Source organism: Rhodoferax potami (genome assembly GCF_032193805.1).
Classification (GTDB): Bacteria; Pseudomonadota; Gammaproteobacteria; order Burkholderiales; family Burkholderiaceae_C; genus Allorhodoferax; species Allorhodoferax potami_A.
Map to the genome: position 1 here is coordinate 2,236,720 of NZ_JAVBIK010000001.1, position 56,128 is coordinate 2,292,847.

At 60.0% G+C, this 56,128-nt stretch carries 55 protein-coding genes (2 of these 55 running past the window's edge); 35 read left to right on the top strand and 20 right to left on the bottom strand.

The window, feature by feature from the left end; translation table 11 throughout:
* On the bottom strand, window positions 1-147 hold the 5' end (the start) of the coding sequence (locus tag RAE19_RS10645) for a type I secretion C-terminal target domain-containing protein (protein ID WP_313874861.1). 1,176 nt of this gene lie to the left of the window's left edge; 147 of the gene's 1,323 nt are visible here — the first part of the coding sequence; the start codon lies at window positions 145-147; its stop codon lies beyond the left edge, outside the window.
* A gap of 45 nt (window positions 148-192) precedes the next feature.
* On the opposite strand from RAE19_RS10645, the gene istA reads away from it, so the two are divergent.
* Together istA and istB are read left to right on the top strand one after the other, a co-directional pair.
* Entirely contained in the window at window positions 193-1,266 is a 1,074-nt protein-coding gene (gene istA / locus RAE19_RS10650) for an IS21 family transposase (protein ID WP_430962508.1), read from the top strand.
* A complete protein-coding gene (istB, locus tag RAE19_RS10655) occupies window positions 1,263-2,090 on the top strand; it encodes an IS21-like element helper ATPase IstB (protein WP_313873548.1) in 828 nt (275 codons plus the stop codon). Before istA ends, istB begins: the two co-directional genes overlap by 4 nt.
* Window positions 2,091-2,138: 48 nt before the next feature.
* Here the strand turns inward: istB and RAE19_RS10660 are convergent, their stop codons facing one another.
* The 7 genes from RAE19_RS10660 to RAE19_RS10690 form a co-directional block, all read right to left on the bottom strand.
* Window positions 2,139-7,316, bottom strand: coding sequence for a retention module-containing protein (locus RAE19_RS10660; RefSeq protein ID WP_313874862.1), 5,178 nt, complete (start codon window positions 7,314-7,316; stop codon window positions 2,139-2,141).
* Window positions 7,317-7,407: 91 nt separating this feature from the next.
* Window positions 7,408-7,779 carry a response regulator transcription factor gene (locus RAE19_RS10665; RefSeq protein ID WP_313874863.1) on the bottom strand — a complete coding sequence of 124 codons (372 nt, stop codon included), beginning with the start codon at window positions 7,777-7,779 and terminating at the stop codon, window positions 7,408-7,410.
* A gap of 262 nt (window positions 7,780-8,041) precedes the next feature.
* Window positions 8,042-9,457, bottom strand: a complete 1,416-nt coding sequence (locus RAE19_RS10670) for an HlyD family type I secretion periplasmic adaptor subunit (RefSeq protein WP_430962529.1) — start codon at window positions 9,455-9,457, stop codon at window positions 8,042-8,044.
* Window positions 9,457-11,646 (bottom strand): type I secretion system permease/ATPase, encoded by a 2,190-nt coding sequence (locus RAE19_RS10675; protein ID WP_430962530.1) that lies wholly within the window; start codon window positions 11,644-11,646, stop codon window positions 9,457-9,459. The genes RAE19_RS10670 and RAE19_RS10675 overlap by 1 nt, the downstream gene beginning before the upstream one ends.
* On the bottom strand, window positions 11,647-11,970 hold the full coding sequence (locus tag RAE19_RS10680) for a hypothetical protein (RefSeq protein ID WP_313874866.1): 324 nt from the start codon (window positions 11,968-11,970) through the stop codon (window positions 11,647-11,649). It lies immediately after the preceding gene.
* A 143-nt stretch (window positions 11,971-12,113) separates the two neighbouring features.
* Window positions 12,114-13,235, bottom strand: a complete 1,122-nt coding sequence (mnmA, locus tag RAE19_RS10685) for a tRNA 2-thiouridine(34) synthase MnmA (RefSeq protein WP_313874867.1) — start codon at window positions 13,233-13,235, stop codon at window positions 12,114-12,116.
* 81 nt (window positions 13,236-13,316) lie between these two features.
* Window positions 13,317-13,823 (bottom strand): NUDIX hydrolase, encoded by a 507-nt coding sequence (locus tag RAE19_RS10690; RefSeq protein WP_313874868.1) that lies wholly within the window; start codon window positions 13,821-13,823, stop codon window positions 13,317-13,319.
* Window positions 13,824-13,946: 123 nt separating this feature from the next.
* Between RAE19_RS10690 and RAE19_RS10695 the strand changes: the two genes are divergently transcribed.
* The 5 genes from RAE19_RS10695 to RAE19_RS10715 all read left to right on the top strand — a co-directional run bounded on the left by RAE19_RS10695 (window position 13,947) and on the right by RAE19_RS10715 (window position 19,397).
* A complete protein-coding gene (locus RAE19_RS10695) occupies window positions 13,947-15,074 on the top strand; it encodes a Re/Si-specific NAD(P)(+) transhydrogenase subunit alpha (RefSeq protein ID WP_313874869.1) in 1,128 nt (375 codons plus the stop codon).
* Window positions 15,075-15,139: 65 nt separating this feature from the next.
* Entirely contained in the window at window positions 15,140-15,460 is a 321-nt protein-coding gene (locus RAE19_RS10700) for an NAD(P) transhydrogenase subunit alpha (protein ID WP_313874870.1), read from the top strand.
* Entirely contained in the window at window positions 15,457-16,884 is a 1,428-nt protein-coding gene (locus tag RAE19_RS10705; protein ID WP_313874871.1) for an NAD(P)(+) transhydrogenase (Re/Si-specific) subunit beta, read from the top strand. The genes RAE19_RS10700 and RAE19_RS10705 overlap by 4 nt, the downstream gene beginning before the upstream one ends.
* 105 nt (window positions 16,885-16,989) lie before the next feature.
* The gene (locus RAE19_RS10710; RefSeq protein ID WP_313874872.1) at window positions 16,990-18,663 is read left to right on the top strand and encodes a long-chain-fatty-acid--CoA ligase; all 1,674 of its coding nucleotides are present in this window, start codon (window positions 16,990-16,992) and stop codon (window positions 18,661-18,663) included.
* Window positions 18,664-18,722: 59 nt separating this feature from the next.
* Window positions 18,723-19,397: a 5'-methylthioadenosine/adenosylhomocysteine nucleosidase gene (locus tag RAE19_RS10715; RefSeq protein WP_430962572.1), complete on the top strand. Its 675-nt coding sequence runs from the start codon at window positions 18,723-18,725 to the stop codon at window positions 19,395-19,397.
* Window positions 19,398-19,449: 52 nt separating this feature from the next.
* On the opposite strand, the gene corA is transcribed toward RAE19_RS10715, so the two are convergent.
* Entirely contained in the window at window positions 19,450-20,436 is a 987-nt protein-coding gene (gene corA, locus RAE19_RS10720) for a magnesium/cobalt transporter CorA (RefSeq protein ID WP_313874874.1), read from the bottom strand.
* Between the two features lie 207 nt (window positions 20,437-20,643).
* Here corA and RAE19_RS10725 point away from each other — a divergent pair, with 207 nt between their 5' ends.
* From RAE19_RS10725 to hprK, 4 genes are all read left to right on the top strand, one after another.
* Window positions 20,644-21,852, top strand: coding sequence for an MFS transporter (locus tag RAE19_RS10725; RefSeq protein ID WP_313874875.1), 1,209 nt, complete (start codon window positions 20,644-20,646; stop codon window positions 21,850-21,852).
* A 164-nt stretch (window positions 21,853-22,016) separates the two neighbouring features.
* Window positions 22,017-22,346, top strand: a complete 330-nt coding sequence (gene hpf / locus RAE19_RS10730) for a ribosome hibernation-promoting factor, HPF/YfiA family (RefSeq protein WP_313874876.1) — start codon at window positions 22,017-22,019, stop codon at window positions 22,344-22,346.
* 76 nt (window positions 22,347-22,422) lie between these two features.
* Window positions 22,423-22,890 (top strand): PTS sugar transporter subunit IIA, encoded by a 468-nt coding sequence (locus RAE19_RS10735; protein ID WP_313874877.1) that lies wholly within the window; start codon window positions 22,423-22,425, stop codon window positions 22,888-22,890.
* Between the two features lie 27 nt (window positions 22,891-22,917).
* Entirely contained in the window at window positions 22,918-23,868 is a 951-nt protein-coding gene (gene hprK, locus RAE19_RS10740; RefSeq protein ID WP_296510778.1) for an HPr(Ser) kinase/phosphatase, read from the top strand.
* Here hprK and fur read toward each other — a convergent pair.
* Entirely contained in the window at window positions 23,865-24,299 is a 435-nt protein-coding gene (fur, locus tag RAE19_RS10745; RefSeq protein ID WP_313874878.1) for a ferric iron uptake transcriptional regulator, read from the bottom strand. The two genes, hprK and fur, sit on opposite strands and share 4 nt — an antisense overlap.
* Before the next feature lie 83 nt (window positions 24,300-24,382).
* Between fur and bamE the strand changes: the two genes are divergently transcribed.
* From bamE to RAE19_RS10835, 18 genes are all read left to right on the top strand, one after another.
* Window positions 24,383-24,937 carry an outer membrane protein assembly factor BamE domain-containing protein gene (bamE, locus tag RAE19_RS10750; protein WP_313874879.1) on the top strand — a complete coding sequence of 185 codons (555 nt, stop codon included), beginning with the start codon at window positions 24,383-24,385 and terminating at the stop codon, window positions 24,935-24,937.
* A gap of 25 nt (window positions 24,938-24,962) precedes the next feature.
* Window positions 24,963-25,766, top strand: a complete 804-nt coding sequence (gene dapB, locus RAE19_RS10755; RefSeq protein ID WP_313874880.1) for a 4-hydroxy-tetrahydrodipicolinate reductase — start codon at window positions 24,963-24,965, stop codon at window positions 25,764-25,766.
* Window positions 25,763-26,413 carry a MotA/TolQ/ExbB proton channel family protein gene (locus RAE19_RS10760; protein WP_313874881.1) on the top strand — a complete coding sequence of 217 codons (651 nt, stop codon included), beginning with the start codon at window positions 25,763-25,765 and terminating at the stop codon, window positions 26,411-26,413. The genes dapB and RAE19_RS10760 overlap by 4 nt, the downstream gene beginning before the upstream one ends.
* 2 nt (window positions 26,414-26,415) lie before the next feature.
* Entirely contained in the window at window positions 26,416-26,844 is a 429-nt protein-coding gene (locus RAE19_RS10765) for an ExbD/TolR family protein (RefSeq protein WP_313874882.1), read from the top strand.
* 73 nt (window positions 26,845-26,917) lie between these two features.
* Window positions 26,918-29,656 (top strand): leucine--tRNA ligase, encoded by a 2,739-nt coding sequence (gene leuS, locus RAE19_RS10770; protein WP_313874883.1) that lies wholly within the window; start codon window positions 26,918-26,920, stop codon window positions 29,654-29,656.
* A 5-nt stretch (window positions 29,657-29,661) separates the two neighbouring features.
* Window positions 29,662-30,162 carry an LPS assembly lipoprotein LptE gene (gene lptE, locus RAE19_RS10775; RefSeq protein WP_313874884.1) on the top strand — a complete coding sequence of 167 codons (501 nt, stop codon included), beginning with the start codon at window positions 29,662-29,664 and terminating at the stop codon, window positions 30,160-30,162.
* A gap of 7 nt (window positions 30,163-30,169) precedes the next feature.
* A complete protein-coding gene (locus RAE19_RS10780) occupies window positions 30,170-30,643 on the top strand; it encodes an Lrp/AsnC family transcriptional regulator (RefSeq protein WP_313874885.1) in 474 nt (157 codons plus the stop codon).
* A gap of 178 nt (window positions 30,644-30,821) precedes the next feature.
* Window positions 30,822-31,874 (top strand): ornithine cyclodeaminase, encoded by a 1,053-nt coding sequence (locus tag RAE19_RS10785; protein WP_313874886.1) that lies wholly within the window; start codon window positions 30,822-30,824, stop codon window positions 31,872-31,874.
* Window positions 31,871-32,770, top strand: a complete 900-nt coding sequence (locus RAE19_RS10790; RefSeq protein ID WP_313874887.1) for an arginase — start codon at window positions 31,871-31,873, stop codon at window positions 32,768-32,770. Before RAE19_RS10785 ends, RAE19_RS10790 begins: the two co-directional genes overlap by 4 nt.
* 53 nt (window positions 32,771-32,823) lie before the next feature.
* Complete coding sequence (gene holA, locus RAE19_RS10795; RefSeq protein ID WP_313874888.1) at window positions 32,824-33,921, top strand: DNA polymerase III subunit delta; 1,098 nt, start codon at window positions 32,824-32,826, stop codon at window positions 33,919-33,921.
* A 20-nt stretch (window positions 33,922-33,941) separates the two neighbouring features.
* Window positions 33,942-34,502 (top strand): hypothetical protein, encoded by a 561-nt coding sequence (locus RAE19_RS10800; protein ID WP_313874889.1) that lies wholly within the window; start codon window positions 33,942-33,944, stop codon window positions 34,500-34,502.
* 44 nt (window positions 34,503-34,546) lie between these two features.
* Window positions 34,547-35,827, top strand: coding sequence for a glutamate-5-semialdehyde dehydrogenase (locus RAE19_RS10805; protein WP_313874890.1), 1,281 nt, complete (start codon window positions 34,547-34,549; stop codon window positions 35,825-35,827).
* Between the two features lie 121 nt (window positions 35,828-35,948).
* Window positions 35,949-37,235, top strand: a complete 1,287-nt coding sequence (gene gshA, locus RAE19_RS10810) for a glutamate--cysteine ligase (RefSeq protein ID WP_313874891.1) — start codon at window positions 35,949-35,951, stop codon at window positions 37,233-37,235.
* A gap of 169 nt (window positions 37,236-37,404) precedes the next feature.
* Window positions 37,405-39,273: a potassium transporter Kup gene (locus RAE19_RS10815; protein WP_313874892.1), complete on the top strand. Its 1,869-nt coding sequence runs from the start codon at window positions 37,405-37,407 to the stop codon at window positions 39,271-39,273.
* A 51-nt stretch (window positions 39,274-39,324) separates the two neighbouring features.
* Window positions 39,325-40,542 carry a benzoate/H(+) symporter BenE family transporter gene (locus tag RAE19_RS10820; protein ID WP_313874893.1) on the top strand — a complete coding sequence of 406 codons (1,218 nt, stop codon included), beginning with the start codon at window positions 39,325-39,327 and terminating at the stop codon, window positions 40,540-40,542.
* Window positions 40,543-40,595: 53 nt separating this feature from the next.
* On the top strand, window positions 40,596-41,567 hold the full coding sequence (gshB, locus tag RAE19_RS10825; RefSeq protein ID WP_313874894.1) for a glutathione synthase: 972 nt from the start codon (window positions 40,596-40,598) through the stop codon (window positions 41,565-41,567).
* A 27-nt stretch (window positions 41,568-41,594) separates the two neighbouring features.
* Window positions 41,595-42,062, top strand: coding sequence for a VOC family protein (locus tag RAE19_RS10830; protein WP_313874895.1), 468 nt, complete (start codon window positions 41,595-41,597; stop codon window positions 42,060-42,062).
* 157 nt (window positions 42,063-42,219) lie between these two features.
* On the top strand, window positions 42,220-42,798 hold the full coding sequence (locus tag RAE19_RS10835; RefSeq protein ID WP_313874896.1) for a PKD domain-containing protein: 579 nt from the start codon (window positions 42,220-42,222) through the stop codon (window positions 42,796-42,798).
* 54 nt (window positions 42,799-42,852) lie between these two features.
* Here RAE19_RS10835 and RAE19_RS10840 read toward each other — a convergent pair whose 3' ends face one another.
* Together RAE19_RS10840 and RAE19_RS10845 are read right to left on the bottom strand one after the other, a co-directional pair.
* Window positions 42,853-43,743, bottom strand: a complete 891-nt coding sequence (locus tag RAE19_RS10840) for a class II glutamine amidotransferase (RefSeq protein ID WP_313874897.1) — start codon at window positions 43,741-43,743, stop codon at window positions 42,853-42,855.
* A gap of 28 nt (window positions 43,744-43,771) precedes the next feature.
* Window positions 43,772-43,963: a 4-oxalocrotonate tautomerase gene (locus RAE19_RS10845; protein WP_087496029.1), complete on the bottom strand. Its 192-nt coding sequence runs from the start codon at window positions 43,961-43,963 to the stop codon at window positions 43,772-43,774.
* Between the two features lie 115 nt (window positions 43,964-44,078).
* Between RAE19_RS10845 and RAE19_RS10850 the strand changes: the two genes are divergently transcribed.
* From RAE19_RS10850 to RAE19_RS10865, 4 genes are all read left to right on the top strand, one after another.
* Window positions 44,079-45,542 (top strand): glycosyltransferase family 39 protein, encoded by a 1,464-nt coding sequence (locus RAE19_RS10850; protein WP_313874898.1) that lies wholly within the window; start codon window positions 44,079-44,081, stop codon window positions 45,540-45,542.
* 5 nt (window positions 45,543-45,547) lie between these two features.
* Complete coding sequence (locus RAE19_RS10855) at window positions 45,548-46,366, top strand: phosphatase PAP2 family protein (protein WP_313874899.1); 819 nt, start codon at window positions 45,548-45,550, stop codon at window positions 46,364-46,366.
* Window positions 46,367-46,641: 275 nt separating this feature from the next.
* The gene (locus tag RAE19_RS10860; protein ID WP_313874900.1) at window positions 46,642-47,601 is read left to right on the top strand and encodes a TerC family protein; all 960 of its coding nucleotides are present in this window, start codon (window positions 46,642-46,644) and stop codon (window positions 47,599-47,601) included.
* Window positions 47,598-48,215, top strand: coding sequence for an exopolysaccharide biosynthesis protein (locus RAE19_RS10865; RefSeq protein WP_313874901.1), 618 nt, complete (start codon window positions 47,598-47,600; stop codon window positions 48,213-48,215). The genes RAE19_RS10860 and RAE19_RS10865 overlap by 4 nt, the downstream gene beginning before the upstream one ends.
* A 14-nt stretch (window positions 48,216-48,229) precedes the next feature.
* Here RAE19_RS10865 and RAE19_RS10870 read toward each other — a convergent pair whose 3' ends face one another.
* A complete protein-coding gene (locus RAE19_RS10870; RefSeq protein WP_313874902.1) occupies window positions 48,230-49,048 on the bottom strand; it encodes a Rossmann-like and DUF2520 domain-containing protein in 819 nt (272 codons plus the stop codon).
* A 44-nt stretch (window positions 49,049-49,092) separates the two neighbouring features.
* Here RAE19_RS10870 and RAE19_RS10875 point away from each other — a divergent pair, with 44 nt between their 5' ends.
* On the top strand, window positions 49,093-49,947 hold the full coding sequence (locus RAE19_RS10875; RefSeq protein WP_313874903.1) for an NAD-dependent epimerase/dehydratase family protein: 855 nt from the start codon (window positions 49,093-49,095) through the stop codon (window positions 49,945-49,947).
* On the opposite strand, the gene RAE19_RS10880 is transcribed toward RAE19_RS10875, so the two are convergent.
* From RAE19_RS10880 to RAE19_RS10895, 4 genes are read right to left on the bottom strand one after another with little or no spacing between them, the layout of a single operon-like run.
* Complete coding sequence (locus RAE19_RS10880; protein ID WP_313874904.1) at window positions 49,944-50,624, bottom strand: phosphatase PAP2 family protein; 681 nt, start codon at window positions 50,622-50,624, stop codon at window positions 49,944-49,946. The genes RAE19_RS10875 and RAE19_RS10880 overlap by 4 nt on opposite strands.
* Entirely contained in the window at window positions 50,621-51,673 is a 1,053-nt protein-coding gene (locus RAE19_RS10885) for a serine/threonine protein kinase (RefSeq protein WP_313874905.1), read from the bottom strand. Before RAE19_RS10885 ends, RAE19_RS10880 begins: the two co-directional genes overlap by 4 nt.
* Window positions 51,674-51,726: 53 nt before the next feature.
* Window positions 51,727-53,241 (bottom strand): serine/threonine protein kinase, encoded by a 1,515-nt coding sequence (locus RAE19_RS10890; RefSeq protein WP_313874906.1) that lies wholly within the window; start codon window positions 53,239-53,241, stop codon window positions 51,727-51,729.
* On the bottom strand, window positions 53,238-53,987 hold the full coding sequence (locus tag RAE19_RS10895; RefSeq protein ID WP_313874907.1) for a metallophosphoesterase family protein: 750 nt from the start codon (window positions 53,985-53,987) through the stop codon (window positions 53,238-53,240). The genes RAE19_RS10890 and RAE19_RS10895 overlap by 4 nt, the downstream gene beginning before the upstream one ends.
* Before the next feature lie 136 nt (window positions 53,988-54,123).
* On the opposite strand from RAE19_RS10895, the gene RAE19_RS10900 reads away from it, so the two are divergent.
* Window positions 54,124-54,549: a potassium channel family protein gene (locus RAE19_RS10900; protein ID WP_313874908.1), complete on the top strand. Its 426-nt coding sequence runs from the start codon at window positions 54,124-54,126 to the stop codon at window positions 54,547-54,549.
* A gap of 54 nt (window positions 54,550-54,603) precedes the next feature.
* Here the strand turns inward: RAE19_RS10900 and RAE19_RS10905 are convergent, their stop codons facing one another.
* The 3 genes from RAE19_RS10905 to RAE19_RS10915 all read right to left on the bottom strand — a co-directional run.
* Window positions 54,604-55,032: an organic hydroperoxide resistance protein gene (locus tag RAE19_RS10905; protein WP_313874909.1), complete on the bottom strand. Its 429-nt coding sequence runs from the start codon at window positions 55,030-55,032 to the stop codon at window positions 54,604-54,606.
* A 56-nt stretch (window positions 55,033-55,088) separates the two neighbouring features.
* Window positions 55,089-55,553, bottom strand: a complete 465-nt coding sequence (locus RAE19_RS10910) for a MarR family winged helix-turn-helix transcriptional regulator (RefSeq protein ID WP_313874910.1) — start codon at window positions 55,551-55,553, stop codon at window positions 55,089-55,091.
* A 345-nt stretch (window positions 55,554-55,898) separates the two neighbouring features.
* Window positions 55,899-56,128: the 3' portion of a hypothetical protein gene (locus RAE19_RS10915; RefSeq protein WP_313874911.1), read on the bottom strand. It continues 286 nt past the right edge of the window; 230 of the gene's 516 nt are visible here — the last part of the coding sequence; its start codon lies beyond the right edge, outside the window; the stop codon is at window positions 55,899-55,901.

Genomic DNA, 56,128 nt, shown 5'->3' on the forward strand with positions numbered 1-56,128 from the left:
GCTACCTGCCGCTGAAGTGAAAGAGGTGTTGTCCACCAATGTGTAGCCCGATTGCGTGTTGCCCGTACCCCACCGCAACACCTCGCGCTGGGCATTGTCACGCGCAGTATGAAAATGACACGAGAACGCGGTGAGGAATTGATACACCTCGACTAACGTGCCAAGCCATCCGAACCATGGATGGGACTGGCAATGATTACGAACGAGGAGTACATGGAACTCAAGGTATTAAGGAAACACAGGCTGAGCTTGCGCGAGATATCGGTGCAAACTGGTATGGCAGTCAACACGGTGCGTAAGTATTTGGAGGGTGGTCCGCCGGCCATGAAGAAACTGCCGGCATGTAAGAGCAAGCTCGATCCATTCAAGGACTACCTGGCTGGACGTATTCAGGCGGCCAAGCCTGATTGGATTCCAGCAACGGTGCTGCAGCGTGAGATTGCCGCACAGGGGTATACGGGCTCCGTGCGCATCCTGCAGGAGTACCTCAAGGAGTTGCGTCCACAGGCGCGCCCGGATCCGGTTGTGCGGTTCGAGACCCAGCCCGGTGAGCAAATGCAGATGGACTGGATCGAGTTCCGCAAGGCTGGGCATAAAGACGGCATGTTGGCGGCGTTTGTGGCAACGCTGGGCCACAGCCGGGCGACCTTCGCGGAGTTCGTCACAGACATGAAGCTGGAGACACTACTGGCGTGCCATGTCAGGGCGTTCGAGAGCTTTGGTGGAGTCACCCGTGAAGTGCTGTACGACAACATGAAGACCGTCATCCTCAAGCGTGACGCCTACGGCAAGAACCTGCACCAGTTCCAGGGTGCCTTTGCTGACTTTGCGCACCACCATGGCTTTGTGCCGCGGGTGTGCAAGCCCTATCGGGCCAAGACCAAGGGCAAAGTCGAACGCATGAATGGCTACATCCGGCGCAGCTTCTGGGTGCCATTGGTGGCGAGTATGAAGCAGCAAGGCTTGGTGGTGGACGCGGACACAGCCAATCGGGAAATGCGCACCTGGCTGCGTGACGTTGCCAATGTGCGGATCCACGGAACCACTGGGTGTGTGCCGGCACTGGCTTTGCAAACTGAGCGCGCACATCTGCTGGCCATCCCCAGCGCCTACAGTGGGCGAACAGTGCGTCAATTACAAAAAGTCACCGGTAGCGGCGCAGCAGTCCGGCCAATTCCAGCCGCGGCATGGCGAGGCCTGCAGCATCCTCTGGCGATGTATGACACGCTGGTGCACAACCAAGCCTCAGCAGGAGGACGACCATGAGCCTGCAAATGGAAAGACTGCGTGAACTGTGTGATCAGCTGCGCCTGCTCAACTTACCCGATCAGCTTGCCCACTTGGGGCAAATGGCGGCCAAGAAAGAGCTGGGGTACCTGGAGTTCCTGGAGCAAGCCTTGCGTGGCGAGGCTCTGGCCAGGGTGGAGAGAACGCGCGCCATGCTCACGCGCATAGCGGGCTTCCCCGCCATCAAGACGCTCGATGAGTTTGACTTCCAGTTTGCCAGCGGTGTGCCCAAAACTCTGGTGCAGGAGCTTGGCAGTCTGGCCTTCGTGGAGCGCAGCGAGAACGTGGTCTTGCTGGGCGCCAGTGGGGTGGGCAAAACCCACTTGGCCATCGCCTTGGGCTACAGGGCAACCCAGGCTGGAATCAAGACGCGTTTCATCACGGCGGCAGATCTGCTGATGACACTGAGCACGGCACTACGGCAGAACACCCTGGAAGAGGCTATCAAACGCATCGTGCGTCCCTACCGGCTGTTGATCATTGACGAAGTCGGGTACCTACCCATGAATCGGGAACAGGCGAATCTTCTGTTCCAAGTCATTGCCAAACGCTATGAAGTGGGAAGTCTCATCCTGACCTCCAATCTGCCGTTTGGGCAATGGGACCAGACATTTGCAGACGATGCAACGCTGACAGCGGCGCTACTTGACCGACTGCTCCACCACGCCCATGTGGTCCCGATCTCAGGAGACTCCTATCGCCTGAAAGATAAGCGGCGTGCCGGTGTGATTGCCGCCAGCAGCAATGCCCTACTCAAACGAAAACGCAGTCACCTTGATACACAGGAGGAGCAAGCAGCCTAGAGGCGCCAAGCAAAGACAAAACAACCAATCACCCCACATAACGGTGTATCAAATCCACGCCGCGTTTGCGTTCCACAGTTGTATCAAATCGAGACTGCGTTTGACAGCATCGGTATCCCCTCCCTCTGTCGCCGCAATCGCAGTGCCGCTATCCAGGACAGCGTTGATGAAGCCGGCTTGCAATGTGTTTACGCTGAGGGCGTCTACGCCGACATAGATGTTGTGGCTAACCGCTCTTGCGGATGGTGAGTCGTCTTCAACATTGATAGTCAGCGTACCGCTGCCACTCAATGCGCCATCATTTGCGTTGACGACGAAATTGAGTGCCCTTACATCCTCACCAGCACCTGTGTGATCAATTGGCGCTAACAAATCAAAGGTGTAATTGCCGCCGCTTGTCAGGCTAATGGTTGCTACATCGACCGAGCCGGCCCGCCCCGTATAGGTTTGCCCGCTCAATGTCCAGACCACCGCAACGCCGTTTGAAGTGATGCCCGAGGGGGCGGATGTGAAAGACCAAGTCGCGCTCGGGCTATCAACATCGGTCGAAACCAAGGTGCCGCTAACAGTCTTCAAGTTTGTGGTGTCCGGTGATCCGGTGGTATCCGCCAAGCTTGTTGCTAAACCTTCCTCGGAGACGTTTGCAGATTGGTTAATCACTATTGGTGCATCGTTTACGCTGACCACATTGATTGTTGTAACTGCGGTGTTTGAAGCGTTCGCCCCGTCATTCACCACCACTTCGATCGTGCGAGCAACGGTGCTGGGGTTTTCGCTAGTAGTGGCAAACGTGATGGCGCGGATGGCATCTTGGTAATTCGCCAAGCTAGCATTCCCCGTCAGGGTGATGACATTGCCCGCGATGGATGCGGCAATGCCTGGAGGCAAGCTTCCTACAGCCAATATATCGCCTGTTTGAGCGTTTGTCAGCGTAATGGTGGCACTTGCGAGGTTGGTGCCATTTGCATCCGTGATGGTGATGTCTGAGTCAGAAATCGAGACAGGAGCACCATTCTCAGTATAACTCGTAATGAAGTTCGCTCCTGTGGCTGTGCTGGAGTTGTTTGTGTCCAGATCCAATACAGGGGCGAAGTCATCGTTGGTGATAGTGCCCGTGGCCGCTGCGGTCGTAGCTGTCAGAGCCACTGCGTTGCTGGTGGCGCTGGTGATGGTGGCGATAACCGTTTCATTGCCCTCGAACGTGGTGTCCGCGGTGGGGTCAATGGTGATAGTGGCCGTGGTCGAACCTGCAGGAATGGTCACAGTGCCTGTGACGGCCGAGCCGGTGTAGTCGGTGCCGTTAGTGGCCGAGCCGCTGAGGGTGTAGTTCACCGTGGTAGCAAACGCAGACGGGTTGCTCAGGGTGAAGGTGTACACCAGGTTGGTGGCGCCATCTTCTGCCACGCTGGCAGGAGAGACCGACACAGCAACCGTAGGCTGGTCGTTGTCGGTGATAGTGCCGGTGGCGACATTATTGGTCGCACTGACAGTGGCTCCGCCGGTGGCGTTAGTCACAGTGGCGATCACAGACTCATTGGACTCAAAGACGGTATCGCTGGTCGGATCGACCGTGAAAGTCGCAGAGGTCTGCCCGGCCAGAATCGTGACGGTACGGGTCGCAGCGGTGACGTAGTCGGTGCCCTCGGTGGCAGAGCCAGTGAGGGTGTAAGTGACCACCGTATCGACAGAGCTGGGGTTGCTCAGGGAGACGGTGTAGGTCATCACGTTACCGGCAGCCGCGTCTTCAGCGATGGTGCTTGGAGTCACGGCGATGGAGACCACAGGAGCGGTGTCATCGTTGGTGATAGTGCCCGTGGCCGCTGCGGTCGTAGCTGTCAGAGCCACTGCGTTGCTGGTGGCGCTAGTGATGGTGGCGATAACCGTTTCATTGCCCTCGAACGTGGTGTCCGCGGTGGGGTCAATGGTGATAGTGGCCGTGGTCGAACCTGCAGGAATGGTCACAGTGCCTGTGACGGCCGAGCCGGTGTAGTCGGTGCCGTTAGTGGCCGAGCCGCTGAGGGTGTAGTTCACCGTGGTAGCAAACGCAGACGGGTTGCTCAGGGTGAAGGTGTACACCAGGTTGGTGGCGCCATCTTCTGCCACGCTGGCAGGAGAGACCGACACAGCAACCGTAGGCTGGTCGTTGTCGGTGGGGCCGCCCGGAGGCGAGCCGGTGCCGTCGTCCTTGATGGTGCCGGAGCCGGAGTTATCGGCAATGGCAGAGCCGGCAGAGGCGTTGGAGAGATTGACGGTAAAGGCTTCGCTGACCTCGTAGACGGTGTCATTGGTGACGTTCAGGGTCACGGTCTGGGTGAGCACGCCGGGGGCGAAGGTCAAGGTGCCAGCCAAAGCGCTGGTGCCTGCGGTGACGTCGCTACCGGCGCCGCCCACGCTGGCGGTGCCGCTGGCGGTGGCGTAGTCCACGGTGAGCGCACTGGCGCCTGGGTTGGACAGGGTGACGGTGAAGGAGATGGTGCCTGCGCCCTCATTGACGGTGACGTCATTGATGGAGAACTGGGGCGTACCGTCGTTATCGGTGATGGTGGCGGTGCCGGAGGCAGGCGTGGTGGTGGCGCCGGAGACCGGAGTGGCGGTGAGGGAGAAGGATTCGTTACCTTCAGAGATCACATCATCGGTGGTGGCCAGGCGCAGCTGCACGGAGGTCGCACCTGCGGGGATGGTCACATCGCCGGTCACAGGAGTCCACACGGGAGAGGCGACAGTGCCGCTGTTGAACTCCAGGTTGCTTGCGGCGGCGGTATCGGTGCCCAGGGTGGCAGAGCCACTGGCCAGCGATGGTGTGAAAACCACCGGGCTGGTGCTGGGGTTGGAGATGCTCACGGTGAAGACGGCGCTGGCGCCTTCTGCGACGGAGATGTTGGCCACGGACAAGACGGGGGTGTCGTTGTCGGTGGGGCCGCCCGGAGGCGAGCCGGTGCCATCGTCGCGGATGGTGGTGGTCACGGTGCCGGTGGCAATAGTGGCGCCGCCGGTGGGGGCCGACAGATTGACGGAGAAGTTCTCGGCACCTTCAAACGTGGTGTCGTTGGTAATAGCGACGGTAAAGGTCTGGCTGGTCACACCGGGGGCAAACGTGAGGGTGCCGGAGGTGGAGGCGAAGTCGGTGCCGGAAGTGGCGGTGCCGCTGGCGGCGTTATAGGCCACCGTGATGGGGGCGCTGGCGGCGTTGGAGAGGGTGACGGTGTAGGTCAGGGTGCCTGCGGCTTCGTTGACGGTTGCGGGGCCGGTGATGACCAGGCTAGGCGCATCGTTGTCGGTGGGGCCGCCCGGAGGCGAGCCGGTGCCGTCGTCCTTGATGGTGCCGGAGCCGGAGTTATCGGCAATGGCAGAGCCGGCAGAGGCGTTGGAGAGATTGACGGTAAAGGCTTCGCTGACCTCGTAGACGGTGTCATTGGTGACGTTCAGGGTCACGGTCTGGGTGAGCACGCCGGGGGCGAAGGTCAAGGTGCCAGCCAAAGCGCTGGTGCCTGCGGTGACGTCGCTACCGGCGCCGCCCACGCTGGCGGTGCCGCTGGCGGTGGCGTAGTCCACGGTGAGCGCACTGGCGCCTGGGTTGGACAGGGTGACGGTGAAGGAGATGGTGCCTGCGCCCTCATTGACGGTGACGTCATTGATGGAGAACTGGGGCGTACCGTCGTTATCGGTGATGGTGGCGGTGCCGGAGGCAGGCGTGGTGGTGGCGCCGGAGACCGGAGTGGCGGTGAGGGAGAAGGATTCGTTACCTTCAGAGATCACATCATCGGTGGTGGCCAGGCGCAGCTGCACGGAGGTCGCACCTGCGGGGATGGTCACATCGCCGGTCACAGGAGTCCACACGGGAGAGGCGACAGTGCCGCTGTTGAACTCCAGGTTGCTTGCGGCGGCGGTATCGGTGCCCAGGGTGGCAGAGCCACTGGCCAGCGATGGTGTGAAAACCACCGGGCTGGTGCTGGGGTTGGAGATGCTCACGGTGAAGACGGCGCTGGCGCCTTCTGCGACGGAGATGTTGGCCACGGACAAGACGGGGGTGTCGTTGTCGGTGGGGCCGCCCGGAGGCGAGCCGGTGCCATCGTCGCGGATGGTGGTGGTCACGGTGCCGGTGGCAATAGTGGCGCCGCCGGTGGGGGCCGACAGATTGACGGAGAAGTTCTCGGCACCTTCAAACGTGGTGTCGTTGGTAATAGCGACGGTAAAGGTCTGGCTGGTCACACCGGGGGCAAACGTGAGGGTGCCGGAGGTGGAGGCGAAGTCGGTGCCGGAAGTGGCGGTGCCGCTGGCGGCGTTATAGGCCACCGTGATGGGGGCGCTGGCGGCGTTGGAGAGGGTGACGGTGTAGGTCAGGGTGCCTGCGGCTTCGTTGACGGTTGCGGGGCCGGTGATGACCAGAGAGGGGGTGTCGTTATCCAATATTGTTCCGGTCCCAGTGACTCCGCCGATCTCGATGGGAACGCTTTCATTGCCCTCGAAGACAGAATCATTTGTGGTTGGCACAGAGACAGTGAAATCGATCACGCCTGGCGGGACGGAAATCGTTTTTCCAATGGGGTCGAACGTGACCCCATTGCTGAATGTTGGACTTCCGTAATCCGAGTTGATCGCCGAGCCACCTCCCAAATTGAATGAAAAGGTCGAAACCACCGAGGAACTTGCATTCAGCGCAACATTGAAAACTAAGGTATTACCTTCAGTCTGTGCAGGGCTGCTGATGCTGGCAATGCTTGGTGCCGCAGGCGTGGCTGCGTTCTCTTGCACAAAGACTGTTTCTTGGGTGTCAGCGCCGCGATCAATGGATGCGGTACCCACGGACTCATTGATCCGCATCACGCGGACGAAGCTATGAGAGTCGCTAGCATCACCGCCTGAGAGGCCGGCCGCGGTCGCTTCGAGCTGTGTGCTCAGGTCTCCGCCTGACGCAATGATTTGTTCAATGGCTGCTGAACCGCTATTCAGGTCCCGCAAGGCGGCTTCAGTGGCATCGGTAGGGCTCAATCCGAGCAGATTGGCGTCGATCAACAGCTCTCTGCCGGCTTCCAAGCTGATGGCTTGCCCATTGGGCAAAGCCAACTCTAAGCGAGTCCCGTTCTCGGTGATGACGACTTGACCTTCTTGGATTTCGTCGCCGACTTTGAGAGCACGCTTGGTTCCGTCCGGAGAAACGACCCATGCGTTGCCTTGCAAAATTACGACGACGCCACGGGCTTGGGCGGAAACTTGGGATGTAGCCATGTCAAAAACTCCAGAGTCAGCATTGAATACTGACCAATGTAGAGCCTTTGAACTGTCTTAGCTATTGTCCCGGAGTACAGGTTTTCGGAAATTATTGGATCCCGTGAACTTTTAACGCAAGTTGCAGGCGGTCCGTGACGCGTAGCTTTTCAAAGACAGCGCTCAAATGCGCTTTAACTGTTCGTTCGGTGATGTCGCATCGGGCTGCAATGACCGCGTTGGTTGCGCCATGTGCGGCGAGGGATGCGATTTCCCGCTCCCGTGAGGTCAGTTGTTCTGCCCAATGGGTCGAGACCGGTTTGTTCACCGGCATTGCGCTATTGGCCCGTTGGATCAATTGCTGCATCAGTTGTTGCCCGATCCACACATGGTCGGCCGAAGTCACCTGGTGGACCTGAAGAAGCGTTTCCGGATCTGCGAATGCATGGCAGTAGCCCGCACACCCTCTGTCGAGAGCGATCATGGCCTCGTCGTCTTTAGGGTGCGAGCTGGCGGCCAGAATCCGGAGCTTTTTCTGTTGCAGCAGCTCGTTCCAAATAGGGTCAGACCAGGGGGAATATCGGCCACTGCCAAATCCAGCCAGACGATGTCACCAGTTCGGCGCACCAAGCCTTTCAAGGCCGCGAAACTGCCGAGCTCTATCGGCGACTCGATGCCTAGCGCACTTCGCCAGTGCCTTAGTAGGCCGGGATCGCTGCTAACAAGCAGGGGCGCAAAGTTTTGTCTCATCGTTCAGTCATTGCGTTGGACTTGGCTCGCAGGATAGGCTTCATCAAGTAAGCCAGTACTGACTTCTTCCCTGTAAGAATATCGACCTCCGCCACCATTCCAGGAATGATGGGCAGGTTCTTTTGTCCGATAGTGGTGGCGAGCGTGCGAACTTTGACCACAAAAAAGGCATTCCCTTTTTCGTCAATGACGCTATCCGCGCTGATCTGTTCGAGGGTTGCTTCCAGTCCGCCGTAGACGGCAAAGTCATAAGCGGTGAACTTGACTAATGCCTTCTGTCCGGGGCGCAAGAATGCAATATCTCTGGGCAACACGCGCGCCTCGAGCAGCAGTGCGTCATCAGAGGGAACCAGTTCAATCAAGTCTTTACCCGGTTGTACTACCCCGCCTACGGTATTGACCCGCAATTGTTTGACAGTGCCGTTGACCGGAGATCGGATCTCGGTTTGTTTGACCCGGTCTTCAAGTGCAGTGCTGCCTTCAGACAAGGCACTCAGTTTTGCACTGGTTTCACTCAGTTCAGAGCGCGCAATGTTACGGAAGGTCAATTCCACTTCTTGGATTTTTCGGTTGGATTCCGCAACAGCAGATTCCAGCCGTGGAATGTCCGAGTTGGCACTGTCTCTTTCACCCCGGTACCGGGCGACATCCCGTTCCAAGCGCAGAAGCTCCACGTCAGAAACAGCGCCGGACTTGACCAGTGGACGTGTGAGCTCTAACTCACGGGCGGTAAGGGTAAAGCTTTGGGCTGCTTGCTCCCGCCGTGCGCGCACAGAGATCAACTCCTGCGATCGTTGGGACGATTGTTGACGCGCTACCCCGACTGTCGCATCCAATTCGGCACGGCGTGATTCATAAAGGGCCCTCTCTTGCTCGACCAGCAACGGCGCCTCTTTGAGCACTTCTTCAGGGGGCACAAACCGCGAGCCTTCCGCCAGAGCCTTCAGGCGGGCGGCCTTGGCCAAGAGGGACAGGTATTGCGACTGGTTTTCACGCAGGGATGACACCATTCGTGTCGGGTCCACCTTCAGCAAAAGGTCGCCGGTTTTGACCACTTGACCCTCTCTGGCCAATATCTCGGAGACGATGCCGCCATCTAGGCTTTGCAAAATCTGAATCTGCCGCGATGGAATCACTTTACCTTCGCCGCGGGTGACTTCATCGAGTTCAGCCAATGCAGCCCACACAAGCAAAACAGCGACCGTCAATGCACTAAGCCAAACCACTATTCTTGCCCCATGGGGCGTTTGCTCTGCAATGGCCCAGTCTGCGCTGGCGTCGAAGTCGCTGTCGAGGCTCGCTTTTTTTGCGGCCGTGAGGTCCAACGCACGGTCTAGTGCAGGGGAGCAGAAGCCATAGACGCGCTCCCACAACCGCGTCCACCAGGCTTTGCCTTTGGGTGGGGTGTCCATCAAGTAGCCCTCCCGATTCGACCACTTTGCAGTGCTTCTACCACCTGTGCCTTGGGGCCATCTGCGACAATTTTGCCGCTATCGATCACGATCAGCCGGTCCACCAATTCAAGCAGCGAGGTCCTGTGCGTGACCAGCAGCATGGTTTTGCCGGTACAGAACCGCTTCAGGCGGCTTTTCAAGGCGTCTTCGCTTTGGTGGTCCATCGCACTGCTGGGCTCATCGAGAAGCAGCATCGGGCTGTCATTGAGAACAGCTCGTGCGATGCCGACCGCTTGCCGCTGCCCACCTGAGAGGGACTCACCCCGCTCGCCGATCGTCATGTCAAAGCCTTTGGGGTGCTTGTTGGCAAACTCTGTAACTCCCGCGACTTCAGCTGCAGCCAGAATATCTTGGTCGTCTGCGAAAGGCGCGCCCAGCGCAATGTTTTCTTTCAAAGTGCCGTAAAAGAGGCTCACGTCTTGCGATACGAAGCCTGCGGCCCGGCGCAGCTCGGCAGGATCAATCTGCCGCGCGTCGATGCCATCGATCAGGATCGCGCCCTCAGTCGGTTGCTGCAGACCCAAAATCAGTCTTTGGATCGTAGATTTGCCCGACCCAATGCGCCCAATGAAGGCCACCTTCTCACCAGCCTGGATTTTGAACGTGACGTTGCTCAATACCGATTGCTGCTGCCCCGGGTAAGTAAAGCTCACATTCTTGAACTCGATGGTGCCTTGAAAGCTGCCCCGGTGAAGGTACGCGGTGTCTTCGCTTCTTTCGGGTTGCTGTTGCATATGCATGTCTACCGACGCCAAGCCGCTTTTTGCGCTGTGGTACTGCAATAGAAGGCCTGCGACCTGACCAAATGGCGCCATCGCGCGACCCGCCAACATGGACGCAGCAATGATGGCACCCATGCTGACCTGGTTGGCAATCAACAAATACACCCCCACGATGATGCTGGTCACAGACACCAATTGCTGCATGGCCTGTGCAAAGTTCATGGTTCCGTTGGACAGCAATTTCAGCTTTGTGCTGGTCTGCGCCAAGAACACGGTGCTCTGCTCCCACTGTCGCTGAAAGCTGCTTTCCGCCACCATGAATTTGATGGTTTCAATACCCACCAAGCTCTCTACCAAGGTTGCGTTTCGCTGGGATGTGGCCCGTTGGGAGGTTTCGACCAGCTCTTGCATCTTGCGCTGGGTAATCAGGGACACAATCAATAACAGCACGATGCAGACGAGCGGCGGTATCGCCAGCCAGGGCGAGATCCAGATAAGCGCCAGGAAGAACACCAGCACAAAGGGCAGGTCAACCAGCGTGGTGATCGTGGCCGAGGCCACAAAGTCGCGAACAGACTCAAACGCCCGGAGGTTGGCGGCAAATGACCCGACCGACGCTGGCCGGTCAGACATTTTTAAGCCAAGCACCCGCTCCATGATGCGTGCAGACAATGTCACATCAATCCGCTTACCGGCCGTGTCTAATATATAGGCACGCATCGTCCGCAGCACCGTATCAAACAGCATCATCAGAATGACACCTACCGTGAGCACCCAGAGTGTTTCTTCCGCGCGGTTGGGGACTACGCGGTCATACACCGTCATCGAAAACATCGGCATGGCCAGCGCAAACAGGTTGATCAGCAGTGCTGCAATCAAGCTGTCCCGGTACAGGCGCCAATTCTGGAATACGACGCTCCAGAACCAATGTTTGGATTTGAGCTCGCCGGTGGCTGGGGTTCGTGGATCAAATTTGAATACCGGGCGGACAAAAAACACCACTCCCGAAAACAAAGCCTCCAAATCCTTGCGACTGATCACGTCACCAGACTCGCCGCTCTCCGGAAAACGAACGCGCGCTTGATCGGTTTCTACCCATTCTAGGAACACGCAAGCCTGTTTGTTTTGCAAAAGCAAAATGACCGGCAAGAGTCCAGGGCGCAGATCGTCTAGTTTGCGTCTTGCCAAGCGGGCAGTCAGCCCTGCCCGGGCCGCAGCGCGGGGAAACAGCGCCGGGGTGATCAGGTTGTTCTCTAGGGGAAGACCCGCTGACACGGCGGCTTGCGTTGTCGTGATCCCGTAGATCCGCGCCAGCGAAACCAAACTATCCAGCAGAGGATCGACGTGGGTGCTGTGCTCACTGATACGCCAGCCACTGTGGGGGGGCGGCGTGATTACGGCGGAGGTGGGCAATTGCACGGTCATTCAGATAATACGTTGGTCATCGTCCAATAGATTCAAAGCGCCTTGCATTCGATTGCGCAGGCCCTTGCGACGGGTGATTTTCTGCTGTGCGGCGACGGGGAGATCGGTGTGCCGGATGATGTTTTTCACAATCAGGGTGTCGATCAGGTCTTCCAGAACCCGCACAAACTCTGCGTCCGCCTCGCTGAAGCTGGACACGTTCCCGCTACCTTTCAGGAACGCCTGAATCGCCGGGTGGTCATCCGGAAGCAGTTCGCCGCCGGGTCTTTCCGTACGAGCGAGCGAGGCGATCGAGCCATCTTCATTTCTCAGTACGTGAAACATAACAGGCACATCCTCAAGGTAACGGGTGGGCTGGAGCGTGCGCCCAAGCGCGACCATACTAGCACTGCAACTTCAAATTTCGAAGGCAAAAAAGCCCTGGTTTTTACGAATATTTGCTGAGGCGATGGCAGTGCAGCGGGCTTTCACCTCGCCAGTGCAGAGGCCTGCTCAATCACGCCCCCGCCCAAACAAACCTCGCCTTGGTACAGCACCGCGGATTGTCCCGGCGTTACGGCCCACTGCGCCTGTGGAAACTGCAATGCGAACGTGGCCGGTGCATCGGCTTGGAATGTGCAGGGTGCATCGGCTTGGCGATAGCGTGTTTTTGCCCCTGCAGTTTGCGGGGCCGGCGGTGTGCCTGCAACCCAACTTGCGTTCAGCGCCGACAAGGTTTCTGATAGCAACCAAGGGTGGTCATGGCCCTGAACGACCCACAAGGTGTTGTTGTCCAAATCCTTGCGCGCCACAAACCAAGGGTTGTGGTCGCCGCCGCCGCGCTGCACACCTTTGGCCTTGATGCCACCAATGCCCAAGCCCTGGCGCTGGCCCAGGGTGTAGAACGACAGGCCTACATGCTCCCCGATGGTGTGGCCTTTGGGGTTTTTGATCGGCCCGGGCTCTTTGGAGATGTAGCGATTCAAAAAGTCGCGGAAAGGGCGCTCCCCGATGAAGCAAATGCCCGTAGAGTCTTTCTTCTTGGCATTGGGCAGCCCGATCTCGTCTGCAATCCGGCGCACTTCGGTTTTATGAAGCTCACCCACGGGAAACAGCGTTTTGGACAATTGCGCCTGATTCAGCCGGTGCAAAAAGTAGCTCTGGTCCTTGGCGGGGTCTAGGCCTTTGAGTAACTCATGTTGGCCACTGGCCTCATTGAGGCGCACCCGGGCGTAATGCCCTGTCGCAATTTTTTCAGCACCCAAGCGCATGGCGTGGTCTAAAAACGCCTTGAACTTGATTTCTGCATTACACAGAATGTCCGGGTTGGGCGTGCGCCCGGCCTGGTACTCCTGCAAGAACTCCGCAAACACCCGGTCACGGTATTCGGCTGCAAAGTTGACGTGTTCGATTTCAATGCCCAGCACATCGGCCACGGCTGCGGCATCCACGAAGTCGATGTTGGAGGAGCAATATTCGCTGTCGTCGTCGTCCTCCCAGTTTTTCATGAAAATGCCGACGACCTCATGGCCTTGCTGCTTTAACAGGTGGGCCGTGACCGCAGAGTCGACGCCGCCGCTCAGTCCCACCACAATTCGTTGCTTGCTCATGCCTGCATTTTAGTCGGCAGACCCGTATGGAGTTTTTGGGATAAAAAAGGCCTCTAGCGCCCAATTAGTGTGCGCATCTAGCTATGCTTTTTGTAGCATTTCTGGCGCGCCTTGCAGGCTGGGGTCGCTGTACACCATGGACAAGGGGAATCGTTGACCGCGCAGGTAGTCTTCCATGCACTGCAAGACCAGGGGGCTGCGATGCCGTTCTTGGCTGGCGCGAACCTCTTCGGGCGTGAGCCATAAGGTTCTGACGATGCCGGTATCCAAGGTGCGCCCGTCAATGGCTGGACCGACCGTTCCGCAAAAAGCAAACCGCACGTAAGTGATGTCTTCGGTACCGCTTGCGCTGGATCTCACAAACCGCGAGAGGTAGACGCCCACCAAGGCGGTGGGCTCCAAAAGGTGGGCAGTTTCTTCCAGCGTCTCACGCACGCAGCCTTGGGCGGGCGATTCCCCCGGATCCAGATGGCCCGCCGGATTGTTGAGCCGCAGACCCTCTGGGGTGTGCTCCTCTACCAACAAGAAGCGCCCGTCGCGTTCAATTACCGCGGCCACTGTCACACTGGGTTTCCATCGTTCAGTCATGGCGGATTATGTGCATTTAGCGCAAAAGTCTTTGGCGAAACTCGCAACTTTAGCCCTATTGAATGCAGGGAAACTCATGTAAGCTTGCTGACAGCTTGAATCCAACCTTTATAGGAGAGCCGCATGCAGATAGGCGTACCCGCTGAAACACTAGCGGGCGAGACCCGAGTTGCCGTGACCCCGGAAACAGTCAAAAAGCTGAAATCCCAAGGGCACACGGTTCGTATCCAAAGCGGTGCCGGTGTAGCGGCCAGTGTGACGGACGAGGCCTATTTGGCTGCAGGCGCCGACATCACCGATGCGGCGGGTGCGCTCAGCTGCGACCTGGTCCTCAAGGTTCGTACCCCTACAGAGGCAGAAGCCGCGTTGATGGCGCCTGGTGCCACCCTGGTGGGCATGCTCAATCCGTTTGATGCAGAAGGCCTGCAGCGCTTGGCAGCCGCCAAGCTCAATGCCTATGCCCTCGAGGCCGCACCCCGCACCACCCGTGCACAAAGCATGGATGTGCTCTCCAGCCAGGCCAATATCGCCGGCTACAAAGCCGTGATGATGGCGGCCGACAAATATCAGCGCTTTTTCCCGATGCTCATGACGGCCGCAGGTACGGTCAAAGCCGCCCGCGTGGTGATTTTGGGGGTGGGTGTGGCCGGTTTGCAGGCGATTGCCACCGCCAAGCGCCTCGGGGCGGTGATCGAGGCCTCCGATGTGCGCCCCAGCGTCAAAGAGCAAGTCGAGTCCTTGGGCGGCAAGTTCATCGACGTTCCTTACGAGACGGATGAAGAAAAAGAAGCCGCTGTAGGCGTGGGCGGTTACGCCAAACCCATGCCCCAAAGCTGGCTGGACCGCCAGAAAGCTGAAGTTGCCAAGCGCGTGGCGCAGGCCGATGTGGTGATCAGCACCGCGCTGATTCCCGGTCGCGCAGCCCCCACCCTGATCACCGAAGACATGGTCAAGTCCATGAAGCCCGGTTCGGTGATTGTGGACATTGCTGCGGGCAAAGGTCCGAACGGCGGAGGCAATTGCCCGCTGTCCGAGGCTGACAAGACCGTGGTCAAACATGGCGTCACCCTGATCGGCGAAACCAACCTGCCAGCACTGGTGGCGGCAGATGCTTCGTCCCTCTATGCGCGCAACGTGTTGGATTTCTTGAAGTTGATCCTCAACAAAGAAGGCGCTTTGCATATCGACCTCGAAGACGACATCGTGGCAGCCTGCCTGGTGACACAAGGCGGCGAAGTGCGCCGCAAGTAAGCGCCACTCCACAGGCTCGTGTTTACGCATATCCCCGAATCCACCCTTACTTAAGGAGCGACACCATGGAAATGGTTTCCCCCACCATCCTGAACCTGATCATCTTTGTGCTGGCCATTTACGTGGGTTACCACGTGGTCTGGACCGTGACACCCGCACTCCACACCCCCTTGATGGCCGTAACCAACGCCATTTCCGCCATCGTCATTGTGGGGGCCATGCTGGCCGCTGCACTGACGGAAACAGGCCTCGGTAAAACCATGGGCGTGTTGGCGGTCGCGCTTGCTGCGGTGAATGTATTCGGCGGCTTCATGGTGACGCGCCGCATGTTGGAAATGTTCAAGAAAAAAGAAAAGAAAGCCCCCACCGCAGGAGCCAAAGAATGAGCCTGAACCTCGTCACTCTGTTGTATCTTTTTGCCAGTGTCTGCTTTATTCAGGCGCTCAAAGGCCTGTCGCACCCGACCACTTCCATTCGCGGCAATGTGTTTGGCATGGTGGGTATGGGCGTGGCCGTCTTCACGACCGGCGCCTTGATCTTCAAACTCGCAGGGCAACTTGGCCAAGACGGCATGACCTGGGTGCTGGGCGCCTTGCTGGTGGGTGGCACCGCTGGCACGCTGATGGCCAAGCGGGTGGAAATGACCAAAATGCCGGAGCTGGTGGCCTTCATGCACAGCATGATCGGTTTGGCGGCGGTGTTCATTGCCGTGGCTGCGGTGGCTGAGCCTTGGGCCTTCAGCATTGCGGCCAAGGGCGAGGCCATCCCCACCGGCAACCGCTTCGAGTTGTTCTTGGGTGCGGCCATTGGCGCCATCACCTTCAGCGGCTCGGTCATTGCATTCGGCAAGCTTAGCGGCAAATACAAGTTCCGCTTGTTCCAGGGCGCACCGGTGCAGTTCGCCGGTCAGCACAAGCTCAATCTGGTGTTGAGTCTTGCCACGCTGGGCTTGGGTTTGATGTTTGCCTTCACCGAAAACTGGACTGCGTTCTTTGTGATGCTGGCGCTCAGTTTCGTGCTGGGCGTTCTCATCATCATCCCCATCGGCGGTGCCGACATGCCGGTGGTGGTGTCTATGCTCAACAGCTACTCCGGCTGGGCGGCAGCGGGCATCGGCTTCAGCTTGAACAACAGCATGCTCATCATTGCCGGATCTCTGGTCGGATCCAGCGGCGCTATTCTGAGTTACATCATGTGCAAGGCGATGAACCGCTCGTTCTTCAACGTGATTTTGGGCGGCTTCGGCGGCGATGCCTCTGCCGGTCCGGCAGGTGCCGCGGTGCAACGCTCCGTCAAAAGCGGCAGCGCGGACGACGCCGCCTTTGTGTTGGGCAATGCCGAGACTGTGGTGATCGTGCCCGGCTACGGCCTGGCTGTAGCCCGCGCTCAGCACGCCGTCAAAGAACTGGCTGCCAAGCTCACCGAGAAGGGCATCACCGTCAAATACGCCATCCACCCGGTAGCGGGCCGTATGCCGGGCCACATGAACGTGCTGCTGGCTGAGGCCGAGGTGCCCTACGACCAGGTGTTTGAGATGGAAGACATCAACGGCGAATTCGGCCAAGCGGATGTGGCCATCATCCTGGGCGCCAACGACGTGGTGAATCCCGCTGCCCACATCAAAGGCAGTCCGATTTACGGGATGCCGATTCTGGAGGCCTACAAGGCCAAGACCATCATCGTGAACAAGCGCTCCATGGCAGCGGGTTATGCCGGCTTGGACAACGAGTTGTTCTATATGGACAAGACCATGATGGTGTTCGGCGACGCCAAAAAAGTCGTCGAGGACATGGGTAAAGCCATCGAATAGAGGCGCACGCCTAAGTACAGCCCGCCTAAGGTAAACACCGTGGGAGGGCTTGTTCGTCTGCATCAAAATAGCAGGCTGCATAAAAATTGACCGGAGACACAAGACATGACTGAACGCGTTTGGCTCGGCAGCTACCCACAAGGTGTGCCTGCTGACATCGACCCTGCCAAATACTCCTCCTTGGTGGCGTTGCTGGAAGAAAGCTTTCGCAAATACGAAAGCCGCGTGGCCTACAACTTCATGGGCAAAGATGTCACTTTCGGTCAGACCGATAGTTTGAGCTTGGCGTTTGCCGCCTACCTGCAAGGCCTGGGTCTGAGCAAGGGCGACCGGGTCGCCATCATGATGCCAAATGTGCCGCAGTACCCGATTGCGGTAGCCGCCATTTTGCGGGCCGGTTTTGTCGTGGTGAATGTGAACCCGCTCTACACCGCCCGTGAGTTGGAGCACCAACTCAAGGACTCCGGCTCCAAGGCGATCGTCATCATTGAGAACTTTGCCCACACCCTGGAGAAGTGCATCGCCGCTACGCCGGTCAAGCACGTGGTCTTGTGTTCTATGGGTGACCGCTTGGGCCTGCTCAAGGGCACCATGGTGAACTACGTGGTCCGCAACGTCAAAAAGATGGTGCCGTCTTTCAGCCTGCCCGATGCGGTACGTTTCAATGAGGCCATTGCCCGTGGCACCAAAGCGCCCTTCAAAAAGCCCGAAATCAAGGCGGACGATGTGGCGGTCCTGCAGTACACCGGCGGTACGACCGGAGTGTCCAAAGGTGCGGTGCTCTTGCACCGCAACGTGATCGCCAATGCATTGCAGTCAGAGGCCTGGTATGCGCCGGCCATGGCCAAGGTGCCCGCTGATCAGCAGCCCACCACGGTGTGTGCCTTGCCGCTCTACCATGTGTTCGCCTTTACGGTAGGTATGATGCTGTCGGTCCGTACCGGCGGCAAACTTATTTTGATTCCGAACCCGCGTGACATTCCGGGGGTACTGAAAGAGCTATCCAAGCACACTATCCATAGCCTGCCTGCGGTGAACACCCTGTTCAATGGGTTGGCCAATCACCCTGACTTCAACAAGGTGGACTGGAGCCATTTGAAAGTTGCAGTGGGCGGTGGCACCGCAGTGCAGAGTGGTGTGGCCAAGCTGTGGTTTGACAAGACCGGCTGCCCTATTTGCGAAGGGTACGGCCTGAGCGAGACCTCGCCCACTGTGAGCTGCAACCCGATTACCTCCACGGAATTCACCGGCACGATCGGTGTGCCTTTGCCCAGCACCTACATGAAGCTCTTGGATGATGAGGGCGTAGAGGTCGCGCAAGGGCAGAGTGGAGAGATTGCCATCAAAGGCCCGCAAGTGATGGCGGGTTATTGGCAGCGGCCGGATGAGACGGCCAAGGTCATGACGTCCGATGGCTACTTTAAAACCGGTGACATCGGAGTGGTCGACGCCCGCGGTTTCTTCAAAATCGTAGATCGCAAAAAAGACATGATCCTGGTGAGTGGGTTCAACGTGTTCCCCACCGAGCTGGAAGATGTGGTCACCCAGATCCCCGGTGTGTTGGAGTGCGCCTGTGTCGGGGTGGCAGACGCCAAAACCGGCGAGGCCGTAAAGTTGGTGATCGTCAAAAAAGATCCCAACCTGAGCGAAGAAGACGTGCGCGCTTTCTGCAAAGAGAACCTCACCGGCTACAAGCAACCCAAAGTGGTGGAGTTCCGGACAGATCTCCCCAAAACGCCTGTCGGCAAAATTTTGCGCCGCGAGCTGCGGGATAAGTAAGCCCCTTGATCGCTATTCTGAGTGCCTTGGCCGAGGAGCAGACCGGCTTGGTGGAGTGTATGACCCGGGTGGAGTGCGTGGAGCACGCCGGGCGCACTTTCTGGTTGGGGCATCTGGACGGTCAGGAGGTCGTGCTGACGCTGTCCCGCATTGGCAAAGTGGCTGCGGCCCTGACCGCCACCGCACTGATCGCCAAGTGGGGTGTCCAGCGGATGGTGTTTACCGGGGTTGCCGGAGGTACCGGGCCCGGGGTGGCAGTGGGTGATGTGGTGGTCGGTAGCCACTATTTGCAGCACGATATGGACGCCTCCCCGCTGTTCCCCCGATACGAGATTCCATTGACGGGCCAATCCTTGTTTCCGGCGAATCCCTTGTTGCTGGAGGCCGCGTGTGCGGCGGTTCGCGAGGTTCAATCGGATCTGCGCGGCGGGCGCTACCGCGCAGACTTGCACTGTGGACTGATCGCTAGCGGTGACCGCTTCGTGAGTGCCAGTAGTGAGGTGCATGCGCTGCTGGCAGCTGCTGCAGCGTCAGGCTTCCATCCGTTGGCGGTGGAAATGGAAGGTGCTGCGGTAGCCCAAGTCTGTGCAGACTATCAAGTGCCCTTCGTGGCGATTCGCACTATTTCGGACCGTGCGGATGACGCTGCCCACACCGATTTCCCGCAGTTCGTGCGGGAGACTGCCAGTGTCTATGCGTTGGCTATCGTGCGCAAAATGCTGCGATTGCTATAAAAACAATAGCTACTTGCGCACCATTTCCCAGCGCTAGAGGCTGAAACGGCTCTTATCGCAGCCAGCCGCGCCGGTGGAAATACCACATCGGCACCATGGCGCTGGCAATCATCAGCCCGAGTGCGTAGGGGTAGCCCCAGGTTTGCCTGAGCTCCGGCATGAACTCGAAATTCATGCCGTAGACGCTGGCGATCAAGGTCGGCGGCAGCAAGGCCACGCTGGCGACCGAAAAGATCTTGATGGTTTTGTTCTGGTTGATGTTGATGAAACCGACGGTCGCATCCATCAAAAAGTTGATTTTGTCGAACAAAAATGCGGTGTGCGAGTCCAGCGAGTCAATGTCGCGCAGAATCTGCCGCGCCTGTTCAAACTGCTCGGCATTGAGCATTTTGCTGCGCATCATGAAGCTCACCGCGCGCCGGGTGTCCATCACGTTGCGGCGAATCCGGCCGCTCAAATCTTCGTGCCGGGCAATTGCGCCGAGTGCCTCGCCGGCAATCGCATCCGTCACGTTGCCGGACAGCACCTTTTTGCTGACTTTCTCCAGCTCGTCGTAAATGCCTTCGAGCGTGTCTGCAGAGTATTCCGCATCCGCGTCAAACAGCTTGAGCAATACTTCTTTGGCGTCTTCGATCAAGCCCGGGGCGCGTCGTGCACGCATGCGCAGCAGCCGGAAGACCGGGACGTCTTCATCGTGGATGGAGAAAAGCACCCCTTTGCTTTTGAGGTCGTCGTTGACCAAATTCAAGATAAAGGCGGCGCGGACGGTGCGGGGCTCATCGTCATCGGCAATCAAAAAGTCACTGCGGATATGCAGGTCACCGTTGTCTTCCGCGTAGAAGCGGGCGGACTCTTCGATGTCCTCGTCCATAGCGTCGTCCGGGATCGACAGTCCGTAGTACTGTTTGACCCAGCGCTTTTCTTCGAGCGTAGGGGATTCCAAATCGACCCAAATGGGCTGGAACTTGGACAGCTCTTCCAGCGACTCGATTTCTTCTTGAAAGAGTCGCCCGTTGGCGAGCGTAAAGATATTGAGCATGGCTCACTCCCAGGTGATGTTGGCTGCAATCGGGTGTTGGGTGCTTTCAACCCCGATGCAGTGGTGGGAGTTGAAAGCTACCGACTAGGGTAGGTTTCCAAGGAGTGCTCTCCGGTAATTCAGAAGCAGAAATTATCGCACCGCACAGACTGCTAGAGTAAGTGCCCATTCTGTTCTCCAGCGACTCTTTTTACGATGCCTCTCTCCATGACTCCCCGGCGCGAACGCTGGCTGCTAATCACACTGGCGGGCATCCAGTTCACCAACATCCTCGACTTCATGATCATGATGCCTCTCGGGCCGGCATTGACCAGCCTGTTTCGCATCAGTGATGCCCAGTTCGGCCTGTTGGTCTCGGCCTATACGCTGGCGGGTGGTGCGTCCGGCCTGCTGGCCTCGACCTACATTGACAAGTTTGATCGCAAGCGCTTGCTGTTAGTGTTGTACAGCTTGTTTGCGCTCTCCACCCTGGCTTGCGGCATTGCGCCCAGTTACGAGGCCTTGATGGTCGCGCGGGTGTTTGCCGGTCTTTTTGGCGGGGTGTTGTCCGCCTTGAGCCAAACCATTGTGGGTGATGTCATTCCTTTTGAGCGCCGTGGTCGTGCCATGGGTGTTGTGATGACTTCCTTCTCGGTGTCTACGGTGGCCGGTGTTCCACTGGGGTTGTTTCTGGCTGCACAGTTTGGATGGCACATGCCGTTTCTTTTGATCGCCGCCATCTGCGTTCTGTTCGCAGTGTTTGCTTTCTTGACCCTGCCTGCATTGAATAGCCACCTTCAGGGTCACGCTGATGCATCTGCCTGGGGCCGGATATCGGAGGTGCTGCAAGACCGGAACCACCTCAAGGCCTTCAGCTTTTCGGCCTTGCTGATGTTCTCCGGATTCACTGTCATCCCGTACATCACGATCTTTATGCAAACCAATGTGGGTTTGCGCGCGGATCAGGTGCCTTATGTGTACTTGTGCGGTGGCGTTGCGACCTTGATTACCGCGCGCTGGTTCGGTGGCTTGGCGGATAGTTGGGGCAAGTTCAATACCTTTCGCGCGATTGCCTTGGCGTTTGTCTTGCCCTTAGTGGGCTTGACGCTTTTGGGCCGTGTGGGAATGGCCGGTGCTTTGCTGGTGTCCACCTTGTTTTTTGTGTGCGGCAGTGGTCGCATGATTCCCGGAATGGCCATGGTGACTTCCGCTGCCAACCCGGCTTTACGGGGCACCTTCATGACGCTGAACGCATCGGTGCAATCCGCCGCCATGGGCTTGGCCGCGTTGGTGGGGGGGTACATCATTAGCCGGGATGCGGCCGGCCTAGTGCAGAACTATTGGCTTTCCGCCTTGATCGGTGCGGTAGCCAGCGTTTTGGCGGTGTTTGTTGCGGTTAGACTGAACCTTCATCAGGGCCTGGCCAAGCCGTCTTGAATAAGTCCATTTTTGTTGCGGTGCATTACAAAAAGTTTTTGCATTTGGGCCGAAACGGGCGCATAGTGAGTTCAACGAGACCGCAATTTGGTGAACAAGTTTGAGTGCTGATTGCCCGAGTGGCAGGAAGCTTTTTCAACCCTGAGAGCAACTGGAGGTTATTTATGAATTTGACGATCAGCGGTCACCACCTTGAAGTTACCCCGGCCCTGCGTAGTTATGTCACGACCAAGCTCGATCGCATCATGCGCCACTTCGATCAAGTGGTAGATGTCAAGGTTCTGCTCACCGTTGAAAAGCAAAAGGAAAAGGAACGACGGCAACGTGCCGAATGCAATATCCACGTCAAAGGCAGCGACATGTTTGCCGAGAGCGCGCATTCAGACCTGTATGCCGCGGTGGATGATCTGGTCGACAAGCTGGACCGCCAAGTGGTTCGGCACAAAGACCGGCTGCAAAATCACCACCACGAGGCACCGAAACGTCTGATGTAGTGTTGCAATTGAGTCCACAACACTAAAACCGCCCTAGTACGGGCGGTTTTTTTATGTGCATAATCCGCTCCTTACCATGAACCGCCTCGCGTCCATCCTCCCTCCTTCGCAAGTACTTGCGCAAGTCGATGTCACCAGCAAAAAACGCGCATTTGAAGAGGCGGGTTTGCTGTTTGAAAACCTGCACGGCCTCAGCCGGGCGTTGGTAACGGACAGCTTGTTTTCTCGTGAACGTTTGGGCTCAACAGGCTTGGGTCATGGTGTCGCCATTCCGCATGGCCGCATCAAAGGCCTCAAGTCACCGATGGCGGCCGTGTTTCAGCTGGCTCACCCTATCGGGTTTGATTCGCCCGATGATGTGCCTGTCAGCTTGCTGATTTTTTTGTTAGTGCCCGAAGCGGCTACACAAAAGCACTTGGAAATCCTCTCCGAAATTGCGGAGTTGCTCAGTGATTCCGTGCTTCGCGAGCAAATCACCAGCTGCGCAGACGCGACCCAGTTGCACGGTTTGATTGCCGGTTGGCAATCGGCGAGAGCTGTATAACACCCCACTGCCGAGCCTGGTACTGCCGTGAAACCTACCGCCGTAAGCGCTGACGCCCTTTTCGAAGAATTCCGGGGGCATTTGCGGTGGGAGTGGGTGGCAGGCTTGGGTGCCTCAGAGCGCCGCTTTGACGAGGTCGCTATTAAAGCTGCCAGGTCTGGTGCCGACTTGGTGGGTTACCTCAACTACATCCATCCTTATCGCGTGCAGATTCTGGGCGAGCGGGAGATTACCTACATCACCAACGCAACCCCTGAGGACTGTGCCCGCCGCATCTCACGTATCGTGACCTTGGAGCCGCCCGTATTGGTGCTAGCCGACGGGCAAGTGGCCCCACAAGCGCTGCTCGCCATGTGTGAGCGCGCACAGATTCCCATGTTCGCGACCAAAGAGTCGTCCGCTTTTGTGATCGATGTGCTGCGGGCGTATTTGTCGAAGCACTTTGCAGATCGCATGTCCATGCACGGTGTGTTCATGGATATTCTGGGTCTTGGGGTGTTGATCACCGGTGAATCCGGTCTGGGTAAAAGCGAATTGGGCTTGGAGCTGATCTCGCGCGGCAACGGTTTGGTGGCCGACGATGCAGTGGACCTTTTCCGCATTAACCAGACGACGATTGAAGGTCGCTGCCCGGAGCTTTTGCAAAATCTCTTGGAAGTCCGTGGGATCGGCTTGCTCGATATTCGCGGTATTTTTGGAGAAACAGCGGTTCGCCGGAAAATGCGACTGAAGTTGATCGTGCACCTGGTTCGCCGCGAAACCTTGGAGCGAGACTACGAGCGCATTCCCTACGAGCCCCTCACACAAGACGTGCTCGGGATTCCAGTCCGCAAAGTAGTGATTCAGGTGGTGGCAGGCCGCAACATCGCCGTGTTGGTGGAGGCTGCGGTGCGAAACACGATTTTGCAGTTGCGCGGTATCGATACCTACCAGGAATTTGTGGAGCGCCATCGCAAAGCCATGGCGCAGGGCTACTAGTTCGTAGCGTTCCGGTGCGGGCAGTCGCCCTTGGTGCAGTGGGCGTATAGGCTCAGTGCATGGTCTGCAATCGCAAAGCCTTTGGACTTAGCGACCGCTTGCTGGCGCTTTTCAATTTCGGCGTCGTAAAACTCTTCCACGCGCCCGCAATCCAGGCACACCAAATGGTCGTGGTGCTGCCCTTCGTTGAGTTCATAGACCGCTTTGCCGCTTTCAAAATGACTGCGGCTGAGAATGCTGGCCTGTTCGAACTGCGTCAACACGCGATACACGGTGGCCAGCCCCACATCGGAGCGCTCTTGCAGCAAGACCCGGAACACGTCTTCGGCAGTCATGTGGCGTTGGGTGCCGCGCTGGAAGACCTCCAGAATTTTCAGGCGGGGGACAGTGGCTTTCAGGCCGGTGTTTTTCAGTTCGTCAATATTGTTCATCAGCACATTCCTGGCGTGGTCATCGGACAGGCCAATTGGGGCCAACCGCTACAATGCCGCGATCATATCGTTCTTCAATTTTCATGCCCCTTATATCCATCCGTAGTCTCCGGACTACCGCCGTTGTCTTGTCTTTGGCAACGCTGGGCGCATGCGGATCGGTCCGCTCTACCAGCGACAAAGCCTTGGGTGTGATGACACCCTACAAAATCGATATCGTGCAGGGCAATGTAGTGACCCGCGAGCAGTTGGCGGTGTTGCGCGTGGGCATGCCCCGCGCCATCGCGCAGGACGTGCTGGGTACGCCCTTGCTGACCAGTTTGTTCCACGCCGATCGTTGGGATTACGTGTTCACGCTCAAGCGCCAGGGCAGTGAGCCACAGGCCCGCAAGGTCACCGTGTTTTTTGCCAACGATGCGATCAGCCGTATTGAAGCGGACGAGTTGCCCAGTGAAACAGAATTTGTGTCCACCCTGCGCTCGAAAGCGGTCGCGGGCCCGCTACCGCCTTTGACTGCGTCCGAGGATGCGTTGAAAAAGTTTCCCGCGCCCAAGCGGGGTGATGGCGCCGTCACGCCCGCGCCGTCTTCCGGCAACTCCGGTACCGCTTACCCGCCGCTGGAGCCCAGCGGACTTTGATCTCCCTTTGACGAATAGTTAGACCATGACCCATACCATTGCCATCGCAGGTGCCTCCGGCCGCATGGGCCAGATGTTGATTGAAGCCGTGCGCGCTGCAGACGATTGCACCTTGACTGGCGCATTGGATATCGCGGGTAGTGCCGCATTGGGCTTGGATGCAGGCGCGTTTTCCGGCAAAGCCGCTGGCGTGTTGATCACCTCTGATTTGCGTGAAGGCCTAAAAAACAGCAAGGCGCTGATTGACTTCACCCGGCCAGAAGGCACTCTGGCGCATTTGCATGTGTGCCGCGAGCTGGGGGTTGCCGCTGTGATCGGCACCACCGGGTTTACTGACGAGCAAAAGGCCGAAATCGCCGAGATCGCCAAGTCCATTCCTATCATGATGGCTCCCAACATGAGCGTCGGGGTCAATGTGACCTTGAAACTGTTGGAGATGGCGGCCAAAGCGCTTTCTACCGGTTATGACATCGAGATTGTGGAAGCCCACCACCGTCACAAGGTGGATGCTCCTTCCGGCACAGCGCTCAAGATGGGCGAAGTCATTGCCGACGCCCTCGGTCGTGATTTGAAGGAATGCGCTGTGTACGAGCGCTATGGCGTGACCGGTGAGCGTGATCCCTCCAGCATCGGCTTCGCCACCATCCGGGGTGGCGATATCGTGGGTGACCACACAGTGCTGTTTGCCGGCACTGGCGAGCGGATAGAGATCACCCACAAGTCCTCCAGCCGTGCCACCTATGCGCAAGGCAGCTTGCGCGCTGTGCGCTTCCTGGCTGGCCGCGCACCCGGTTTGTATGACATGTTTGATGTACTCAATTTGAAATGAGTGCGCTGCAAATCATCTTCCAGGGGGATGCGGTCCACACCAGTGTTGCACTGGTTCTGCTCAGCATGTCGGTGGTCGCATGGTTTGTGATTTTTTGGAAAGGCTGGCTTTTGCAGCGAGCCTCGCGCGATGTGTCCCGCAGTACCGCCGCCTTTTGGCAGTCACCGGATATGCAAGGCGCTTTGCTTGCCCTGCCGGCTTTTGACCGCGAGGGCTTGGTCCTTCCCCTGGTGCAGGCATCTCAAGTTCAACAGCCAGGTACCTTGGCGAGTGCCGGTGACCGCGGGCAGCAACTCACCCGGGTGCTGCGCGATGCCTTGCATGGTGTGTTGCAGCGTCTCCAAGCCGGGCAGGTGTTGTTGGCCACGGTGGGCTCCACAGCGCCTTTCGTCGGGCTACTGGGTACGGTGTGGGGGATCTATCACGCGCTGGTCGGTATCACGGGCGGTGGCCAGGTCAGCATCGACAAAATCGCCGGTCCCGTCGGCGAAGCGCTGATCATGACGGCCGCAGGCTTGGCGGTGGCGATTCCTGCCGTGTTGGCTTACAACATTTTCGGACGACTGATCGGGCGTATCGAGGCCGATCTGGAAGGTTTTGCGCTGGATCTGCGTGAGTTGTTACTCACGCGCGGCAACGGGGCTTGACCATGGCTTTTGGTCGCCTGGAGCGCTCCAATGCACCCCAACCCATCAGCGACATCAATATGACGCCGCTGATCGACGTGATGCTGGTGCTGCTGGTGATTTTTATCATCACCGCACCTTTGATGGTGAGCGCCGTCAAGGTAAACCTGCCGCAAGCCCAAGGAGGGCAAGCGCTCAATGCTCCTCAATTTATAGCGGTTTCCGTGGATCCTGCGGGGCAAGTCTATGTGAACGAGCAGCCGTTCGACCAGCCTGCTGTCGGCAAAGCATTTGAAGAGGCCGCCAAACGCAACCCCCAAACAGAAGTCCAGTTGCGTGCCGACTCCACGGTGCCCTATGGGCAGGTGGTGGAGTTGATGGGGTTGGCCCAAAAAGCGGGTCTGAGCAAGATCGGATTCGTGGCCGAACCGCGGCCGACAGCAGCTCCCTGAACCATGGCGCAGTGCAGCGCCTAAAATCGCACCAAGCCTCTCTATTTGGCAGCGCCATTGCTGCTCACTCCCCATGCAAGACAAGTACCAGCACCTCGACGTAGAACAAGCCGCGCAAGCCCATTGGGCACAGCCTTTGTGGAATGGCGATACCGCCTACCGTGTGACCGAGAACGCAGTGGGCGTGGACGGCAAGCCCAAGAAGAAGTTCTACGCCTGCTCCATGCTGCCGTACCCCAGCGGCAAGCTGCACATGGGCCATGTGCGCAACTACACCATCAACGACATGCTGGCCCGTTACCTGCGCATGAACGGCCATAACGTGCTCATGCCCATGGGCTGGGACGCCTTCGGGTTGCCTGCCGAAAACGCGGCACTCAAGAACAAAGTGCCCCCTGCCAAGTGGACCTACGAGAACATTGCCTACATGAAGAGCCAGATGCAGGCCATGGGTCTGGCCATCGACTGGAGCCGTGAAGTCGCCACCTGCGACCCGCAGTACTACAAGTGGAACCAGTGGCTGTTCCTGAAGATGCTGGAAAAAGGCATTGCCTACCGCAAGACCCAAGTGGTCAACTGGGACCCGGTGGACCAGACCGTGTTGGCCAACGAACAGGTGATTGACGGCAAGGGCTGGCGCACCGGTGCGGTGGTCGAAAAGCGCGAGATCCCCGGCTACTACCTGAAGATCACCGACTACGCGCAAGAGCTGCTGGACCATGTGCAGATGGGCAACGACAAGGCCACGCTCACCGGCTGGCCCGACCGCGTGCGTCTGATGCAGGAAAACTGGATTGGTAAGTCGGAGGGCGTGCGCTTTGCCTTCACCCACGACATCAAGGACGCGAGCGGTGCGCTGATTGGTGACGGCCGTATGTATGTGTTCACCACCCGTGCGGACACGGTGATGGGCGTGACCTTCTGCGCCGTGGCGCCCGAGCACCCCCTCGCTGCGCATGCTGCAGCAACCAACCCGGCGCTGGCCGCTTTCATTGAAGAGTGCAAGACCGGTGGCACCACCGAAGCCGAGCTGGCCACGCAAGAGAAGAAGGGCCTGAACACCGGCCTGTTTGTGACCCACCCGCTGACCGGCGCGGCCGTGCCTGTGTGGGTCGGCAACTATGTGTTGATGGGCTATGGCGATGGCGCCGTGATGGGCGTACCTGCGCACGACGAGCGTGACTTTGCATTTGCCAAGAAATACGGCATCGAGATCAAGCAGGTCGTCTCCGCTGAGGGCGAAACCTTCTCGTTGGACGCCTGGGCCGATTGGTATGGCGACAAGCAGCGCGCGGTCACAGTTAACTCTGGCAAATACGATGGACTGGCCTACAAGGCAGCGGTCGATGCCGTGGCTGCAGACCTGGCTGCCCAAGGGCTAGGCGAGAAGAAAACCACCTGGCGTCTGCGCGACTGGGGCGTAAGCCGCCAGCGCTACTGGGGCACGCCGATTCCGATCATCCATTGCGATGAACATGGCGCCGTGCCGGTGCCCGAGAAAGACCTGCCCGTGGTCCTGCCGCAAGACTGCGTGCCCGATGGTTCCGGCAACCCGCTGCACAAGCATGAAGGCTTCCACGCGGGCGTGGTCTGCCCGGTGTGCGGCAAGCCTGCGCGCCGTGAGACCGACACCATGGACACCTTCGTGGACTCGTCTTGGTACTTCATGCGCTATTGCGATCCAAAGAATCCGGACGCCATGGTGGCCGGCGGGGCGGACTATTGGATGCCGATGGACCAATACATCGGCGGTATCGAACACGCCATCTTGCACTTGCTGTACGCCCGTTTCTGGACCAAGGTCATGCGCGACCTGGGTCTGGTGAAGGTGGACGAGCCCTTTACCAAGCTGCTGACCCAGGGCATGGTGCTCAACCACATCTACAGCCGCCGTACAGCCAAGGGTGGCAAAGAGTACTTCTGGCCCAAGGATGTGGAGCATGTGCATGATGCGGCCGGCAAGGTGGTGGGCGCCAAGCTGATTACTGAAGTCGACAGCGCAGATGGCATGCTGCCGGTAGGCACTGCCATCGACTACGAGGGCGTGGGCACCATGTCCAAGTCCAAGAACAACGGTGTGGACCCGCAAGAGCTGATCGCCAAGTACGGTGCAGACACCGCCCGCATCTACACCATGTTCACCTCGCCCCCCGAGGCCACTTTGGAGTGGAACGACTCGGCGGTGGAGGGTAGCTACCGCTTCCTGCGCCGTGTCTGGAACTTTGGCTACAAACTGTCTGCTATGGATTCAGTAGCTGCTCGCGCAAGCGTAGCGGGCGCCAAGAGCCTGAATGATGTGGAATTCGGCAAGGAAGCCAAGGCGCTCCGGCTGGAGATGCACACCGTGCTCAAGCAGGTGGACTTTGACTACCAGCGCATGCAGTACAACACGGTGGTGTCAGGCGCGATGAAGATGATCAACGCGCTGGAAGGCTTCAAGGCCCTGGACAGTGCGGGTGCGCAAGTGGCCCTCATCGAAGGCTTCGGCATTCTGCTGCGTTGCCTGTATCCCGCCACTCCACACTTGTCCCACGCCTTGTGGTCGGAGTTGGGCTATTCGTCGGCATTGGGCGATCTGCTGGACGCCCCTTGGCCTCAGGTGGATGCAGCGGCTCTGGTGCAAGACGAGATCGAGCTGGTGCTGCAAATCAACGGCAAGTTGCGCGGCGCGGTGCGTGTACCGGCAGCGGCTGACAAGGCCGCCATTGAAGCCGCTGCGCTGGCCAGCGAGGTGTTCATCGCCCATGCAGCAGGCGCTCCTGCCAAGAAGGTCATCGTGGTGCCCGGTCGCCTGGTCAACATCGTCGTCTGATCACCATGCTGCAACGCCGATCGCTTTTTGCGCTGCCTGTGGCTGCCCTGCTGGGAGGCTGCGGCTTCAAGCTGCGCGGCAAACAAAACTACGCCTTTGAGACGATTGCGGTCACGCCCGAAAAGGGCGCGGCGGTGGCCTCGGAGCTCAGCCGCTACCTGGGCGACATGGTGCGGCCGGTGGCGCCTGCTGCGGGCGGTGTGCCTCCGGAGGTGATTGTCGATATCTTGGGCGAAACGCGCGAAAAGGTGATCGTGGCCCTCAACGCCTCCGGCCAGGTGCGCGAATACCAATTGCGGATCAAGGTGCGCTTTCGCATGCGCACCTCGCAAGGCCAGGACCTGATTGAGCCCACGGACATCTTGCAGGAGCGGGACGTCAGCTTCAACGAATCTGCTGTGCTGGCCAAAGAGGCGGAAGAGGCGCTGCTTTACCGCGATATGCAGTCCGATATCGTGCAGCAGTTGCTGCGCCGTATTGCGGCTGTGAAAAGCCTGAATCCGTAAGGTGGCCATGGACCGGGTCGATCACACCTTGCTGGAGTTGCTGCAGCGCGACGGGCGTATGAGCGCGCAGGCCTTGTCAGAGGTGGTCAACCTGTCGGCCCGTGCGACCCTGAACCGGATCCACAAGCTGGAGGACGAAGGGCACATCGAAGGTTACCGGGCTTTGCTGGCACGCCAGTCCATCGGTGAGCATGTGTCGGTGTTTGCGGAAATTGCCCTCAAGGACCAGCGCCAGGCGACGGTGCAGCGCTTTGAGCAGGCCATGGTCGCCTGCCCGGAGGTGATCGCCTGCTACCTGGTGAGTGGCCGCTACGATTACCTGGTCCGCCTGGCTTGCCGTGACTTGAACCACTACCGTGAACTGACCAATACTTGGATTGACGATGTCGGCTTGGGTGTCGACAAGGTGGTGACCAGCACCGAGCTGCAAACCGTGAAAGAGTTTGCCGGCTTCCCCCTGATGGTCCGTACGACCCGCTAATTACCGGCAATTCCGTTTCGGATGTGGCATTCGGGGCCGGCAGCGGTTTGCGCGCTTTGCCAGCCCGACTTCGTCGCTTAACTCCCTGCTGGCAGGCCTAGACTAGGTGCAGCTGCCGGCGTTGCGGTAGATGCGGAATCCGCATCCCCTCGCGGCACTTTGCCCTGAGGAGAAGCCCATGACCCGCTATATCGACGTCCATGACATGCAAGCCCTGGTGCGCCAGCACGGTCTGGCCCCCATGATGTCCGAGATGGCCCAGACCATCCGTGAAGACTTTTTGCGTTGGGAGGACTTCGACAAATCCCCCCGCACTGCCAACCACAGCACCAACGGTGTCATCGAGCTGATGCCGGTGTCCGACAACGCGCTGTACGCCTTCAAATACGTGAACGGCCACCCCAAGAACCCGTTGCAAGGCCTGTCCACCGTGATGGCCTTTGGCGTGCTGGCCGATGTGGCCACCGGTTACCCCGAGTTGCTCAGCGAGCTCACCATTACCACCGCCTTGCGCACGGCTGCGACCTCGGCCATGGCGGCCAAAGTGCTGGCTCGCCCCGAGAGCAAAACCATGGCCCTGATAGGCAATGGCTCGCAAAGTGAATTCCAGGCAATTGCGTTCATGACGCAGCTGGGAATCACCACGCTTCGCGTGTTCGATGTGGACCCCAAGGCCAGCGACAAGCTGGTGGCGAACTTGCGCCCGTACACCGAGTCTGGCGCGCTGACCATCGTGCGCTGTGCCTCGACCCGTGAAGCGGTGCGCGGCGCCGACATCGTGACCACGGTAACCGCCGACAAAACCAATGCCACCATCCTGACGGCGGACATGATCGAACCCGGCATGCACCTCAATGCCGTGGGCGGCGACTGCCCAGGCAAGACCGAGCTGGAGGCCTCCATCCTGAATCAGGCCAAAGTTTTCGTGGAGTTTGAACCCCAGACGCGCATCGAGGGCGAGCTGCAGCAGATGCCTGCGGACTTTGTAACCCACCCACTCTGGCAGGTACTGGCTGGCCACGCTGCAGGCCGGGACCACGCCGAACAAGTGACCTTGTTTGACTCGGTGGGTTTTGCCCTGGAGGATTTGTCGGCTCTGCGCTATGTCCATGCACTGTCCCAGAAGCTGGGCGTAGGCAGCACCGTGCAACTGGTGCCCGACCTGGCAGATCCCAAAGACCTGTTCGCTTGTGCCACCACCGTTCCTGCGCCATTGCGCAAAGCCGCATGAGCCAGCCGGTGTTACACATCGTCGGCGCAGCGGTCGGCGAGGGCGCCAGCGATGGCGGATGCAAATGGGGCTCCAACGCCCTGAAAGAGCATGGTCTGCAGCGCGCTTTGGCAGCGACCGGACGTACCGTGACCTGGGGCGAGACGGTGAGTGCCCAGCCTATGCTGGCTAGCAGCCGATTGGGTGCGATTGAAGGGTTCTCGGAGCATCTGGCCCAGACGGTGGCGCAGGTGCTGCACCACAGGCAGCAACCCCTGGTGGTGGGCGGTGACCATTCGTGTGCAGTGGGCACCTGGAGTGCTGTGGCAGAACATCTGCGCCCCCAAGGCAGAGTGGGGCTGGTCTGGATCGACGCACACCTGGATGCCCACACCCCCGACACCTCCGATACGCAAGCCCCTCATGGCATGCCCTTGGCGGCGCTGTTGGGTCACGGTTCGGTGGGGATGACGGATCTATTTGGCTGGCGCGGCAAGTTGTTGCCTTCGCAGGTCGCCATCATCGGTGCCCGCAGTTACGAGCCGGCCTTGCTCAACCAATTGGGCGTGCGCGTGATGTACATGCCTGAGGTCTTGGAGCGCGGGTTTGCCGCCTGCTTTGCCGAGGCTCGGGCTATTGCGTCGACGGGTACTGCGGGGTGGGGCATCAGCTTCGATCTCGATGGGCTTGACCCGCGCGATGCGCCCGGCACCGGCACGCCGGTCGAGCAGGGCATTCGCCTCGCGGATGCGCTTCAGGCCCTTGACGGCTGCAGTCACGATCCGCAGTTTGTGGCGATGGAACTCACCGAGTACAACCCCTTGCGCGACTTTGGGGGGCAGACCGCCCGCGCGGCGACAGCGCTGCTGTGTACCGTACTTGCGCCATCGGCTGCAACGCTGGAGCTGGCCGCCTAAGCCCTGCGCCGCAGCTGTGCAAGGGCAGGTGTGCCAAGTAAACTCACCACCTTATGCAAGTCGCGGCCAACCAACTCCAGAACCACCTGCAACGCGGGCTCAAGAGCCTGTACACCTTGCACGGTGACGAGCCGCTGCTGCAGCAAGAGGCGCTGGATGCGATCCGCGCAGTGGCCCGCACCCAGGGCTACACCGAGCGAACCTCGCACACCGTGGCCGGTGCCCACTTCGATTGGAGCGAGGTACTTGCCGCAGGCGGCTCACTCAGCCTGTTTGCCGACAAGCAGATTGTGGAAATCCGCATCCCCAGTGGCAAGCCGGGCAAAGACGGCAGCGTTGCGCTGCAGCAGTTGGCCGAAGCCGCGCAGGGCAACGACTCCACCCTCACCATCGTCATGCTGCCGCGCTTGGACAAGATGACCAAGTCCGGCGCCTGGTTCTCCGCGCTGGAGAGTTATGGCATCTCGCTTCAGGTCGATCCGATTGAGCGCAACGCCTTGCCGCAGTGGATTGCCCAGCGCCTGGGCGCCCAAGGGCAGCGAGTGGCCGCCGGTGAAGAAGGGCAGCGCACCCTGCAGTTTTTTGCTGACCGTGTGGAGGGCAACCTGCTGGCTGCTCATCAGGAAATTCAAAAACTCGGCCTGCTGTATCCGGCGAATACCGGTGACGGCGTGTTGACGTTGGCGCAGGTCGAAAGCGCCGTGCTGAATGTGGCGCGCTACGACGTGTTCAAGCTCTCCGAAGCGGTGCTTGCCGGCCAGGCAGCGCGGGTGCAGCGCATGCTCGATGGATTGCAAGCCGAAGGCGAGGCCGAAGTGCTGGTGCACTACACCCTGGCCGAAGATATTCGCTCCTTGAAGCGTGTCAAAGACGCCATGGGCCAGGGGCGCCCCTTGCCGATGGCCCTGCGCGAAAACCGCATCTGGGGCGTCAAAGAGCGCCTGTTCGAGCGGGTGCTGCCCAAGCTGTCTGAGCGCACCTTGGCAGAGCTCTTGCAGTCCGCCCATGTGGTGGACGGCATTGTCAAAGGCCTGAAGCAGCCCGACTGGCCAGCCAGTGGCTGGCAAGCCTTGCACCGGCTGGCGCTGCAGGTTTGCGCCTTATGCGGCCGCCAAGCCCATCCGGCATCTGCCGGCGGCATGCGTCGCTGAGGCCCCGGCAGGAGACAGGTGTGACCGATGCCACCCCTGCCCAGCGGCATGTGCAGCGCCACAACCAAATCTCCATACGCCTGCACTACCGGCATGAGGCGGATTGGCACCGCGTGGAGGCCCAGCAGTGGAATGAGCGTGGATTCTGCTTTTTTCATACCCATGCGCTAAATGCCAATTCAGTCGCCTTCAAACGCAGTTTGCAGCATTTTGAGGGTGAGGTCGTCTGGACACGCACTTGCCAAGACGAGGCACTGGTGACCGAGATGTTGCTCAATGAAGCGATCCACCGACAGGCCGACCGTGTGTCTACCCAAGCTGAGATGCAGACGCGCCTGCTGCGGCTGATGCGTGTGCAAGGCATGGTGGAGGCCAAGCAGCGGGTGCTCGCCTCTCTGGGCGGGATGCCGGATGCTGCCAAATGGCAGCACCAGATCCAGCAGCGCATGCAAGAGGCATTGTTTCAATCCGGCGTGCGTGTGGCCTCACCGGTGTGGTCTGCGGTGGTGGTCGATGCGCTGGCTTTGGGCGGTGTGGTGCAGGATCTGGAGCGCTGGTCGGGCAGCCTAGGCAAAGGGTAGGCAGGGCTGGATCGGGTCTTTCTGTGTTCTGCGAAAATCAGGCTATGAACGCCACCAACACCACCGAATACACCCTGGCCCTTGGTTCACAAGCAAAAGTGGCATCCGCCCTCATGGCGCGTGCGCCATCTGCTATGAAAAACGTAGCATTGCGTGCTTTGGCCCGCCTGCTGCGCGAGAACACCGCAGCCCTGCAGGTGGACAACGCCAAGGATATTGAGCGGGCTGTGGCCAACGGCCTGTCTGCTCCGATGGTGGATCGCCTCAAGCTCACCCCCAAAGTGCTCGAAACCTGTGCCGAAGGCTGCGAGCAGCTGGCTGCCATGGCCGATGTAATCGGCGAAATCATCGGCATGAAGCAGCAGCCCAGCGGCATCCGCGTGGGCCAGATGCGGGTGCCGATCGGGGTGTTCGGAATGATTTTCGAGAGCCGCCCGAATGTGACCATCGAGGCTGCCAGCCTTTCCATCAAGAGCGGCAACGCGTGCATCTTGCGGGGCGGCTCGGAGGCGATTGACTCCAACAAAGCACTGGCCAAGCTGGTGCAGCAGGCCCTGACTGAAGCCGGCTTGCCTGCCGATGCGGTGCAACTGGTGCAAACCACCGACCGCGAGGTGGTGGGGCAGTTGATCGCGATGCCCCAGTTCGTGGATGTGATCATCCCCCGCGGTGGCAAGGGACTGATTGAGCGCATCAGCCGCGATGCCAAGGTGCCTGTCATCAAGCACCTGGACGGCAATTGCCACACCTATGTGGACGATCCTTGCGACATCGCCATGGCGGTCAAAGTGGCAGACAACGCCAAAACCAACAAATACAGCCCTTGCAATGCGACGGAAGGCCTGCTGGTGGCGCGCGGTGTAGCCGCCCAGTTTTTGCCGCTGATCGGCAAAATCTACGCGGACAAGGGTGTCGAGATGCGCTGCGATGCCGAAGGGCGAGCCATTCTCGAAGGTGTTGCCGGTGCCAACGTCACAGACGCTACCGAGCAAGACTGGTATGAAGAGTACTTGGCCCCCATCGTCAGCGTGAAGTTGGTGGACGGCGTGGACGAAGCGATTGCCCATATCAACCGGTACAGCAGCCACCACACCGACGCCATCCTGACCACCAACCACGTGCACGCCCAGCGGTTCTTGCGCGAAGTGGACTCGGCGAGTGTGATGGTGAACGCCAGCACCCGGTTTGCCGATGGCTTTGAGTACGGCTTGGGGGCAGAAATCGGTATCAGCACCGACAAATTCCACGCCCGGGGCCCGGTGGGCATCGAGGGCCTGACCTCGCTGAAATACGTGGTGCTGGGCGAGGGCGAAGTGAGAGCCTGAGCCCCATGCGTCGCGGATTTTCCGTCGCGCAGTGTGCGAATGATGACTAAACTGAAACTTACTAGCCTAGCCAGTCATGTTGTAAACTGACCGGTCACGATTATTCAAAGAAAGCCACTCCATGGTTCCCCATCTCATTACCGCGTTGACCGGTCCTATCAATGAACTCGAGCAGCGGATCTTGGACTCCATGCCTGCGATCGAGCGTTGGTTCCGCTTGGAGTGGATGGAGCACACGCCCCCGTTCTATACCGCCGTCGATGTGCGCAATGCGGGTTTCAAGCTCGCGCCGGTGGACACCGACTTCTTCCCCGGTGGCTGGAACAACCTGACCCCTGCCATGCTGCCCTTGGCCGTGCAGGCGGCCCAAGCGGCGATTGAAAAAATCTGCCCTGAAGCGCGCAACCTGCTGATCATTCCTGACAACAACCTGCGCAGCACCTACTACCTGATGAATCTGGCCCAGTTGGGGCGCATTTTCAACATGGCCGGTTTGAATGTCCGTATCGGTTCGATCAGCGCAGACATCAAGAAAAGCACCAAAATTGATTTGCCCGACGGCGATTCGATCACCCTGGACCCGGTAGTGCGCACCAAAGGTCGTTTGGGGGTCAAAGATTTCGACCCGTGCACCATTCTGCTGAACAACGATTTGCGCGCTGGCGTGCCGGGCATTCTCGAAGACTTGCATGAGCAGTACCTGCTGCCGCCTCTGCACGCCAGTTGGTCGACCCGCCGCAAAAGCACCCACTTCCGTTGCTACGAAGAGGTGGCCAAGCGCTTTGGCAAGTTGATCGGTGTGGACCATTGGCTGATGACGCCGATGTTCGAACCCTACGGCGTGGTGGATCTGCAAAGTGCCGAGGGGATTGCCGCTTTGGTGAGCCGCATCGAGGGCATGCTGACCAAGGTCAAGAAAAAATACAAGGAATACGGGATCAAGGAAAAGCCCTTCCTCGTGATCAAGGCGGACAACCGGACCAGCGGCAACACGATTCTTTCGGTGCGCGACACCAAAGATTTAGAGGCCAAACTCCGCAAAATGGGCGCTGGTTTGGAAGCCGGGCCCGATCCTCTGGAGCTGATTCTGCAAGAAGGGGTGCTTACCAATGAGCGCGTCAACGATGCGGTGGCCGAGCCGGTGGTCTACCTGATGGACCGCTATGTGGTGGGTGGCTTTTACCGGATGCATGCCGAACGCGGGGTCGACGAGAACCTCAGCGCCCCTGGCTCCAGCTACGTGCCACTGGCTTTCGCTGAGAGTACGCACTTACCTCAGCCCGGTGTGCGCCCCGGTGGAAGTGCACCCAACCGCTTCTACATGTACGGGGTGATTGGCCGCCTAGCCATGCTGGCAGCCAGCTACGAGCTGGAAGCCACTGACCCCGACGCAGAGCGCTACGACTGACCGCCGTCAAGCCCTCTCGGGCCCAAGATGCTCCAAGTTGCTGCAGTGCAACACGGAGCGAAAAAGCCCGAGAAACGCGTGTTTGGTACTTGCCGGCCGGTTTACAAAGCGCAAAATAGCGGTCCCTCAAGGAACGGAACCCGGCGCTTCATGCAGGCCGGGGGTTTTTGTGTCAGCATCCAAATCGTCTCTCGCGGCACTCACGCTTGGTGCCATCGGCGTTGTATACGGCGACATCGGCACTAGTGTGCTGTACGCGCTCAAAGAGGTCTTCGGCTCCGGCCATGTCCCCTTCACGGAAGAGAATATCTACGGAATTCTCTCCATCTTCTTCTGGACCCTGACGGTCATCGTCTCCATCAAGTACGTGGTTCTCGTCCTGCGGGCCGACAACCATGGCGAAGGCGGGCTGGTGGCCATGTTGGCCCTGGCGTCCCAGTCGGTTAAAGACAAACCACAGCTGCGCCGGGTATTGCTGCTGCTGGGCATCTTTGGAACCTGCTTGTTCTATGGCGACGGGGTAATCACCCCGGCCATTTCGGTGCTGTCTGCCGTGGAGGGTCTGGAGGTGATATCTCCGGGCTTCAAGCGCTTTGTGATCCCGCTCACACTGGTGATTTTGTTTTGCCTGTTTGCCGTGCAAAAGCGTGGCACAGCCGGCATTGGCAAGTTCTTCGGCCCGATCACCGTGGTCTGGTTCGTCACCATCGCTGTTCTGGGCGTGAGCCACATCATTGACCAGCCGCGGATCTTGTGGGCGATCAGCCCGCATTACGCCTTGGGCTTCATGTGGAACAACCCCGGCACCACCTTCATCATTCTGGGGGCGGTGGTCTTGTGCGTGACCGGCGGCGAGGCCTTGTATGCCGACATGGGGCATTTCGGGAAAAAACCGATCCGCCTGGCCTGGTTTTCTATCGTGATGCCGGCACTCACCCTGAATTACTTCGGTCAAGGCGCCCTGTTGCTGGACTACCCGGAGGCGGTCAAAAACCCGTTTTACCTGATGGCGCCTGATTGGGCGTTGCTGCCCCTGGTCGGCCTTGCCACCATGGCCACTGTGATCGCATCGCAAGCCTTGATCTCGGGCGCGTTCTCGGTGACCAAACAGGTCATCCAATTGGGCTACCTGCCCCGTTTGCGGATTGACCACACCAGCGTCAAAGACACCGGCCAAATTTACATGCCGTTTGTGAATTGGGGCTTGTTCGTGGCGATTGTGTTGGCCGTGGTGATGTTCAAGTCCTCGAGCAATCTGGCGGCGGCCTACGGCATTGCGGTCTGTACCGATATGCTGATCACGACCATCCTGACGTTCTATGTCATCCGCTACAACTGGACGTATCCGCTGTGGCTGTGCATCGGCGCCACCGGCTTTTTCTTTGTGGTGGACTTCGCCTTCTGGACGTCCAACCTGCTCAAGTTCTTTGAAGGCGGCTGGTTCCCGCTGGCGATCGGCGGCGCGATCTTTACGCTGATGGTGACTTGGAAAGACGGCCGCAGACTGCTCAACGAAAAACTGCGTGCCGATTCGCTGGATCTATCGAGCTTTCTGGAAGCGGTCTTTGTTAGTCCACCCGCACGGGTCGAGGGTACAGCCGTGTTTTTGACCGCAGACAAAGGCAGTGTGCCTAACGCCCTGCTGCACAACCTCAAGCACAACAAGGTATTGCACGCCAATAATTTGTTTGTGACGGTCAAGAGCCACGAGGTGCCGTGGATCGGCTTGGACAAGCGCTTGCAGATCGAGTCGCTTGGCCATGATTGCTGGCAAGTCATCATCAACTACGGCTTCAAAAACGACCCCGATGTGCCCAAGGCCCTGGAGCAGATGCGGGGCCGCGGCTGCGCCTTAGACGCCATGACCACCAGCTACTTTCTGTCGCGCGATACGGTGGTGCCTACCTTGGGTCAGGGCATGGCGCCGTGGCGTGAAAAGTTGTTTGCGCAGATGCACCACAACGCGAGTGGCGCTGCCGACTTCTTGAATTTGCCCAACAACTCGGTTGTAGAGCTGGGTTCCAAAATCGAAATCTAAGCGATGGAGCCCCGCCGCTCCGCTGTTGCTCAGGTCGTTGACAATCTGCCCATGCATTTTTTCAAAGACCTAAGTCTCTCGGCCTTCACGGCCGGTTTTGTGGCAGTATTGGTGGGCTTTACGAGTTCGGTGGCGATCGTGTTCCAGGCAGCGCTGGCGCTGGGCGCCACGCCGGACATGGTGGCCTCATGGATGTGGGCCTTGGGCATCGGCATGGGGTTGTGCACCTTGTTGCCCTCCCTTTGGCTCAGGAAGCCGGTGATGGTGGCCTGGAGCACTCCGGGTGCCGCGGTGCTGGCGACCGCTGCGACCGCCGGCGGATTCACCATGGCGGACGGCGTAGGCGCTTTTATCCTGTGTGCCGTCTTGATCACGGTGGCAGGCGCGACCGGTTGGTTCGAACGGGTGATGAACAAGATCCCTTTGTCGCTGGCTTCTGCATTGTTGGCCGGGGTGTTGGCGCGGTTTGGTTTGCAGGGTTTTGCCGCGGCGCAAACTGCCCTGCCTCTGGTGGGCTTGATGTTGGTGACTTACCTGGCGGGCAAGCGCTGGGCTCCGCGCTATGCCGTGCCGCTCACGCTGCTGATTGCTATTGTTTTTGTAGCTGCTCGCGCTGAATTCATCAGCACGGACATTCATTTTGGCTTCACTATGCCGGTGTTTGTGGCGCCGGCGTTTTCGCTCGCGGCCTTCATCAGCATGTCGCTGCCGCTTTTTGTGGTGACCATGGCGTCGCAAAATCTACCGGGGGTGGCGGCGATTCAGGCGGCGGGCTTTGCAGACCGCCGAGCACAAGGGGGCGACGCTGGTATCCCCGTGTCCAAGGTCATTACCCTTACGGGCGCAATGACGCTGGTGCTGGCTCCGTTTGGTGCATTCGCACTGAATCTCAGCGCCATTACAGCTGCCATTTGCATGGGGCCAGAGGCACATGCCCGGCCCGAACGGCGCTACACCGCTGCTGCGTCTTGCGGGGCTATTTATCTGGTGATTGGCCTCTTTGGCGCCGCCATTACCGGCGTGCTCACGGCCTTTCCCAAAGAGCTGGTGGCGGCCATTGCCGGGCTGGCGTTGCTGGGCACCATTGGTGGCGCCTTGCACACGGCGGTGCAAGACGAGCGGAACCGCGAGGCGGCCCTGATTACTTTTCTGGTCACCCTGAGCGGGGTGGTAATAGCCGGCGTCGGCTCCGCCTTTTGGGGTGTGGTGGCAGGCGTGTTGGCGCTTTTGGTGCAACATACCGGTCGCGTGCCCTCAAGCAAGGCTTGACGGGCTCCGTTGCCTCCTTGGGGCAGCACCCTTATTTTTTGCAAAGAGACAGCATGCACATTCTTTTCGTGGCCGATCCGCTGGAATCCTTCAAGATTTACAAAGACACCACCTTTTCCATGATGCGCGAGGCCCAGAAGCGCGGCCACCGCATCAGCGCCTGCGAGCCCAAAGACATCATGTGGCAGCGCGGCGGCATGGTCACCGCCTATGTGCGGGATATCACCCTGACCGGTGAGTCCGATGTCTGGTTCACCGCAGCCCAGAGCAAGCCGGACGAACGCCCGCAGGCCATCAAAGATTTCGACTGTGTGGTGATGCGCAAAGACCCGCCGTTTGATAGCGAGTTTTTTTATGCCACCCACCTCTTGGAGCAAGCCGAGCGCGAGGGTGCCAAGGTGTTCAACAAGCCGCGGGCTTTGCGGGATCATCCCGAGAAGCTGGCGATTCTCGAGTTCCCCCAGTTCATTGGTCCGACGTTGGTGACACGGGATGCTGAGGATGTGCGGCGCTTTCATGCCGAGCATCGCGACATCATTTTGAAGCCGCTCGACGGCATGGGCGGCATGGGGATCTTCCGCGTCAAAGACGATGGCTTGAACCTCGGCGGCATCATCGAGACCCTCAACAAAGACGGTGCCCAGACCCTGATGGTGCAGAAGTTTTTGCCCGCCATCAGTGAAGGTGACAAGCGGGTGCTTGTCATCGGCGGCAAGCCTGTACCGTTTTGCCTTGCGCGCATTCCCCAAGGGGGTGAGGTGCGCGGCAATCTGGCTGCAGGGGGCAAAGGGGTGGCTCAGCCGCTCTCCGACAGCGACCGTGCGGTGGCAGAAGCCTTGGGGCCCATCTTGGCCGCACGTGGCTTGCTTTTGGTGGGTTTGGACATCATTGGTGACAGCCTGACCGAAATCAACGTCACCAGCCCGACCTGCTTCCAGGAGATCACCGACCAAACAGGCTTCAATGTGCCGGTGATGTTTATCGACGCGCTGGAAGCGGCGGTGGCGGCTCACCCCGGCGTTTGAGCCTATTCCTTTTTTTGAAAGGTCTGTATGTCTGAATCTACTGCGGTGGTGATGCCGGTGCCTGCTACCAACCCGGCGCCTTTGTCGCCTTTTCATCTGGCTTTTCCGGTGCACGATCTCGCGGCCGCCCGCCGGTTTTATGGCGAGACACTGGGCTGCCCCGAGGGCCGCAGTTCCCCGGATTGGATCGACTTCAATTTCTATGGGCATCAGATCGTGGCCCACCTTTCACCTGGCGAATGCGGCAGTGCGGCCCGCAGCGCGGTCGATGGCCATGGCGTGCCGGTGCGCCATTTCGGTATTGTGTTGCCCATGGCGGATTGGGAGGCCATGGCATCCCGCCTGCAAGCGCAAGGCACGGAGTTCGTGATTGAGCCCTACATCCGGTTCAAAGGCGAGCCGGGTGAACAGGCAACCATGTTCTTCTTGGACCCCTCGGGTAACGCGATTGAAGTGAAAGCGTTTTCGGACATCGGCCGTTTGTTTGCCAAATAAGTCCGCATTGGGGGCTGACATAGTTCACAGATAGCCGGTTTCGCTGCAAAAGCGGCCAATCAGCCCCTAGCGCTATGGGCGAGCTAGTCACACAATGGCTGCTGTAGCGCGCTGGCCAACCGGGTGCAGCGGCTCGCAATTCTTTGGAGACCGCCCCATGACATCACGTACTCTCGCTTCCATCCTGACTGCCGCAAGCCTCTTGCTCGCCGGCGCTGCCCAAGCCCAGCTCCTTGGCACGATCACGGCGTCGTCCACCAACGTCAAAGTGGGCGAGCCCGTGACCATCACGGCCAACATTGATGTGATCAACGCCAACTACTGCGGATTCGTGGTGGGCTTTGGTGATGGCACCTTCAAGGACGCCGTCAGTAACGTCAGCACCCCTGTGCCCTTGGTGATCACCCGCACCTTTGACAAGCCGGGCTCCTACCATGTCACGCTGGGCGGCAAGAACGTCCAGAACCACCCTAATTGCGGCGGCCCAGAGCGGGCGGTCGACATCACCGTCACCGGGGTTGCAAAAGCCGCCGCGCCCGTGGCGTCCGCTGCTGTGAAAGCTGCAGAGGTCTGCGAAAAGCCTTGGAAGCTGTCCGGCAAACTCAACGCCAAAACCGGTACCTTCACCTGCGCGGCCAAGGCCGGGACCGCATTCCCCGCCGTGAAGCCGGTGTGTAGCGGCGACTTGAGCTATTTTGAGAACAGCAAAAAAGGCCAGTACGGCTGCAAGCCTTAAGTGCGACGCGGGTGCGGCCCTATGGCCATTCACCCGCAGCAGGTCGTGTGATCGTTAATTCGCAGCAGGGGCTGCCAGGGCTGCGGCTTTGGCAGCCTCTTCTGCTTGTCGCTGGGCCGCAGCCGCAGCCGCAGCGGCCGTCAGGGTGGTTTTGCACACAGCGCGCATAACCGGCCGGCCTTCAACAAAGGCTTGCAACTCACCCGACTCCATGGCCACCCAAGCCTCATTGGTCGTCAAGGGTTCGGTCACCACGATCACCTGGCGGTCCTCGGGGCCGTTGAGGTCAGACAAATCGACCGTCACATCCTCATCCTTGAGCTGTACTTCTGGGAACGGGTGTTGCCGGGACACGTAACACAGCTTAGTGCTGGCATGGGCCCACAGCGCCTGACCGTTGCTGAGCAAAAAGTTGAAGGTCCCGTGCCGCGCGATTTGGGGCACCAACTCCGACAGGGTGTTGGTTAACTCCTCGACCGAGGGCACCGTGACATGCGATTTGTTGAGCTCTTGGAGCAGCCAGCAGAATGCCAGTTCGCTGTCGGTGCTGCCGACCGGCTTGAAGCTGCCGTGCAAGGGCGGTTGGAATTCTTTCAGGTCGCCATTGTGGGCAAACACCCAGTAGCGGCCCCAGAGTTCCCGTGTGAAGGGGTGGCAGTTCTCGAGGGTCACCGCACCGACGGTGGCTTTGCGCACATGCGCCACCACGTTGTGGCTTTTGATCGGGTAGGACTTGAGCATCTTCGCAATCGGCGAGGTTGCTGCACTTTCCTTGTCCACAAATTGCCGGGCTGCTTTGCCGGGCAGATTGCCTTCGCTTTCAAAGAAAGCGATGCCCCAGCCATCGGAATGGTGGTCTGTGCAGCCGCCCCGTTGCGAAAACCCGGTGAAGCTCAGGGTCAGGCTGGCCGGCAAGCGGCTGTTCATTCCTAGCAATTGACACATGGAAACAGTTTACTCCGCAGGATGGGGTTCACGTGCGTGGTTCAGACCACAGTTTGCCGCCGGTCGACCAGTTTTCGCGCTTCACCTCGGTGATGATGATGTCCACCGCCTCCGGCGAGCAACCCAGCGTTTCCGCGGTGACCCGCGTCACTTCTTCCACCAGCTTTTTCTTTTGCTCGGGGGAGCGACCTTCAAACATTTCAACGTGGTAGGTGGGCATGGTGTTCTTTCAAAGGGGATAAGGCGCGCAGATTAGACTGCGGGATTCTTATTTTCCTCCGACTCGTCCTTTGCAATTTTTGTTCCCTCCTTCCAGGCATTGGATCGCCCATCGGGTGTTGTGGCTGGTTTTTTTGCTGCACGCCGTGTGGGGTGCGGTGCTGGGCCTGTCGGTCGATGAGGCGCATTACCTCTTGTATGCCGCCCATCCGGCGCTCAGTTACTTCGACCATCCCCCATTGGTGGGCTGGGTGCAAATGCCCTTGGTGGCGTTGAATGCCCCCGTTGCGGTGTTGCGCCTGGTGCCCGGCCTGTGCTGGCTGTTAACCGTCTGGGGTGTACACCGGCTGACTTTGCGGATGTGGGCAGGACATGCCAAGTCGAACCAAGCGGCCTTGGCTGCGGTTATGGCCTTGGCGCTGGCGCCTTTGTTGCATGTGCTGGGTATTGGCTTGCTGCCCGACACCCTGCTGATGCTGTTGACAGTTGCTCTGATGCACCAGACCTGGACCCTGATGCAGCCCGGTGCCATGCACCGCAGCGCACCGTGGTGGGTGATGGGTGGTTTGCTAGGGCTGGCAGGTCTGGCCAAATACACGGCGGTTTTCACGGCGGTGGCCATTGCGCTGTGTCTTGTGCGAGCCCATGGCTGGCGGCTGTTTCGTGTGCCGGCCTTGTGGGGCGGCATGGCCCTCGCGGCCCTGCTGATCAGCCCGGTCTTGGTGTGGAACGCCCAGAACGGCTGGATATCGTTTGCCTACCAGCTGGCGCATGGCAAAGGCAGCGTGTGGCAGGCCGTGCATGTGCTGCGCTTTTTGCTCACCCAAGCGGTGGTGTTTGGGCCTTTGTGGTGGTGGGCCGTGGTCGGGTGGCACAGCGCTCCGCAGGCCATGCGGAGCCTGGTGGGCCTGTTCGCTGTTCCCTTCGTGATCTTTGCCTACATGGCAGGAGGTGGCACTGCGCTGCCGCATTGGACAGCGCCTGCCTGGGTCGCGCTGACCCCGTTCGCAGGCATGGGGCTGGCACTGGCTTGGCAAGGGCGCATGCGCGCGGTGCTGAAAGGTCTGGGCGTGCTGCAGGCGGTGGTGTGCCTGGCCTTGCTGGGCCTGATGGGCAGTGCCGGTTGGCCGCTGGTGCCCCGGAGTGACGCCGCGGTGGCGCCCCAACCCAATCCTTTTGCAGACCTGCATGGCTGGGACGAGGCCGGCGCCCGCGCCAGCGCTTTGGCTGCTCAGCACGGGCTCTCGCGGGTGGCGGTGCAAAACTGGACATTGGCGAGCCGCCTGGGTTGGTACGCGCGGCCACTGCCCGTGTTTGTGCTGGAGGAGGGCGATTCGCAATTCCAGCTGTGGTCCGGTCCGTTGCCCGCAGGCGAAGGTGCGTTGCTGGTGGACTGGTCGCATATGGCCTACGACCCGCCGGTGGGAGCGCAGGGGTTTGCCACTTGCCAATTGCTCGAAAGCCTGCCGGTGCAGCACATCGGCATGCCATTGGCCCGCTTCCGTTTTTACGATTGCCGCGGCTGGGCAGGCGCCACACCGCAGCCGCGCCTTACACTCGCGCCCATTTCCCGGAACTGAACGCCATGTTGTCCACCTCCACAAGCCCTCACGCTCTGGCCAGCCCGGTCGCCCCCCACAGCTGGTGGTGGCCTTTGGTCATTTTTGTACTCGGCACGCCCCTGTGGTTGCAGACCTGGGAGCCCGCCCTGTTTGTGGCGATCAACCAGTGGTGTGCGCCCCTGGCGGCAGAGTTCTGGACCGGACTCTCTTTGTTGGGCAATGGCTGGGGTTTGCTGGCGGTCACGGCGCCTTTGTTGGTGCTCGCTCCGCGTTTGATGTTGGCCTGGCTGTGCGCCGCGCCATTTGCGGTCTTGTTTGCCCGCACCGGCAAGTTCCTGATTGAGAGCCCGCGCCCGGCCGCAGTGGTCGATAACGCGCAGATGCGGGTGGTCGGCGAGTTGCTGCACAACGTGTCCATGCCCTCCGGGCACACGCTCACCGCTTTCGCGGTGGCCTCCGGCATTTACTACGCACTGACCCCGGTGCAGCGCCGGCAGTTCGGCTGGGTGCTGATGGTGCTGGCGGCCGGCGCAGGTTTGTCGCGCATTGCGGTGGGTGCCCATTGGCCCGGGGATGTGGTCGTGGGGACCAGCTTGGGCCTGTTGTCCGGTTTGTTGGGGCACCAAGTGTGGATACGCCTGTCCGAGCGGCAGTTCGCGCCCAACGCCAAGGGCATCCAGGTGGCCGCCGTCTTGGTGGCGCTCTCGGTCTACCACCTGGTGACGGAAGAGTTGGATTTCGCTGAAAACCATGTGCACCAACAGGTGCTGACGGTGGTGGCCGTGCTCAGCTTGTTGGGGTATGTGCGATTGGTTTGGCGGACCATGTTTCAAGCCAAATAGCCTTCTGGCGCTCTAATTGATTGCGCTGGTAGCTATTGATTTGATAGCATTCTGAGGCCCGGAATGCCCTGAGTGCTTGCGGGGATTACTTTGTCTCTGCCATCATCCGCACACCTTTAGGGGAGTAGCATTCCCGGCGCGCAGGTGCCGGGGTTGCATGTTTCGTCAGTACGTCGCGGGTGGTTCATTGCCCCGGCCGGAACATGCAGAGGCGCCACATGGCGCTCTCCCGCAAGACCTACAGGGAATGTTTCAACCATTTCGAGGTCTTGCACATGCAAACAATCGCACCGCTGTGGCTATGGGCCACGTTCATTGGCATCGTACTGGTGTCACTCTTCGTCGACTTCGTTGTCCTCAAAAAGCAGGGCGCCCATGACATCGGCGTCAAAGAGGCGCTTAATTGGTCCCTGATCTGGATCGCCTTGAGCTTCTTGTTCAACGGCTTGTTCTGGTGGGCTGTCAAAGACACCACCGGCTCGACTGAGATCGCCAACACCAAGTCGCTGGAGTTCCTGACCGGCTACCTCATCGAGAAATCGCTGGCGGTGGACAACATCTTTGTGTTCCTGCTGATCTTCACCTACTTCGCGGTGCCTACGCACTACCAGAAGCGGGTGCTGATGATCGGCATCATTGGTGCCATCGTGTTGCGCACCATCATGATTCTGGTAGGCGGCTGGTTGTTGGCTGAGTTCCACTGGATCTTGTATGTGTTCGGCGCTTTCCTGATCCTCACCGGCGTGAAGATGTGGTGGGCTGCAGGCCAGGAACCTAGCCTGGATGACAACCCCGCCCTGAAGCTGCTGCGCAAGATCCTGCCCGTGAGCAAGAACTACGACGGCGAAAAATTCTGGACCGTAGAAAACGGCAAGAAGATCGCAACGCCTTTGTTCATGGTGATCTGCTTGGTGGCCCTGACCGACGTGATTTTTGCGGTGGACTCGATTCCTGCGATCTTCGCGATCACCAGCGACCCTTTCATTGTCTTGACCAGCAACGTGTTTGCGATTCTGGGTCTGCGTGCGATGTACTTCCTGCTGGCAGCTGTCGCTAACAAGTTCCACCTGTTGAACTACGGCTTGGCTGTGATCCTGGTGTTCATTGGTACCAAGATGTGCTTGATCGATATCTACAAGATTCCGGTGGGCGTGTCCTTGGGCGTGGTGATCGGTATCCTGGCTGCCACCATGTGGTTGAGCGTGCGCACCAGCAAGAACGAAAACCACGCATGAGCGTTCACCACACGCAGGCCGAACGGCTGCGGGCTGCAGCCACCGCGCTGCAGGACCAGCCGCTGAGCCTGCAGCAACTGTTCCGGCTGCATGGCCGGGCAGGGCCGGGGGCCTTGCTGGTGGTGCTCGCAGTTCCCTGCCTCTTGCCCGTGCCCGGCGCGGGCATGTTGCTTTCCATGGGGATGGTGATGGTGGCTTGGATGATCTGGCGCTATTACCCCCGCCTGGTCATGCCCCGCAAGGTGGGCCGCTTCCAGTTGTCGCCGTCCATGGCGCGTCGTGCGCTCAACACCTTGGCGTGGCTCTATGAAAAAGCCTCCCGGGTCATGCGGACCCGGCAGCGTTGGTGGCTACAGCCCGGTCACCGTGTCTGGCTTGCGCCCTTTGTGGCGGCCATGGCGCTGATCATTTTTTTGCCGATTCCGTTCGGCAATGTCGTGCCGGCAGCGGCCCTGTTGCTTATCGGCTTGGGGCTGGTGTTTGAAGACGGCTTGGCCATGCTCTCAGGTGTCGTTCTGGGCGTGGTTTTGTTGGCAGTCCTGGCCGCTCTGGCCGGAGGGGCTGCCCACTGGGCGCCTGAGCTTTGGGCCGCCTGGCCTCTGCGCCCGCAGTAAAACGCTGCGGAATTTCAATGCCCTGCCAGCCGCAGCGCCAATGCGCTGAGGGCCTGGTAGGCGTCGCCACTAGGCACATCCCATGCTTTCACCACCGCGGCCTGCCGCTCGATGGCGGCCCCATCGCCGCGCGCAGCAGGGCCTGTGAGCGCACCGGCCGGACCCAGCCGGGTGATGTTGTCCACCGCATTGCGTAACAAGGTCGCACGCAGGTGCGGCAGCAAGTGGGCGGGTACACCAGTGCGGGTCCAGGCAGCTTCTGCGACCGACTGGATCACTGGCAGAAAGTTGGTCGCAAACACTGCCGCCGCGTGATAGAGCACTTTGTCCTCGCTAGCCACACCAAACGTCTGCGCGCCAATCGCATCGAATGCCGAGCGCAAAGTGTCGCAAGCGGAGGTGTCACCTTCCAGCCCACACGCCGTGCCCGCGAACTGCTGCACCGCCAACCCGACATCTGCAAAACTCAAGATGCAATGCGCGCTGGCCGTGCGCCAACCCGCGTCGGCCAAGGGCTGCAAGCTGCCGGCATTCTGGGCGCCGCTGCAATGAAAGACGATGGGGGCAGCGGTTCCGGACGGTTGCGTGGCGGCGAGCGCGCTGGCGACTTCGGCGATCCGCGCATCCTGCACCGCCACCATCCACACATCGGCCGGACGCATGGCCTGCATGGTGGCTACCGCCGTGCCCGCGCCCATGGCGGAGCACGCGGCTTGTGCACTCGCCAAGCTGCTGGTCAACACATCTTGAATCTCGAACACGCCATGCCGTGTCCACAAGGTGGCCAATGTGCGGCCCACACGGCCGGCACCTATCAGGTTCAGGGTTGTCACGCGCGCTTCACTCCGGGAACGGTGGGCGCCGCTACCATGGCGCCATGAAAAAAATTCTGGTTACAGGCGGCACCGGGGCCGTCGGCAAATACATTGTGGACGATCTGGTGCAGCACGGGTACACCGTGGGGGTGCTCGATTTGGCAGCCCCTGCTCGCAATGATGTGGCGCACCATGCCGTTGACGTATTGCAGCTCGATGCGGTGCTGCAAGCCATGGCCGGTTATGACGCGGTCATGCATGTGGCGGGCATTCCGCACCCGCTCAATGACCCGGCCAAACGGGTGTTTGATGTGAATGTGAACGGCACCTTCAATGTGCTCGAAGCCGCTGCCCAGCATGGCCTTGCCAAGGTGGTGTTCACCTCCAGCGAATCGACCATGGGTTTTGCCTTTGCGGCGCACCGGCTGGCGCCCCTGTACATCCCAGTGGACGAGGCCCACCCGGCCCGCCCGCAGGACCCCTACGGCCTGAGCAAAGTGGTGAGTGAGCAAATCTGCAAAACCTATTCCGATCGCTTTGGGCTGCGCACCGTGTGCCTGCGCATGCCGTGGGTCTGGCTGCCGGACGATGCCCAGCGCCCGTTTTACCGCTCGCTGGTGGCGGAGTACCCCAACTGGTACAAAAACTTGTGGACCTTTGTGGATGCCCGCGATGTGGCTATTGCACACCGCTTGGCGCTCGAAGTCGAGCTGGAGCAGCAGCACGAAGCCTTTTTCATCACCGGCCCGCACAACTGGACCGGCCGCGATGGCCGCGCCTTGATGGCCGAGTTCTGGCCCGAAGTAACGCAGTTCGCGGCTGAATTTACCGGCGCCGAGCCCTTGATTTCTCATGCCAAGGCCGCCCGCCTGCTGGGCTATGCACCGCGGTATGGCGTGACTGACGTACTCGCTTAATGGGCACCGGCCGGCACAGCCGGGGCCAAGGTGGCAGGTGCTGGTGCCGCTTGATGCAACTGGTGCCGGCGAAACGGTTGGACCTTGCCCGAGAGCCAGAGCGCAATCCGGACCTCCATCGCATGGGTCGGCAGGTACGTGGCGGTGCTGGTGTTCAAGGCCAGCACCAGCAGGCAGGGCGCCCACCGGGAAGCCGGGTGCCGCAAAGGCACCTGCCCCAAACGCCGCACCACCGGCACACTGACCGCCAACCCGAGCAGCCAGGCGGCCACGACCTCACTCACACTGTGCGCGCCGACCACGACCCGCGAAACGCCCACCAGCAGGGCCAGCGCGGCACCCAGCGGAGCGCCGAGTTCGCGCCCCCACCGGCCGGGCAAACCCCGTAGCAACAAGGGCAATATGGCCGCGGCCAGCAGGCCATGGCCGCTCACGCCGGTGAAGTCGATCGCGGCGATGCCGATGCCCCAGCCATAAAACAGGCACTTGCTGGTCACGGTGAGTGCCACCGCAGCCGTCATGGCCACCACATAGTGGCGGGCAGCGGCCTGTGCGCCACTGCGCCACAGCCCGAATGCCACCAACACAAACGCCGGCAACAGCAGGCTGGACGAGCCGAAGTGGGTCACGGTCCACCAGACCGGCGCAATCGGGGTGTTGCTCAAGGCCTCGCTCATACGATCAGGGGGTTGTCGCTCATGGCCTCGATCTGGTCCTCCAGCATCTGGATCTGGCCTTTCCAGTAATCGCTGCTGCCAAACCACGGGAAGTTCACCGGGAAAATCGGGTCGCTCCAGCGCCGCGCCAGCCAGGCGCTGTAGTGAATCAGGCGCAGCGTGCGCAGGGGCTCAATCAGGGCCAGCTCTAGGCGATCGAACTCGCGGAATTGCTCGTAGCCATCGACCAGCATGCCGAGCTGCCGGGTTTGCTGCTGCCGGTCGCCGCTGAGCAGCATCCACAGGTCTTGCACTGCCGGGCCGGTGCGCGCGTCGTCCAAGTCCACAAAATGCGGGCCGGGACCGGCGCTGGCCGCGGCATCGGTCGGCGTCCAGAGAATGTTGCCGGGGTGGCAGTCGCCATGCAGGCGCAGCTGGCGTATACCGCTGGAATTGGTCTTGTTTTGGCCTGTAGCGCCCGCCATATCTGCGCGAGTAGCTATCAAATCAATAGCTTCCTGGCAGCGCTTGCTCCAGAGGGTCTGCACATCCAGTGGCACGCAGTCGTGCGCGAGCAGCCACTGCATCGGCTCCACCGCAAAGGTCTGGACATCCAGTGCGGGGCGCTGCACAAACGGGCGGCGCGCGCCTACGGTGTGGATACGCGCCAGAAAGCGGCCGATCCACTCCAGCACTTCACCATCGTCAAGTTCAGGTGGGCGGCCGCCGCGGCGCGGGCTCACGCTGAAGCTGAAATCCTGAAACCGGTGCAGGGTCTGGCCGTTCAGTACCAAAGGGCCGACGGCCGGAATCTCGGCCGCCATCAGCTCGGCGGCAAAGTCGTGCTCTTCCTGAATTTGTGCATCGCTCCAACGCTCGGGGCGGTAGAACTTGGCCACCACCGGCGCGCCGTCTTCGAGCTGGACCTGGTAAACCCGGTTTTCGTACGACGAGAGGGCGGTGAGCCGCCCGTCGCCACGCAAGCCCACGCTCTCCAGCGCGTCGAGCACCACGTCCGGGGTCAGGGTTTCAAAGGGATGGGCGGCGCCGGGCGCGGTGGGGGAGTTCATGCGGGCATTGTCCCCCGCTTTGCCGCCCGGGCGTGGTGCTCCCGGCAGTCCGTTCAGCCTAGCGGGCCGAGGTCGTCGCCGTAGCCGGAGAGGCCTCCCGACTCGGCGTCGGAGTCTGAGTAGCCCGCTGACGCGGTGGTGCGTACGTCTGCACCCAAGTGCTCGAAAGGCAAGGCCTGCTTGACCAGAATCAGGGTGCAGGGCGCCTCCATTGCCACCTTGATCGGCACCGTGGCGACAAAGCGTTGGGTCTTGAGCCCGTGGGTGGCCGCCCCCATGACGATCACGCTCACCTGGTTGCCCCGCGCATAGTCCAGCAGGGCCTGTGCCACGTCGCTGCTCTCGAGGACATGGCACGACATCTGGTGGCCGGGGTGGTCCAGCGGCTGGGCCCATTGGCGCAGCGCACTCAGGTAGCGCCGGTGCACATGGGTTTCGCTCTTGCTGTCGTCCGAGGCGCTGGTCTGGCTGCCGGAGATGACGGTCACACACGCCAGCCGTGCGCCCGGCCGGGTGCCCAGTGATCTGGCGACCGCCTGGCGCAGGCTGTAGAGGGTGGCGTCACTCGCATCTTTGTGCGGCACGGCCACCATGACGATGGGGACTTCTTCGAGCTGTTGGGCCGGCAAGGGGCTGGGCTGGTAGTGCATGCCCGCTGCCTTGATCCATCGCTTGAAATGGGTGCGAAACGGGGTGCCTTGGATGTTGGTGCCGCGCTGGGTGACATGCACCTGGGTCGGGTGTGCCAGGTCAAAGGCCAGATGCGCGGCCGACGGGTAGCGCTTGGCGGCCTCCGGCTCCAGGCAGCGCAAGACCACCTCTTGCAACCAGGCAGGCACTTCCGGGCGGCGCTTGCGTGGCGGCACCGGGTCCATCCACAAGCGCTGGCGCAGGCCGGCCTGGGTCAGCGGCTCCCCAAAGGGCAATTCTGCGGTGCAGAGCTGGTAGAGCATGACACCGATGGCGAATACATCGCTGCGCGGGTCGCCCCGCACGCCAACCACCTGCTCGGGGGCAATCCACGCCGGCGAGCCCACCGCTTTGCGCAATTGCTCGGCCAGCAGATCCGGAAAGTGCGCGTGGCAAGAGAGCCCGAAGTCCAGCAGCACTGCGCTGCCGTCCTCGCGGATCAGCACATTGGCGGGTTTGAGGTCGAGATGCACCGTGTTTTGCTGGTGCAGTGCATGGGCGGCGCGGGCTACGGCTGCGCCCAGACGCGTGATGTCGGCCACATCTAGTTGTGGGCCATCCAGCCAGTGCTGCAGGGTGCGCCCCTGCACGTATTCCATGACCAGATAGGGCACGTGCACCAGATCGCCAGCGGCTACAAACCGGGGGGTATGCGGGCCGCTCAGGGCTTGCATGATCTGGCACTCCACCTCGAAGCTGACGATGTTCTCCGCCCCGTCGCCCGCGGTCATGCGGGGGACCTTCATGGCCATGTCAAAGCCGGGCCCCGGCCGCCCGTCGGCATACACGACCCGGTAAATATGGGCCATGCCGCCGGAGTGGATGCAAGCTTCAATACGGAAGCCGTCCAGCACCTCGCCCGGTTCGAGTAGTTTCATCGGCCTTGCTCCAGGCGCTGGGCGAAGAAATCCGGCAGGCCCGCTGCGCGGATGGCCGTGGCCGCCGCGAAATGGTCATACGGCACCCGGTAAAAGGTCAGCTGTTGGCGCTCGGTGTCGAGGAGGGTGTACATGGCTTCAGGCTTGCCGTCGCGCGGCTGGCCGACCGAGCCCACGGTGCTCAGCCAGTGCCGGTGTTTGGGCACCGGTACGGCCACACCAGCCTGCGGGGTGAACTTCATCAGCCCGCTGGTGCCCCGGTAGTACAGGCTTTGCAAATGCACATGGCCGCCGAACACATAGCGCACATCGGGTAGCGCGCCGGCAGCGTTCAGGCTCTCGGTGGCACTGCGCTCATCGTACACATAGCGCCAGAGTTCCGGGGCGTCCACACTGGCGTGTACGAGCAGCACCGTGTCCATGTGGTGGGTCAGGGGCAGGGCGGCGATCCATTCCCGTTGGCTGCTGCTGAGTTGCCGGTGCGTCCAGTCGGCGGTGCTGTCGCCGATGGTTTTGGGTACTGCAGGGGGTGCGACCGCCATGGCGTCATGGTTGCCCTTGAGCACGATGGCGCCTTCTTCGGTGAGCAGCATGATGCGCTGCACCACCTCTGCCGGCTGTGCGCCGTAACCCACCATGTCCCCCAAGAATGCAAATCGCTGTGCTTTTTGCGCGCGTGCATGGGCCAGGCAGGCTTCCAATGCCTGCAGGTTGCCGTGTATGTCGGACAACAAAGCCAATCTCATCGCGTCTCCATCGTTGTTATTCGGGTGATCTGCGCATCATGCTCCGCCGGGCTGACACCAAGTTTGCAGACGCAGGGGCTTGCACCGATTGATGCAGGTCAAAGTCTGCCGCTCCGGGCACTCTTACAGTGCTTGCATGCGCAAAGTCAAACTCCACAAACTCGTGATCGGCCGCCGGGGTCTGGCGTATTCGCTGGGGCTGTGCATGTTGATTTTGGGCATCGGGGGCCTGGGCTTCTGGGTGCTGGAGCCACGCGCAGAAACCTATAGCGACGGCTTGTGGCTGGCTTTCACGACGGCGGCGACCGTGGGCTATGGCGATATTGTGCCCAGCACACACGCTTCACGCTTTTTTGCGGTGCTGGTGGTACTCATGGGGCTGGCGGTGCTGTCGCTGGTGACCGCGTCGGTAGCGGCCATGCTGGTGGAGGTGGAAGAGCGCGCGGTGGACAGTGAGTTGCTGCGCGAAATCCATGCCCTGCGCCTGGAGGTGCGGCACTTGCGCGAGGAGGTGCATGCACAGCAAACTGCAAGCGGCAAAGAAAAAGCCGACGCGCCCTGAGGCGTGCCGGCTTGTGGGGCCTGCGGCGCCGGAGCACCGCAGGGCAGATCGCGATTAAACGATCGTGATGCTCACTTCGATGTTGCCGCGTGTCGCGTTGGAGTAGGGGCAGACTTCGTGGGCTTTGGCCACCAAGGCTTCCGCAGCAGCGCGGTCCATGCCGGGGATGCTGACTTCCAGGGCGACTTCAATGCCGAAGCCTTGGGGGATCTGGCCGATGCCTACCGATGCGTTGATGCTGGTGTCCGCAGGCAGGGCTATCTTCTGGGTGCCGGCCACAAACTTCATGGCGCCAATGAAGCAAGCGCTGTAGCCGGAAGCAAACAGCTGCTCAGGGTTCACACCGCCGCCAGCGCCACCCATTTCTTTCGGCACTGCCAGCTTCAGGTCCAACAGGCTGTCGGAAGTGCGTGTGGTGCCGTCACGGCCGCCAGTGGAGGTGGCGTGGGCGGTGTAGATGACTTTTTCGATCTTGTTGACCATGGTGCTTCTTTCATAAAAGCTGCGTCAGCAGCGGTTGGGGGTAATCGTGAAGGGGTTTAACCGTGTGAGCCGGTCAGCCGGTCACGCAGGGTTTGAACTTGTCCAGTGAGAGCCATGAGCTCCGGCACGGGGCAGCCGCTGGCGGCCACGACACAAGCCGGGATGCTGATGGCCTTGGCTTTCAGGGCGCGGCCTTCGGGGCTTACAAACACTTCCACACGGCGCTCGTCTTGGGCACTGCGCTGACGGCGCAACAGGCCGCTGGCCTCCATGCGCTTTAGCAAGGGCGTGAGCGTTCCGGAGTCAAGGAACAGGCGCTCGCCCAAGGCAGAAACGCTCAGACCATCGGTCTCCCACAGCACCAGCATGACCAGGTATTGCGGGTATGTCAGCTGCAGGGCGTCCAGCAAGGGCTTGTACAGCTTGGTCATGGCCAGCGATGCGGAGTACAGCGCAAAGCACAACTGGTTGTCCAGCCGCAGGGCGGCGTCATTGGCAGGGAGGGTGCGTTTGCTGGGCATGGGTTGAATTGTAGTTGGCAATTAAATTGTGTGCAATTTAATGGTGAAAGCCATGATCGGTTTGGGGCGATGGGTAAGGATGGGCCTGTGGGGGGGCAAAAAGGTGTATTCGCATGCAGCATTGATGCTATCTATTTGATAGCTGCTTGCGCTTTCACTACGGGCGCTGGAGGGTACTTATGAAGAGAAGTGCCCCGGCCACAAGCTAGGGACGGCATCTGGCGCAAAGATGGTTCCAGATTGAATGCAGAAATTCGTTGCGTTCAGAAGCAGTTGTAATGTCGAAGTTCAAGGACATGCGGAGGCGGGCGAAGCCCGCTGTAGCGCGTCCCCTGGAACGCGGTGTTATGCATTACGTTTCATCTTTAGCATGTACCCGATTGCGGCACTGCATGCACCGAAAAAGATGGCCGTGAATAAGCCCATAACTATTTGACTGGGAGAAGTGGCGACGCTCGCGATGAAAATGCCAGCCAAAACAAACAAAGTGGAGCACGTGAAGAGAAGCCACAAAGTTACCTTGTTGTGACCTGCCGCTGAGCTTGTGTAGCCCTCTTTGAGGGTTAGTTTGTCTT

Coding starts and splice junctions, on each gene's coding strand:
- istA (WP_430962508.1), top strand. CDS start 193: ATGATTACGAACGAGGAGTACATGGAACTCAAGGTATTAAGGAAACAC.
- istB (WP_313873548.1), top strand. CDS start 1,263: ATGAGCCTGCAAATGGAAAGACTGCGTGAACTGTGTGATCAGCTGCGC.
- RAE19_RS10660 (WP_313874862.1), bottom strand. CDS start 7,316: ATGGCTACATCCCAAGTTTCCGCCCAAGCCCGTGGCGTCGTCGTAATT.
- RAE19_RS10665 (WP_313874863.1), bottom strand. CDS start 7,779: ATGATCGCTCTCGACAGAGGGTGTGCGGGCTACTGCCATGCATTCGCA.
- RAE19_RS10670 (WP_430962529.1), bottom strand. CDS start 9,457: ATGGACACCCCACCCAAAGGCAAAGCCTGGTGGACGCGGTTGTGGGAG.
- RAE19_RS10675 (WP_430962530.1), bottom strand. CDS start 11,646: ATGACCGTGCAATTGCCCACCTCCGCCGTAATCACGCCGCCCCCCCAC.
- RAE19_RS10680 (WP_313874866.1), bottom strand. CDS start 11,970: ATGTTTCACGTACTGAGAAATGAAGATGGCTCGATCGCCTCGCTCGCT.
- mnmA (WP_313874867.1), bottom strand. CDS start 13,235: ATGAGCAAGCAACGAATTGTGGTGGGACTGAGCGGCGGCGTCGACTCT.
- RAE19_RS10690 (WP_313874868.1), bottom strand. CDS start 13,823: ATGACTGAACGATGGAAACCCAGTGTGACAGTGGCCGCGGTAATTGAA.
- RAE19_RS10695 (WP_313874869.1), top strand. CDS start 13,947: ATGCAGATAGGCGTACCCGCTGAAACACTAGCGGGCGAGACCCGAGTT.
- RAE19_RS10700 (WP_313874870.1), top strand. CDS start 15,140: ATGGAAATGGTTTCCCCCACCATCCTGAACCTGATCATCTTTGTGCTG.
- RAE19_RS10705 (WP_313874871.1), top strand. CDS start 15,457: ATGAGCCTGAACCTCGTCACTCTGTTGTATCTTTTTGCCAGTGTCTGC.
- RAE19_RS10710 (WP_313874872.1), top strand. CDS start 16,990: ATGACTGAACGCGTTTGGCTCGGCAGCTACCCACAAGGTGTGCCTGCT.
- RAE19_RS10715 (WP_430962572.1), top strand. CDS start 18,723: ATGACCCGGGTGGAGTGCGTGGAGCACGCCGGGCGCACTTTCTGGTTG.
- corA (WP_313874874.1), bottom strand. CDS start 20,436: ATGCTCAATATCTTTACGCTCGCCAACGGGCGACTCTTTCAAGAAGAA.
- RAE19_RS10725 (WP_313874875.1), top strand. CDS start 20,644: ATGACTCCCCGGCGCGAACGCTGGCTGCTAATCACACTGGCGGGCATC.
- hpf (WP_313874876.1), top strand. CDS start 22,017: ATGAATTTGACGATCAGCGGTCACCACCTTGAAGTTACCCCGGCCCTG.
- RAE19_RS10735 (WP_313874877.1), top strand. CDS start 22,423: ATGAACCGCCTCGCGTCCATCCTCCCTCCTTCGCAAGTACTTGCGCAA.
- fur (WP_313874878.1), bottom strand. CDS start 24,299: ATGAACAATATTGACGAACTGAAAAACACCGGCCTGAAAGCCACTGTC.
- bamE (WP_313874879.1), top strand. CDS start 24,383: ATGCCCCTTATATCCATCCGTAGTCTCCGGACTACCGCCGTTGTCTTG.
- dapB (WP_313874880.1), top strand. CDS start 24,963: ATGACCCATACCATTGCCATCGCAGGTGCCTCCGGCCGCATGGGCCAG.
- RAE19_RS10760 (WP_313874881.1), top strand. CDS start 25,763: ATGAGTGCGCTGCAAATCATCTTCCAGGGGGATGCGGTCCACACCAGT.
- RAE19_RS10765 (WP_313874882.1), top strand. CDS start 26,416: ATGGCTTTTGGTCGCCTGGAGCGCTCCAATGCACCCCAACCCATCAGC.
- leuS (WP_313874883.1), top strand. CDS start 26,918: ATGCAAGACAAGTACCAGCACCTCGACGTAGAACAAGCCGCGCAAGCC.
- lptE (WP_313874884.1), top strand. CDS start 29,662: ATGCTGCAACGCCGATCGCTTTTTGCGCTGCCTGTGGCTGCCCTGCTG.
- RAE19_RS10780 (WP_313874885.1), top strand. CDS start 30,170: ATGGACCGGGTCGATCACACCTTGCTGGAGTTGCTGCAGCGCGACGGG.
- RAE19_RS10785 (WP_313874886.1), top strand. CDS start 30,822: ATGACCCGCTATATCGACGTCCATGACATGCAAGCCCTGGTGCGCCAG.
- RAE19_RS10790 (WP_313874887.1), top strand. CDS start 31,871: ATGAGCCAGCCGGTGTTACACATCGTCGGCGCAGCGGTCGGCGAGGGC.
- holA (WP_313874888.1), top strand. CDS start 32,824: ATGCAAGTCGCGGCCAACCAACTCCAGAACCACCTGCAACGCGGGCTC.
- RAE19_RS10805 (WP_313874890.1), top strand. CDS start 34,547: ATGAACGCCACCAACACCACCGAATACACCCTGGCCCTTGGTTCACAA.
- gshA (WP_313874891.1), top strand. CDS start 35,949: ATGGTTCCCCATCTCATTACCGCGTTGACCGGTCCTATCAATGAACTC.
- RAE19_RS10820 (WP_313874893.1), top strand. CDS start 39,325: ATGCATTTTTTCAAAGACCTAAGTCTCTCGGCCTTCACGGCCGGTTTT.
- gshB (WP_313874894.1), top strand. CDS start 40,596: ATGCACATTCTTTTCGTGGCCGATCCGCTGGAATCCTTCAAGATTTAC.
- RAE19_RS10830 (WP_313874895.1), top strand. CDS start 41,595: ATGTCTGAATCTACTGCGGTGGTGATGCCGGTGCCTGCTACCAACCCG.
- RAE19_RS10835 (WP_313874896.1), top strand. CDS start 42,220: ATGACATCACGTACTCTCGCTTCCATCCTGACTGCCGCAAGCCTCTTG.
- RAE19_RS10840 (WP_313874897.1), bottom strand. CDS start 43,743: ATGTGTCAATTGCTAGGAATGAACAGCCGCTTGCCGGCCAGCCTGACC.
- RAE19_RS10845 (WP_087496029.1), bottom strand. CDS start 43,963: ATGCCCACCTACCACGTTGAAATGTTTGAAGGTCGCTCCCCCGAGCAA.
- RAE19_RS10855 (WP_313874899.1), top strand. CDS start 45,548: ATGTTGTCCACCTCCACAAGCCCTCACGCTCTGGCCAGCCCGGTCGCC.
- RAE19_RS10860 (WP_313874900.1), top strand. CDS start 46,642: ATGCAAACAATCGCACCGCTGTGGCTATGGGCCACGTTCATTGGCATC.
- RAE19_RS10865 (WP_313874901.1), top strand. CDS start 47,598: ATGAGCGTTCACCACACGCAGGCCGAACGGCTGCGGGCTGCAGCCACC.
- RAE19_RS10875 (WP_313874903.1), top strand. CDS start 49,093: ATGAAAAAAATTCTGGTTACAGGCGGCACCGGGGCCGTCGGCAAATAC.
- RAE19_RS10880 (WP_313874904.1), bottom strand. CDS start 50,624: ATGAGCGAGGCCTTGAGCAACACCCCGATTGCGCCGGTCTGGTGGACC.
- RAE19_RS10885 (WP_313874905.1), bottom strand. CDS start 51,673: ATGAACTCCCCCACCGCGCCCGGCGCCGCCCATCCCTTTGAAACCCTG.
- RAE19_RS10890 (WP_313874906.1), bottom strand. CDS start 53,241: ATGAAACTACTCGAACCGGGCGAGGTGCTGGACGGCTTCCGTATTGAA.
- RAE19_RS10895 (WP_313874907.1), bottom strand. CDS start 53,987: ATGAGATTGGCTTTGTTGTCCGACATACACGGCAACCTGCAGGCATTG.
- RAE19_RS10900 (WP_313874908.1), top strand. CDS start 54,124: ATGCGCAAAGTCAAACTCCACAAACTCGTGATCGGCCGCCGGGGTCTG.
- RAE19_RS10905 (WP_313874909.1), bottom strand. CDS start 55,032: ATGGTCAACAAGATCGAAAAAGTCATCTACACCGCCCACGCCACCTCC.
- RAE19_RS10910 (WP_313874910.1), bottom strand. CDS start 55,553: ATGCCCAGCAAACGCACCCTCCCTGCCAATGACGCCGCCCTGCGGCTG.